Annotated in this window: 44 protein-coding genes (1 of these 44 only partly in view); 15 read left to right on the top strand and 29 right to left on the bottom strand. The window is 62.8% G+C overall.

All coding sequences use genetic code 11. The features are described from left to right. Positions 1-380 carry the start of an ATP-NAD kinase gene (locus GST84_02910; GenBank protein ID XGB11369.1) on the bottom strand. 676 nt of this gene lie to the left of the window's left edge, so only the first 380 of its 1056 coding nucleotides appear in the window; the start codon lies at positions 378-380; the stop codon falls past the left edge of the window. Positions 381-663: 283 nt separating this feature from the next. Between GST84_02910 and GST84_02915 the strand changes: the two genes are divergently transcribed. After that, entirely contained in the window at positions 664-2517 is a 1854-nt protein-coding gene (locus tag GST84_02915; protein XGB11370.1) for a GAF domain-containing protein, read from the top strand. Between the two features lie 55 nt (positions 2518-2572). On the opposite strand, the gene accC is transcribed toward GST84_02915, so the two are convergent. The 6 genes from accC to GST84_02945 all read right to left on the bottom strand — a co-directional run bounded on the left by accC (position 2573) and on the right by GST84_02945 (position 10719). Beyond that, a complete protein-coding gene (accC, locus tag GST84_02920) occupies positions 2573-3928 on the bottom strand; it encodes an acetyl-CoA carboxylase biotin carboxylase subunit (protein ID XGB11371.1) in 1356 nt (451 codons plus the stop codon). Between the two features lie 17 nt (positions 3929-3945). Beyond that, positions 3946-4410: an acetyl-CoA carboxylase biotin carboxyl carrier protein gene (locus GST84_02925; protein XGB11372.1), complete on the bottom strand. Its 465-nt coding sequence runs from the start codon at positions 4408-4410 to the stop codon at positions 3946-3948. A 99-nt stretch (positions 4411-4509) separates the two neighbouring features. Continuing rightward, complete coding sequence (aroQ, locus tag GST84_02930) at positions 4510-4965, bottom strand: type II 3-dehydroquinate dehydratase (GenBank protein XGB11373.1); 456 nt, start codon at positions 4963-4965, stop codon at positions 4510-4512. A gap of 179 nt (positions 4966-5144) precedes the next feature. Next, on the bottom strand, positions 5145-6917 hold the full coding sequence (gene dsbD, locus GST84_02935; protein XGB11374.1) for a protein-disulfide reductase DsbD: 1773 nt from the start codon (positions 6915-6917) through the stop codon (positions 5145-5147). A gap of 341 nt (positions 6918-7258) precedes the next feature. After that, a complete protein-coding gene (locus GST84_02940; GenBank protein XGB15697.1) occupies positions 7259-9220 on the bottom strand; it encodes a methyl-accepting chemotaxis protein in 1962 nt (653 codons plus the stop codon). A 143-nt stretch (positions 9221-9363) separates the two neighbouring features. Further along, positions 9364-10719 carry a diguanylate cyclase gene (locus GST84_02945; protein XGB11375.1) on the bottom strand — a complete coding sequence of 452 codons (1356 nt, stop codon included), beginning with the start codon at positions 10717-10719 and terminating at the stop codon, positions 9364-9366. A gap of 248 nt (positions 10720-10967) precedes the next feature. On the opposite strand from GST84_02945, the gene GST84_02950 reads away from it, so the two are divergent. The 4 genes from GST84_02950 to speA all read left to right on the top strand — a co-directional run bounded on the left by GST84_02950 (position 10968) and on the right by speA (position 15246). Continuing rightward, positions 10968-12035: a DUF2333 family protein gene (locus tag GST84_02950; GenBank protein ID XGB11376.1), complete on the top strand. Its 1068-nt coding sequence runs from the start codon at positions 10968-10970 to the stop codon at positions 12033-12035. 2 nt (positions 12036-12037) lie between these two features. Further along, positions 12038-12571 (top strand): NUDIX domain-containing protein, encoded by a 534-nt coding sequence (locus GST84_02955; GenBank protein ID XGB11377.1) that lies wholly within the window; start codon positions 12038-12040, stop codon positions 12569-12571. Between the two features lie 239 nt (positions 12572-12810). After that, positions 12811-13182, top strand: coding sequence for a translation initiation factor Sui1 (locus tag GST84_02960; protein ID XGB11378.1), 372 nt, complete (start codon positions 12811-12813; stop codon positions 13180-13182). 150 nt (positions 13183-13332) lie between these two features. Then, complete coding sequence (gene speA, locus GST84_02965) at positions 13333-15246, top strand: arginine decarboxylase (protein XGB11379.1); 1914 nt, start codon at positions 13333-13335, stop codon at positions 15244-15246. A 35-nt stretch (positions 15247-15281) separates the two neighbouring features. Here the strand turns inward: speA and GST84_02970 are convergent, their stop codons facing one another. The 4 genes from GST84_02970 to GST84_02985 form a co-directional block, all read right to left on the bottom strand. After that, a complete protein-coding gene (locus GST84_02970; GenBank protein ID XGB11380.1) occupies positions 15282-15713 on the bottom strand; it encodes a hypothetical protein in 432 nt (143 codons plus the stop codon). After that, positions 15691-16002, bottom strand: a complete 312-nt coding sequence (locus tag GST84_02975) for a bacteriocin (GenBank protein XGB15698.1) — start codon at positions 16000-16002, stop codon at positions 15691-15693. The genes GST84_02970 and GST84_02975 overlap by 23 nt, the downstream gene beginning before the upstream one ends. A gap of 122 nt (positions 16003-16124) precedes the next feature. Continuing rightward, a complete protein-coding gene (locus tag GST84_02980) occupies positions 16125-17105 on the bottom strand; it encodes an IS5-like element ISPpu18 family transposase (GenBank protein ID XGB11381.1) in 981 nt (326 codons plus the stop codon). A 264-nt stretch (positions 17106-17369) separates the two neighbouring features. Then, complete coding sequence (locus GST84_02985) at positions 17370-18725, bottom strand: MATE family efflux transporter (GenBank protein ID XGB11382.1); 1356 nt, start codon at positions 18723-18725, stop codon at positions 17370-17372. 281 nt (positions 18726-19006) lie between these two features. Between GST84_02985 and GST84_02990 the strand changes: the two genes are divergently transcribed. Further along, on the top strand, positions 19007-23908 hold the full coding sequence (locus tag GST84_02990; protein ID XGB11383.1) for an alpha-2-macroglobulin family protein: 4902 nt from the start codon (positions 19007-19009) through the stop codon (positions 23906-23908). Positions 23909-23971: 63 nt separating this feature from the next. Here GST84_02990 and GST84_02995 read toward each other — a convergent pair whose 3' ends face one another. Continuing rightward, complete coding sequence (locus tag GST84_02995; protein ID XGB11384.1) at positions 23972-24265, bottom strand: hypothetical protein; 294 nt, start codon at positions 24263-24265, stop codon at positions 23972-23974. Positions 24266-24342: 77 nt separating this feature from the next. Between GST84_02995 and pbpC the strand changes: the two genes are divergently transcribed. Both pbpC and GST84_03005 read left to right on the top strand, forming a co-directional pair. Next, on the top strand, positions 24343-26697 hold the full coding sequence (gene pbpC / locus GST84_03000; GenBank protein XGB11385.1) for a peptidoglycan glycosyltransferase PbpC: 2355 nt from the start codon (positions 24343-24345) through the stop codon (positions 26695-26697). Between the two features lie 92 nt (positions 26698-26789). Further along, entirely contained in the window at positions 26790-28454 is a 1665-nt protein-coding gene (locus GST84_03005) for a ShlB/FhaC/HecB family hemolysin secretion/activation protein (GenBank protein ID XGB11386.1), read from the top strand. A gap of 74 nt (positions 28455-28528) precedes the next feature. On the opposite strand, the gene GST84_03010 is transcribed toward GST84_03005, so the two are convergent. The 8 genes from GST84_03010 to GST84_03045 all read right to left on the bottom strand — a co-directional run bounded on the left by GST84_03010 (position 28529) and on the right by GST84_03045 (position 34725). Next, positions 28529-29305: a response regulator gene (locus GST84_03010; protein XGB11387.1), complete on the bottom strand. Its 777-nt coding sequence runs from the start codon at positions 29303-29305 to the stop codon at positions 28529-28531. 119 nt (positions 29306-29424) lie between these two features. Next, the gene (locus tag GST84_03015; GenBank protein ID XGB11388.1) at positions 29425-29895 is read right to left on the bottom strand and encodes a prepilin peptidase; all 471 of its coding nucleotides are present in this window, start codon (positions 29893-29895) and stop codon (positions 29425-29427) included. A 247-nt stretch (positions 29896-30142) separates the two neighbouring features. Further along, positions 30143-30712: a DUF4136 domain-containing protein gene (locus GST84_03020; GenBank protein ID XGB11389.1), complete on the bottom strand. Its 570-nt coding sequence runs from the start codon at positions 30710-30712 to the stop codon at positions 30143-30145. A 19-nt stretch (positions 30713-30731) separates the two neighbouring features. Beyond that, positions 30732-31367, bottom strand: a complete 636-nt coding sequence (locus GST84_03025) for a DUF4136 domain-containing protein (protein XGB11390.1) — start codon at positions 31365-31367, stop codon at positions 30732-30734. Between the two features lie 22 nt (positions 31368-31389). After that, positions 31390-32139, bottom strand: a complete 750-nt coding sequence (locus GST84_03030; GenBank protein XGB11391.1) for a methyltransferase domain-containing protein — start codon at positions 32137-32139, stop codon at positions 31390-31392. Continuing rightward, positions 32136-32441, bottom strand: coding sequence for a nucleotide pyrophosphohydrolase (locus tag GST84_03035; protein ID XGB11392.1), 306 nt, complete (start codon positions 32439-32441; stop codon positions 32136-32138). Before GST84_03035 ends, GST84_03030 begins: the two co-directional genes overlap by 4 nt. A 77-nt stretch (positions 32442-32518) precedes the next feature. After that, positions 32519-33370 carry an acyl dehydratase gene (locus GST84_03040; GenBank protein XGB11393.1) on the bottom strand — a complete coding sequence of 284 codons (852 nt, stop codon included), beginning with the start codon at positions 33368-33370 and terminating at the stop codon, positions 32519-32521. 2 nt (positions 33371-33372) lie between these two features. Next, positions 33373-34725, bottom strand: a complete 1353-nt coding sequence (locus tag GST84_03045; GenBank protein ID XGB11394.1) for a 3-oxoacyl-ACP reductase — start codon at positions 34723-34725, stop codon at positions 33373-33375. Between the two features lie 117 nt (positions 34726-34842). On the opposite strand from GST84_03045, the gene GST84_03050 reads away from it, so the two are divergent. Both GST84_03050 and GST84_03055 read left to right on the top strand, forming a co-directional pair. Further along, on the top strand, positions 34843-36120 hold the full coding sequence (locus tag GST84_03050; GenBank protein XGB11395.1) for an acetyl-CoA C-acetyltransferase: 1278 nt from the start codon (positions 34843-34845) through the stop codon (positions 36118-36120). An 89-nt stretch (positions 36121-36209) separates the two neighbouring features. Further along, positions 36210-36989 (top strand): helix-turn-helix domain-containing protein, encoded by a 780-nt coding sequence (locus tag GST84_03055; protein ID XGB11396.1) that lies wholly within the window; start codon positions 36210-36212, stop codon positions 36987-36989. Positions 36990-37055: 66 nt separating this feature from the next. On the opposite strand, the gene GST84_03060 is transcribed toward GST84_03055, so the two are convergent. The 4 genes from GST84_03060 to GST84_03075 form a co-directional block, all read right to left on the bottom strand. Then, positions 37056-38999: a HAMP domain-containing protein gene (locus GST84_03060; protein ID XGB11397.1), complete on the bottom strand. Its 1944-nt coding sequence runs from the start codon at positions 38997-38999 to the stop codon at positions 37056-37058. Positions 39000-39166: 167 nt separating this feature from the next. Further along, the gene (cueR, locus tag GST84_03065) at positions 39167-39577 is read right to left on the bottom strand and encodes a Cu(I)-responsive transcriptional regulator (GenBank protein XGB11398.1); all 411 of its coding nucleotides are present in this window, start codon (positions 39575-39577) and stop codon (positions 39167-39169) included. Then, positions 39574-41973, bottom strand: a complete 2400-nt coding sequence (locus tag GST84_03070) for a heavy metal translocating P-type ATPase (GenBank protein ID XGB11399.1) — start codon at positions 41971-41973, stop codon at positions 39574-39576. The genes cueR and GST84_03070 overlap by 4 nt, the downstream gene beginning before the upstream one ends. 52 nt (positions 41974-42025) lie before the next feature. Beyond that, on the bottom strand, positions 42026-42412 hold the full coding sequence (locus GST84_03075) for a hypothetical protein (protein ID XGB11400.1): 387 nt from the start codon (positions 42410-42412) through the stop codon (positions 42026-42028). Between the two features lie 145 nt (positions 42413-42557). Between GST84_03075 and GST84_03080 the strand changes: the two genes are divergently transcribed. From GST84_03080 to GST84_03090, 3 genes are all read left to right on the top strand, one after another. Further along, the gene (locus tag GST84_03080) at positions 42558-42755 is read left to right on the top strand and encodes a copper resistance protein CopZ (protein ID XGB11401.1); all 198 of its coding nucleotides are present in this window, start codon (positions 42558-42560) and stop codon (positions 42753-42755) included. Between the two features lie 107 nt (positions 42756-42862). Next, a complete protein-coding gene (locus GST84_03085; protein XGB11402.1) occupies positions 42863-44044 on the top strand; it encodes a Bcr/CflA family efflux MFS transporter in 1182 nt (393 codons plus the stop codon). A 638-nt stretch (positions 44045-44682) separates the two neighbouring features. Continuing rightward, complete coding sequence (locus tag GST84_03090; protein XGB11403.1) at positions 44683-45396, top strand: helix-turn-helix domain-containing protein; 714 nt, start codon at positions 44683-44685, stop codon at positions 45394-45396. Between the two features lie 20 nt (positions 45397-45416). Here GST84_03090 and GST84_03095 read toward each other — a convergent pair whose 3' ends face one another. From GST84_03095 to GST84_03115, 5 genes are all read right to left on the bottom strand, one after another. Then, positions 45417-46364, bottom strand: a complete 948-nt coding sequence (locus GST84_03095) for an adenosine deaminase (GenBank protein ID XGB11404.1) — start codon at positions 46362-46364, stop codon at positions 45417-45419. An 86-nt stretch (positions 46365-46450) separates the two neighbouring features. Then, positions 46451-47137, bottom strand: coding sequence for an SDR family oxidoreductase (locus GST84_03100; protein ID XGB11405.1), 687 nt, complete (start codon positions 47135-47137; stop codon positions 46451-46453). A 368-nt stretch (positions 47138-47505) separates the two neighbouring features. Then, positions 47506-48090: a DUF1949 domain-containing protein gene (locus GST84_03105; protein XGB11406.1), complete on the bottom strand. Its 585-nt coding sequence runs from the start codon at positions 48088-48090 to the stop codon at positions 47506-47508. 9 nt (positions 48091-48099) lie between these two features. Further along, on the bottom strand, positions 48100-48762 hold the full coding sequence (locus GST84_03110; GenBank protein XGB11407.1) for a TetR family transcriptional regulator: 663 nt from the start codon (positions 48760-48762) through the stop codon (positions 48100-48102). Between the two features lie 90 nt (positions 48763-48852). Then, on the bottom strand, positions 48853-49770 hold the full coding sequence (locus GST84_03115; protein ID XGB11408.1) for a LysR family transcriptional regulator: 918 nt from the start codon (positions 49768-49770) through the stop codon (positions 48853-48855). A gap of 118 nt (positions 49771-49888) precedes the next feature. Here GST84_03115 and GST84_03120 point away from each other — a divergent pair, with 118 nt between their 5' ends. Together GST84_03120 and mmsA are read left to right on the top strand one after the other, a co-directional pair. After that, positions 49889-51235 (top strand): aminotransferase class III-fold pyridoxal phosphate-dependent enzyme, encoded by a 1347-nt coding sequence (locus GST84_03120; protein XGB11409.1) that lies wholly within the window; start codon positions 49889-49891, stop codon positions 51233-51235. A 73-nt stretch (positions 51236-51308) separates the two neighbouring features. Continuing rightward, positions 51309-52802, top strand: coding sequence for a CoA-acylating methylmalonate-semialdehyde dehydrogenase (gene mmsA / locus GST84_03125; protein ID XGB11410.1), 1494 nt, complete (start codon positions 51309-51311; stop codon positions 52800-52802). The last annotated feature ends 472 nt before the right edge of the window (positions 52803-53274 follow it).

Raw genomic sequence — 53274 nt, forward strand, 5'->3', positions numbered from 1 at the left:
GCGGCGACCGCCTTGTGGGTGCCATCACCACCCAACACGGCGATCATCGCCACGCCGCGCTCGACCATGCGCCGGGTAGCCAGGCGGGTATCGGCCACGGTCTGGCTCAGTGGCAGGTCGAGGATCTCGATGGCCGGCCAGTGCTGGTCACGGGCCCCTGGGCCCTGGCTGGCCTTGAGCACTGCGGCAGCGATGCCGGTCATGTCGCTGGGCAACAACACCTGGCCAATGCCGGTGGCGCCGAAAGCGGCCAGCAGGCGCTGGATAGCCGAGGCCTTGTCGGTGCTTGAATAGAGCCCGGCATTGGCGGTCAGGCGGCGCAGGTCGCGGCCAGAGGCAGGGTTGGCAATGATCCCGACAATCGGGGCGGGTAGCGGCATGGCGCACCTCATATTTTTGTTTGCAAGGGGAGGAGCAAGCGGGGTGCCAGCTTTCTTCGCGATGGCTGAAGTTGCCGGACTAGAGGGTTCTGGTCGTGTTCGGGCAGGTCTTCACGGGTGTGGCGGCGAGACGCCGGGTGCCAGCGCCGGGCCAGCGTTGCCGAGACGCTGAGACGCTGCGTCTCAAGCCAGCCGGTAATCACACAGTGCTTGTCGGGGCATGCCCAGAGGCGCTTAATGGCCGGACAACGATAAAAACAGTAACGAGAACCGGAGGGCCTGAATGCTTGCCGCGAACTCCCGAGCCCATGTGGACTGCGTCAGCAGGGTGTTGAAGAATGCCGACCGCCTGCCGCAGGCGCCGGTACCACCACTGATTCTCGATTCATGGCGTCGCTCCATGGATGTGTACCGCCTCGACCCCGGTTCTCAGCAGGGGCCGCGTATCCTTTCCCAAAGCCTGCTCAACGAATGCCGCGAACGCGCCGAGCTGTTCCTGCGCATCGCCAGCGATGCCGTGGCGCGCTTGCACGAACGGGTGCGCGGCGCTGACTACTGCGTGCTGCTTACCGATGCCCAGGGGCGAACCATCGATTACCGGGTCGAGTCGGCCATCCGTAACGACTGTCGCAAGGCTGGGCTATATCTGGGGACCTGCTGGTCGGAGGGCGAGGAGGGCACATGCGGCGTGGCGGCGGTACTGACCAGCAAGGCCCCGGTCACGGTGCACAAGCGCGATCACTTTCGCGCCGCCTTCATTGGCCTGACCTGCACAGCGGCGCCGGTGTTCGACCCGTTGGGCGAGCTGCTGGGCGTGGTTGATGTGTCGGCCTTGCAGTCGCCGGACGATCGGCGCAGCCAGCACCTGATCCGCCAACTGGTCGAGCAGACGGCCCGCGAGATTGAAAACGCCTTCTTCATGCACAGCGCCCAGGGCCACTGGGTGATGCGCGCCCACGGCACGCCTGGCTATGTGGAGAGCCAACCCGACTACCTGCTGGCCTGGGATGCCGATGGCCGCTTGCAGGCAATAAACAGCCTGGCGCGGCAACGGCTGGTGGAACGCCTGGGACGCTTGCCCGAGCACATTGGTGAACTGTTCGACATCGACCAGCTGCGCCGGGTGAGCGCGTCGTCCGCCCAGCGTCTGCCTGGTCTGGGCGGTTTGTATGGCAGGGTCAGCGCACCGCAGCAACGCCAGCGTGCGCAGCCTGTGCGCCAGGCCCAGGACACCCGCATCGAGCAGCACCTGCGGTTGGCCACGCGGGTCAAGGACTGCAACCTGGCGGTGCTGGTACTGGGGGAGACCGGGGCCGGCAAGGAAGTATTCGCCCGCCAACTGCACCAGCAAAGCCAGCGCTGTGATGGCCCATTCGTTACCCTGAACTGCGCGGCCATCCCGGAAACCCTGATCGAAAGCGAGTTGTTCGGCTATGTGGCCGGGGCCTTCACCGGGGCTTCCAGCAAAGGCATGCAAGGGCTGTTGCAGCAGGCCGATGGCGGCACGTTGTTCCTCGACGAGATCGGGGACATGCCGCTGAACCTGCAAACCCGCCTGCTGCGGGTGCTGGCGGAGGGGGAGGTGGCGCCGCTGGGGGCGGCACGGCGGGAGCGGGTGGATATTCAGGTGATCTGTGCGACCCATCGCGATCTGGCGTCGATGGTGGAGGACGGGCGATTTCGTGAAGACTTGTACTTCCGCCTGGCCAATGCCCGCTTTGAGCTACCCCCCTTGCGTGAGCGTGATGACCGGCTGGGGCTGATTCACCAGTTGCTGGCCGAGGAGGCTGCGGCTTGCGGGGTGGAGGTGGTGTTGGCGGATGACGCGCTGCAGGCGTTACTGGTTTATCGCTGGCCGGGCAATTTGCGCCAGCTGCGGCAGGTGTTGCGGTATGCCTGTGCGGTGAGTGAGGGCGGGCAGGTGCGCCTACAGGATCTGCCGCAGGAGGTGCGTGGTGAAGCGGTTGGCTCGGCTGAAAGCGGGGTGTCGTGCCCGGCCCGGCAGCTGTTGCTGGACGCGCTGATCCGCCATCGCTGGAAGCCGGCGGATGCGGCGCGGGCTTTGGGTATTTCGCGTGCGACGCTTTATCGGCGAGTGCATGAGCATCGTATCGACATGCCGCGGATGAAGAGCTAGGGGCAATAAAAAACCCCGGCACAGGGCCGGGGTTCTGGTACATCACACTACACGATCACTCCTGGTTGGCCAGTTTGTGCTCGAGGTAGTGAATGTTGACGCCGCCTTTGCAGAAGCCTTCATCACGCACCAGGTCGCGGTGCAGCGGGATGTTGGTCTTGATGCCGTCGACGACGATCTCGTCCAGGGCATTGCGCATGCGCGCCATGGCTTCGTCGCGGTCCTTGCCGTAGGTGATCAGCTTGCCGATCAGCGAGTCGTAGTTCGGCGGAACCGAATAACCGCTGTACAGGTGCGAATCGACGCGTACGCCGTTGCCGCCTGGGGCGTGGAAGTGCTTCACCTTGCCTGGGCTCGGGATGAACTTCTTCGGGTCTTCGGCGTTGATCCGGCACTCCAGCGAGTGGCCACGGATCACCACGTCTTCCTGGCGGAACGACAGTTTGTTGCCAGCGGCGATGCTCAGCATCTCCTTGACGATGTCGATGCCAGTGACCATCTCCGATACCGGGTGCTCAACCTGCACGCGGGTGTTCATCTCGATGAAGTAGAAGCGGCCGTTTTCGTACAGGAACTCGAAAGTACCCGCACCACGGTAGCCGATCTCGATGCACGCATCGACGCAGCGCTTGAACACTTCCTGGCGGGCTTTCTCATCGATGCCCGGGGCTGGTGCTTCTTCCAGTACTTTCTGGTGACGGCGCTGCAGCGAGCAGTCGCGGTCGCCCAGGTGAATGGCGTTGCCCTGGCCGTCGGACAGTACCTGTACTTCCACGTGGCGTGGGTTGGTCAGGAACTTCTCCAGGTAAACCATCGGGTTACCGAAGGCTGCACCGGCTTCGGTACGGGTGAGCTTGGCCGAGGAAATCAGGTCCTCTTCCTTGTGCACCACGCGCATGCCGCGACCACCACCGCCACCGGCGGCCTTGATGATCACCGGGTAGCCGACGTCACGGGCAATCGCCAGGGCAACTTCTTCGTCTTCTGGCAGTGGGCCATCGGAGCCCGGTACGGTCGGTACGCCCGACTTGATCATCGCGTCCTTGGCCGAAACCTTGTCGCCCATCAGGCGAATGGTGTCGGCTTTCGGGCCGATGAAGGCGAAACCGGATTTTTCCACCTGTTCGGCGAAATCGGCGTTTTCTGCCAGGAAGCCGTAACCCGGGTGAATCGCAGTGGCGCCAGTCACTTCGGCGGCAGCGATGATCGCAGGGATATGCAGGTAGGAATCCTTGGACGATGCAGGGCCGATGCAGACCGACTCGTCTGCCAGGCCCAGGTGCATCAGTTCACGGTCGGCAGTGGAGTGCACGGCGACGGTCTTGATACCCAGCTCTTTGCAGGCACGCAGGATCCGCAGGGCAATTTCCCCGCGGTTGGCGATCAGGACTTTTTCGAGCTTCCCAGACATCGTTGGCTCTCCGCGATTCAAACGACGGTGAACAGCGGCTGGTCGAACTCAACCGGCTGGCCGTCTTCTACCAGGATGGCGTCGATGACACCGCCAATATCGGCTTCGATGTGGTTCATCATCTTCATGGCTTCGACGATGCACAGGGTGTCGCCTTTCTTCACGGACTGGCCAACTTCAGCGAAGTTAGGCGAGGTCGGCGAAGGCTTGCGGTAGAAGGTACCTACCATTGGCGAACGGATCACGGTGCCTTTCAGGGCCGGGGCGGCAACAGCAGCGGCTTCGGCGGCTGGGGCAGCAGCGGCGACCGGAGCTGCGGCAGGGGCGGCAGCCATAGGCGCCGGTGCATAGAACTGCTGGGCAGCTGGAGTCTTGCTGTGACGGCTGATACGGACCGACTCTTCGCCTTCCTTGATCTCCAGTTCGTCGATGCCAGACTCTTCCAGCAGCTCGATCAGTTTCTTGACTTTACGGATATCCATTAATCATCAACTCCCAAAGGTTCGGTCAGGGGGCGAAATACAAAAAACGTATCTGAAACGTTTCTCTCGAACCCCGGCCCATTTAGGCCAGGGTTTTCATCATTTGGGCTGTGCGTTGGCAGCCAGTTGTTCCAGTGCGGACTCCAGGGCCAGTCGATAACCGCTGGCGCCCAGACCGCAGATCACCCCTACGGCAACATCGGAAAAGTAGGAGTGGTGACGGAACGGTTCGCGTTTGTGCACGTTGGACAGGTGCACTTCGATGAATGGGATGCTCACCGCAAGCAATGCGTCACGTAATGCGACGCTTGTGTGGGTGAAAGCAGCCGGATTGATCAGGATGAAGTCCACACCCTCGTTGCGTGCGGCGTGAATGCGGTCGATCAGTTCGTATTCAGCATTGCTCTGCAGGTACTGCAGATGGTGGCCTGCGGCGCGGGCACGTTGCTCCAGGTCCTGGTTGATCTGAGCCAGGGTCACGGCGCCATAGTGGCCTGGCTCGCGAGTACCGAGCAGGTTGAGGTTGGGGCCGTGGAGCACCAGTAGCGTTGCCATCTGCGGATTCCTTGGATTTGTAGGGCAATTCGACACAGCGCGGCGAGTGTGCCGTAAAGCAACGGCAAGTGTCCAGTTCCCGGCAATAGCCAGCACGATGTCCGAGGTTCGCGCGAAGTATGTGACCGGATAATTAAATCCGGTCATTCATTTCAGGATTTTTCCCGGCTCGCGGGAAGTTATAGACCGACTTTGCCGCGTACGCGCGTCAGAATCTGCGCAAATTCACCGGCATTTATCTCGCCAATCACCCGATCAGCGGTAATTTCGCTGCCGTTCGCAGCAAAAAACAGCAGGGCGGGTGGGCCGAACAGTTGGTAGCGGTCGAGCAGCTTGCGTTGCTCGGCATTACTTTCGGTGATGTCGAAACGCAGCAGTTTGAAGCCGGACAGCTGAGTTTGCACCTGCGGTGCATTGAGCACCTCATGCTCGATCACCTTGCAACTGATGCACCAGTCGGCGTACCAGTCCAGCAGCACTGGCTGGCCGGCGGCCTTGGCTTGCGCCAGGGCTGCGTCCATGGCGCCAGGTGTGGTGATGGTCTGCCAGGCATCGGCTTTTGCTGCCGGCAGACCGCCGCTGGCGGCCAGTGACGCAACCGGCAGTGGGCGCAGTGGGTCGCCCTGGCCAGTGAGGGCGCCGTACCAACAAGCCAGCGCGTACACCAGCAAGGCCAGACCGAGCAGTTGCGCCAGGCGCTGGGGCGTCGTCTTGACGACGAATTCCAGGGCGCCGAGGAACAGTGCCACACCCGCAGCGAGGAAACCGACCAGCAGCAAGGTCACAGGGCCAGGCAGTACACGGCTGAGCAAGCCGATGGCCAGCCCCAGCAGCAGTACGCCGATGGCGTTTTTCACCGTGTTCATCCATGGGCCGCTTTTGGGCAGCCAGGCCGCGCCCCCGGTGGCCACCAGCAGCAACGGCGCACCCATGCCCAAACCCAGGGCGAACAGCTTGAGCGCACCACCCAGGGCATCGCCACTGGCACTGATATAGAGCAAGGCACCGGCCAAGGGCGCCGATACACACGGAGAAACCAGCAAGCTGGAGAGCACACCGAGCACTGCTGCGCCCAGCAGCGAGCCGCCCCGGGTGTGGTTGGCGACGTTGTTCAGGCGGTTACTCAGGGCCTGGGGCAGCTTCAGCTCGAAGAGGCCGAACATGGCCAGGGCGAACACCACGAAGAACAGCGCGAAGGGAACCAGCACCCAGGCCGACTGCAGGCGCGCCTGCAGGTTCAGGCTTGCACCGAACAGGCCCATCAGTGCGCCGAGTACCGCGAAGCTGGCCGCCATTGGCAGCACGTAGGCCAGCGACAGCGCCAGGCCGCGCACGCCGCCAACCTGGCCGCGCAGCACCACACCGGAGAGGATCGGTAGCATTGGCAGGACACAGGGGGTGAAGGTCAGGCCGACCCCAGCGAGGAAGAACAGCAGTAGCGACTTCCAGTTCCAGCCGTGTTCGCGGGTGGCCGGCGCGTTTGCAACGCCTTCGCCATCGATACTCAGGCGTGCGGTTTCCGGTGGGTAGCACAAGCCCTTGTCGGCGCAACCCTGGTAGCCCACCAGCAGGGTGAAGGCGCGTGGGTCTTTGCGTGGCAACTCGATATCGAGCACGCCGTGGTAAACCTCGACGTCGCCGAAAAATTCATCGTGCTTGGGCTCACCCTTGGGGATGTTCGGCGTGCCCAGGGTGATATCGGCCGGTTCCGTGTGGAACTGGAAGCGGTGCCGGTAGAGGTAGTAGCCATCGGTGGCGACGAAGCGCAGCTTGATGGTTTGCGCATCGGCCTGGACAAGGTTGAGCTTGAAGGCCTCGTGTACCGGCAGGAAGTCGGCGTTGTTGGCCAGCGAAGCGGCGCCGAGGGTGGCGCTGGGGCGGTTGTCGAGCAGGCCTGCGGCGAAGGCAGGGCTGGCCAGCAGCAGTAACAGCATGAAAAACAGGCGGCGCATGGCGGACTCGCGAGGTGGAACTTGCTGCGCATGATAGCGGAGTTGGTGTGGGTTGGGGCCAGTAGTGCTCGCCATGACATGTGCAGTGCCTGGGTGATCGAGCGCCGCCCGCGCGGCGCATCGCGAGCTGCGCTCGCTCCTACGTTTGTTTCGGGCCAGTAACGCCAGTGACAGGCGCGCGCGACCGCCTTGTTTTTACGACGCGATATCACGCCATGCGCCAAGGGGGTCGCGCGCAACTCCCCCAGGAAAAATTGGCCCGAAACAAACGTAGGAGCGAGCGCAGCTCGCGATGCGCCGCGCGGGCGGCGCTCGATCGCCCAGGCGCTGAAAAGCTCAACTCAAACCCTGAACGCTCGCACCGCCCGGTTCAGCTCACCGCCCAGGCTCAGCAACTGTTCGCCCTGTTCACGCCCCTCGCCAATGCGTTGCAGGTTGTCTTCACCCAATTCGTGAATCCGCTCGCTGTGATCACGAATCTCGCTCACCGCGCCACTCTGCTGCGCCGTGACATCAGCAATCCGCACCGCCGTATCGGAAATGGTTCGAATGGCACAGACAATCTCATCCAGTGCCCCATCCGCGGCTTGGGCTTGATTGGCCGTGGCCTCGGCGTGTTCCAGCTGCGCGCGCATCCCCGCCACCGAACTTCTGGCGGCCTGCTGCAAGCGGTCGATCAATGCCTGAATCTCGCCGGTAGCGCCCGTGGTGCGCTGGGCCAGTGAGCGCACCTCATCGGCAACCACGGCAAAGCCACGGCCCATCTCGCCGGCACGGGCCGCTTCTATCGCGGCGTTCAGTGCCAGCAGGTTGGTCTGCTCGGCAATCGAGCGGATCACCGTCAGCACCCCGCCAATGGTTGCCGACTCTTCCGCCAGTTGCTCGATCATGCGGGCGTTGCCTTGCACTTCATCGACCAGTTCACGCAAGCCCGACAGGCTCTGGCCAATTACCGCCTGGCCTTGTTCCACGGCACGCCCGGCATCGCGACTGGCCTCGGCGGCTGCGCTGGCGTCACCGGCCACTTGTTGAATGGTCGCTTCCAGTTCGCCCAAGGCATCGCGGATCTGCCCGGTATCGCCGGCCTGGCGTTCGGCGCCGCCGTGCAGCGCGGCGCTCATGCCGGCCAGGGCGTGGCTGCTGCCGGCCACCTGCTCGGCGTTATGGCGAATGGTGCCTACCAGCTCCACCAGGTACTGACGCAGGCGGTTGAGCGACTCCTGAATGTCATGCAGTTCGCGGTTGGTCTTGCCCAGGACGATGGCCTGGGCGAAGTCGCCCTCGGCCCAGCGTGACAGGGCCGGGGCCAGGCCGGTCAGGGTGCGTGCCAGGCGCCGTTGCAGCGTGTCGATCAGTAGGGCGATCAGCAGGATCAGGCCGATCATCAGGCCTTGGATGATGCGCACCTCGGCAGCGATTTTTGCATGCTGGCCGCGTACTTCGGGCTCCAGCGCGGCGATGGCCTGTTGTACTGCTTCCAGGCGCTGGCCGGTGCTGGCGGCCAGCTCGGCGCGGCGCTCGATCTGTTCGCGGGTGCGTTGCAGTTCGGCCGGGTAGCGATTGAGCAGGCTTTGCAATTCACGCTTAAGGCCCACGGCAATGTCTTCCTGTTGGGCGCTGGCCTGGGATTCCAGGCCCATCATTGCAGCGAAGTCGTCTGCACCGGATTCGGCCGTGCGGGTTACGCCGAGCAGTGGCAGGCCGTCGACTATCTGCGCCTGGGCGCGGATCAGTTGTAGCTCGCGCTCCACCTCATCGGCCAGTTCCGGGCGGCCGCTGCTGACCAGCTTGTCGCGAGCCAACGACAGCCGGCTCAGGTGCACGGTGGCGTCGAGCAAGGGCAGCAAGTAGCGATTGGCCTCGGCGTTGCCACTGTCGCGGGCGTAGCTGGCCATTTGCTCGAAGTTCGCCCCTAGCTCCCGTTCGGCTTGCAGCAACAGGGCTTGCGGGTCGCCGGCCAGCTTGCCGGCGGCCAGCAGTTCGTTGGCGGTGAAGGCCTGCAGGCTATCCAGGCTGGGGCGCAACTTCTCGGCCAGCTCAACGGGCCAGTCCGCCAGTGCGGTCTGCAACTGCTGGTTCGCCTCCATGGCGGCGGCCTGGCGCAGGGCATCGCCGTTGCCCAGGTAGGCCTGGATATTGCGCGCCGCCTGGTTCTGAAACTGCTGGGACAGGCCCAGATAGCGCTCCATCATCTGGTAGGGGCGCTCGAGGGCGCGCTGCGACCACCACAGGGTGGCGCCCAAGGCGATACACACGGTCACCAGCAACAGGGTGTTGAAATTGGTCAGCCACTTCAGGCGCATAGCCACGAACTTCCTGCGCAGGGGAGAGGTAGGCGCCTGAAGTTATTGCGATTTTGTGACGGGGTGATGACGCCAGGGGCTTGGAGTCAGAAAAAAGTGGCACAGTGCCTCTATTGGTATGGCCGGCACAGTGAGTGCGAATCTCAGGGCTCTACACGAACGACGCAATTACGCCCCGCATGCTTGGCCCGGTACAGCGCCTCGTCTGCTGCACTGGCCATGGTCAATGCATCCAGCCCCTCATCCAGTTGCACCACGCCGGCGCTGAAGGTGCACTGCAAGTCTCGTGGCTGCGCCGGGTAGAGAATTTCGGCAAAGCGCCGGCGAATTTCGTCCAGCACTTTGTGTGCGGCGTCCAGCGCGGTATTGGGCATGACGATGGCGAATTCCTCGCCACCGTAGCGGCCAATGAAATCGGTCTTGCGCAAGCGCTGCTTGAGGAATAGAGCAAGGCTCTTGATCACTCGGTCGCCCATGGGGTGGCCATGGCGGTCGTTGATCTTCTTGAAGTGATCGATGTCGAGCATGGCAAAGCTCAACGGCTGCTGCTCACGGCGGGCGCGGAAGCTGCAGTCTTCCAGCAGCTGCAGGATATGAGTGTGGTTGTACAGCCCGGTCAGGCTGTCGCGAACCATGCGCGCCTTCAAATGGCGGGCGCGGGCGGCGCGGTTGCGCACGGTAGTGATCAGGTGGCGTGAGCGAAACGGCTTGGTCAAAAAGTCATCACCGCCTTCGCTCATGGCATCCAGTTGCTTGTCCAGGTCGTCCTCGGCAGACAGGTAGATGATCGGCACACTCACATAACGGTCACTGTGGCGGATTACCTTGGCCAGCTCCGGGCCGGTGCAGGCCGGCATGTACAGGTCAAGGATGATCAGGTCGGGCTGGAAGTCGGCAAGCTCTGCCATCGTGCGGATCGGGTCGGTTAGGCTGCGGGTGAGCATGCCGGCGCCGGCCAGTACACGCTCGGTGTACAGGGCCTGGGTGCGCGAGTCGTCGATGATCAGCACGCGCAACGGGTCGTGCGGGGCGGTGTTGGTCAGCAGTTCGACCTTTTCCAGCAAGCTGGAAGCTTCCAGGCTGCCGGTGAGAAAGTCCTGGCCACCGGCGCGTACTGCGGCAAGGCGGGTTGGGGTGTCGGCTTCGTGATGGCTGAAGAACAACAACGGAATGGAGCGTGCCAGGCCCTGCTGCACCTGGGCGGCCAGCAGCAAGCCCAGGCCGGCGCCGGTGAAGTCGACATCCATGATGATGGCCGACGGCGGGTACTCGCTGATCGAGGCGAGAAACGCTGCGGCGCTGGGCAACGCTTGCACCACCAGACCAAAGAATTCCAGTTGCTGGGCCAGGCGCTGGGCACGCTCGTGGTCCTGCAGCAGGATGTACACCGGTTTGCGCACGGGCAGCAGCAGCTGGTCGAGCGGATCGTCCTTGCGCAGGCCGTTACGCGTCAGCGGCTGGACGGGGCACTGCGGGCTTGGCTCGACTGCTTGGCTCATGTCCTGGCTACTTATAGGTTGGGATGTGCAGGGGCAATGATGGCTCTATGCTAGCAGCTCTTTTCAAGTGCGTGAGTGCCCTGCGTCAACAAAGCGGGTAGAACGAATATTCAGTTGCTGACTGAATGGTCGCTTATGCGTACGGTGGTGTCTGCTTTATAGTGCTGGCATGCGGGCTTACCGTGGCACCCTAGCGCAGGCCTGTGGTCAAAGCCCCTGAACCGTCGTGACTGATTAAGGACAAAGCCATGCTGGACTGGAAAAACCGAGAGGCCAAAGCCGAGCCCCGTGAGCGTGTCGACGGGCGCGGCGCTGCCGCCCGTAGCTACCTTGGCGGCCTTTGGAGCCGTGCCTTGGGGACCCTGATCGGGTTGTACCTGCTGGTGTGTATCGGCCTGGGCTGGTACTGGAGCCAGGAGCCGGCTCTGTTCCCGGTGCAGCAAAACGCCCAGGCTGCAGCCGAACGTGCTGGCCAGCAGATGGTGGTGGGCTATACCACCGTCGAAACCCTCAAGACCGTGGCCAACACTTTGCTGAACAAGCCGGGCGGCTACATTTCCAACGACCGCTTCCCGCCGGGGCTGTGGATGGACAACATGCCAAGCTGGGAATATGGCGTGCTGGTCCAGGTCCGCGACCTGTCCCGTGCTCTGCGTAAAGACTTCGCCCGTTCGCAGTCGCAGTCTACCGAAGACGCCGACCTGGCCAAGGCCGAGCCCCGCTTCAACTTCGACAACAAGAGCTGGATTCTGCCTTCGAGCGAGTCGGAGTTCGAAGAAGGCATCAAGTCGCTGACCCGCTACCAGACCCGCCTGGCTGCCGGCGACAAGGGCGCGATCTTCTATACCCGCGCCGACAACCTGAACAACTGGCTGGGTGACGTGGCAACCCGTCTGGGCTCGCTGTCGCAGCGCCTCTCGGCCAGCGTTGGCCGGGTCAAGCTCAACTCCACGCTGAAGACCGAGTCGGTCGTTGCCGGCCAGGCGCCGCAGGTGGATGAGGAGCTGGTGGAAACGCCATGGCTGCAGATCGACAACGTGTTCTACGAAGCCCGCGGCCAAGCCTGGGCGCTGTCGCACCTGCTGCGTGCCATCGAGGTGGACTTCGCCGACGTGCTGGCGAAGAAGAATGCCACGGTCAGCGTGCGTCAGATCATCCGTGAGCTGGAAGCCTCGCAAGAGCCGCTGTGGAGTCCGATGGTGCTCAACGGCAGTGGCTTCGGCATGTGGGCCAACCACTCGTTGGTCATGGCCAACTACATTTCCCGGGCCAACGCCGCGGTTATCGACCTGCGTCAGCTGCTGTCGCAGGGTTGATGATGGCTATCAGCCCAGCCGAGGCCGCCCATCGGGCGGCTTCCGACCGCGAGCTGGTGACCTGGGTGGACGAAACCGACCAGGTACTGGGCGCCTTGCCTCGTGCCGAGCTGCGCGAGCGTGGCCTGATCGGGCGCTGCACATTCATTCTGCTGTTCAACAGTGCCGGTGAACTGTGTGTACACCGCCGTACGCTGAGCAAGGCGCTGTACCCGGGGTATTGGGATGTGGCGGCGGGCGGCATGGTCGCGGCTGGCGAAGCGTATGCCGAGTCGGCCGCGCGCGAGCTGGCCGAAGAGCTGGGCATCGAGGGCGCCGAGCTGCGCTTTCACGAGCGGTTCTACTTCGACCAGCCTGATAACCGCTTGTGGTGTGCGGTGTATTCGGCGGTGTCGGATGCACCGTTGCGGTTGCAGCCGGAAGAGGTGATCGAGGCGCGCTTCATCGGTCTGGAACAGGCTGAGCAGGAAAGCCTGAGCAAGCCTTATTGCCCGGACTCGTTGGCGGCGTTGCAGCGCTATAAGGCCACTTTGTAGGCTCGGGTTTGCCCGCGAAATACCGGCCCAGACACCCGTTTCGCAGGGCAAGGGCTTTGCCCTTATTCGCGGGTAAACCCGCTCCTACACAATCGCCGTATTTATCGTTACACTGCGCGCCCTTTTCGGGCTGCCGCAATTCTTGCAGCAGTAGCGCCGCCCCTGCCAGAGTGGGGCTTCGCGGTCGGCCTCAACCCCAAGGCACGACCAGTTTTTGTCCTCAGCACCGAGGAACAAAAGTGGCCAAGAAAGCTTCTTCCTTTTCCGCCCTTGGCGGTCTCGTGTACTCCACCGACGCCGGTCGGCACTGCCCCGACTGTGGCCAGCCGGTGGACGCCTGCACCTGCAAGCAGCAAATCATCCCCGAAGGCGACGGCATTGCCCGCGTGCGCCGCGAAAGCAAAGGCCGTGGCGGCAAGACCGTGACCACCGTCACCGGCGTGCCGCTGCCGCCCGACCAGCTCAAAGAACTGGCGACCACGCTCAAGCGCCGCTGCGGCACCGGCGGCGCCCTGAAGGACGGGGTTATCGAGATCCAGGGCGACCATGTCGAGCTGTTGATCGGCGAGCTGACCAAACAGGGTTTCAAGGCGAAAAAGTCCGGCGGCTGAGGCCATCGCGCGATTTTTTGCCCAGCGCTTTCTAAACTCGTTCCCGTGGTCAGAGTCTATGCCTGAGCACGGATGAATCGTCATTTTCAGCTTTTACACTCGCCCCGCTGCCTGCGGGCAGTGTCTTCGACTTATCTATAGGGGACTTGAATGTCCGTACGACGCACACGCAAAGACGATGGTAGCCAATGGACCGTGGCCGACAGCCGCAGTGTTTATGGTATCCGCCATTGGGGCGCTGGCTATTTCGCCATCAATGAAGCCGGGCGCGTCGAAGTACGCCCCAACGGCCCTCAAAGCGCTCCGATCGACCTGTTCGAACAGGTCGACGAACTGCGCCAGAGCGGCTTGTCGCTGCCCTTGCTGGTGCGCTTCCCTGACATTTTGCAGGACCGTGTGCGCCAGCTGACCGGTGCCTTCGACGCCAACATCGCGCGCCTGGAATACCAGAGCCAGTACACCGCGCTGTACCCGATCAAGGTCAACCAGCAGGAAGCGGTGGTGGAAAACATCATCGCCACGCAAAACGTTTCCATCGGCCTGGAAGCCGGCTCCAAACCCGAGTTGCTGGCAGTGCTGGCGCTGGCGCCGAAGGGCGGTACCATCGTCTGCAACGGCTACAAGGACCGTGAGTTCATTCGCCTGGCGCTGATGGGTCAGAAGCTTGGCCACAATGTGTTCATCGTCATCGAGAAAGAGTCGGAAGTGGCCCTGGTGATCGAAGAGGCCGCCGAGCTCAAGGTGAAACCACAGGTTGGCCTGCGCGTTCGCCTGTCGTCGTTGGCCTCGAGCAAGTGGGCCGACACCGGTGGCGAGAAGTCCAAGTTCGGTTTGTCCGCCGCCCAGTTGCTTTCGGTGGTGCAGCGCTTCCGCGATGCGGGCCTGGATCAGGGCATCCGCCTGCTGCACTTCCACATGGGTTCGCAGATCGCCAACCTGGCTGACTACCAGCACGGTTTCAAGGAAGCCATCCGTTATTACGGCGAACTGCGTGCGCTGGGCCTGCCGGTCGACCACATCGACGTGGGTGGCGGCCTGGGTGTGGACTACGACGGCACCCACTCGCGCAATGCCAGCTCGATCAACTACGACATGGACGACTACGCCGGCGTGGTGGTGGGCATGCTCAAGGAGTTCTGCGACGCGCAGGGCTTGCCGCACCCGCACATCTTCTCCGAGAGTGGCCGTTCGCTGACCGCGCACCACGCCATGCTGGTGATCCAGGTGACCGACGTCGAGAAACACAACGACGACGTACCGACCATCGAGAACAAGGAAGCCCTGCCCGAGACCGTGCAGTGGCTGGTCGACCTGCTTGGCCCGACCGACATCGAGATGGTCACCGAGACCTACTGGCGCGCCACCCACTACATGGGTGATGTGGCCGCGCAGTACGCCGATGGCAAGCTGAGCCTGGGCGAGAAGGCCCTGGCCGAGCAGTGCTATTTCGCCGTGTGCCGCCGCCTGCACAACTCGCTGAAAGCCCGCCAGCGCTCGCACCGCCAGGTGCTGGACGAGCTGAACGACAAGCTGGCCGACAAGTACATCTGCAACTTCTCGGTGTTCCAGAGCCTGCCAGACACCTGGGCCATCGGCCAGGTCCTGCCGATCATCCCGCTGCACCGCCTGGACGAAGAGCCGATGCGGCGTGCGGTATTGCAGGACCTGACTTGCGATTCCGACGGCAAGATCAACCAGTACGTTGACGAGCAGAGCATCGAAACCAGCATGCCGGTGCATGCGGTGAAGGAGGGTGAGGATTACCTGCTGGGCGTGTTCCTGGTGGGTGCCTACCAGGAAATCCTGGGTGACATGCACAACCTGTTCGGTGACACCGATTCGGTGAACATCTACCAGAATGCCGACGGCAGCGTGTACCACGCCGGTATCGAAACCCACGACACCATCGAAGACATGCTGCGCTACGTGCACCTGTCGCCGGAAGAGTTGATGACGCATTACCGCGACAAGGTTGCCAGCGCCAAGATCACTGCGCGTGAGCGGACCCAGTATCTGGATGCCTTGCGCCTGGGCTTGACCCGGTCTTCGTACCTGTCCTCCTGAAATGCAAAGGGGCCGTTGCGCGGCCCCTTTGACTATCACTCTCGGTGAGACGTCGCGGTGAGTTCGATTGTAATAGGCAATACTGCGCCACCCTCTTCGAGAAGAGTGGTACTCGAATAGCTGTAGACCTGCTCCTCAGTCCGCGCCGTTATTTTCAGGCCCTCCACGTGCAGCACGGCGCCCGATTGTCGAGTGACCAGGAAAGGCGTCAGCCTTTCAAGGCCCTTCAAGACCTGATCATCGTGCTGTTGTTTTTCAGCCACAAAGTACAAGTAGATCAGCGGCACTGTCGCCCCACCAGCATCGCTGAGCACCTCATAAATGGCACTCTGCTTGCCAATTGGAGTTTCAGAAACAATCTTGGTCAACACAGGCCTTGCATCTCTGGAGAAGATCCATAGGGTTTGACCGAGGATAAGCAGAAGCAGGCAAGCAATCAGCCATCTAATACCCGTATGACTTGGCATATTCGATCCCTTTCTTGATCCATTCCTGATCCTCGGGGTCGTCGCCATAAGGGGAGCTGCCCCACCATGATCCAAATGCTGAATTACTGGTCCCCGCGCGGCTCTGTGCCCATCCCGCCCCCCTCAACAGGAATTCCTCCGAAAGGCCAGCAGCAGTTCCAGTTGCGCCATAATTGAAATTACCTAAAGCCTCATATTGCCTTCCCTGTTGCTTGTAATCCCACTCGCCTCGATTACGAACCTTCGAATAGAACCACGACACTAGGGAAGGTCTGAAGTAGCCCTGTATTTCCGGTCGACTTCAGCCCTCGCTGCTTTTGAAAGCGGGCCGTCGATCAAATTCGACCAGGTAACCCGCTCAGTTCTCCGTTTTTGGCCGCCGCGAGCACCTCGCAGCAGCCATTTTCCGCATTACAGGTGCACCTTTCCTGCGGTAGTCAGCAAATGTCGGCGCGCCATCCATAGGTTCGACAGCGCGAACAGCGTCACCAGCTGAGCGGTGTTCTTGGCCAGGCCACGGAAGCGCACCTTCACGTAACCGAACTGGCGCTTGATCACTCGAAACGGGTGCTCGACCTTCGCTCGCACTTGTGCCTTGGCCTTCTCGATCTTGCGCTTGGCTTTGTACAGGGCGCTGCGTTTATCGAGCTTCTTGTAGGTGCTGCGGCGTGCTGCGACCTGCCAGATCACTTCGCGGCCAGCATGTTCGGGGCGCTTTTCGACGCCGGTGTAGCCGGCATCGGCGCAGACGACGTTCTCGTCACCGTGCAGCAGTTTGTCGACCTGGGTGATATCCGCCACGTTGGCTGCCGTGCCTACCACGCTGTGTACCAGCCCCGACTCATCATCCACGCCGATGTGCGCCTTCATGCCAAAGTAATACTGGTTCCCTTTCTTGCTCTGGTGCATTTCCGGGTCGCGCTTGCCGTCCTGGTTCTTGGTCGAGCTGGGCGCGTGGATCAGTGTGGCATCGACGATAGTGCCCTGGCGCAGCGACAGGCCGCGATCCCCCAGGTAGCCATTGATTACGCCGAGGATGCCGGCTGCCAGCTCATGTTTCTCCAGCAAGCGACGGAACTTGAGGATGGTGGTTTCGTCGGGAATACGCTCGAGGCTCAGCCCGGCGAACTGACGCAGGATGGTCGTCTCGTAGAGCGCTTCTTCCATGGCCGGGTCGCTGTAGCCGAACCAGTTCTGCATCAGATGGATACGTAACATGGCCATCAGCGGATAGGCTGGACGACCACCTTCACCCTTTGGGTAGTGTGGCTCGATCAGGGCAATCAATCCCTTCCACGGCACCACCTGATCCATCTCGATCAGGAACAATTCCTTACGGGTCTGCTTGCGCTTGCCGGCGTACTCGGCGTCGGCGAAGGTCATCTGCTTCATGGAAAAACTCGGCTGGCGGGATCGGCGTATTTCACCAGATTCAGGAAGTCTTTTTCAGACCTTCCCTAGAAAAGCACTGCCGCCATTTTTAAAGTAGTTACGCTCTTTGCTTGCAGCGTGCATGTTGCTAAGTACTGAGACACCTGATGGCGCGGGTGGAGGGTACATGATGGCTCCTTGCTCATAGGCCGTTGGTGTGAGCCCCCTCCATGGGTTCTGCTTTTATCGGCCAGAGGCTTGGAAGCAGTCAATCGAGCATATTTTTCATATTGTGTTTCCGGGCCCTGTGACCCACTTGTCCTCCAGTTTCAGTTTCCATCCAACCCACCCCAACGTCACCGCCCGCAACCCCATGAACCCAAGAAACGCCATCCACAACCCATGGTTGCCCAACCCGCTCATGGCCACTGCCACCGGCAGCGCAATCAACACCGAAACCAGCATTGCATTTCGCATTTCCCGCGCCCGGGTCGCGCCGATGAACAAGCCATCCAGCAAGTAACTCCACACCGCGATCAACGGCAGCAACGCCAGGTAGGGCAAATACGGATAAGCCGCCGCCCGCACACTTTCGATGTCGGTCTGCAAGTCGATGAACAGGTGCCCACCCAGCAGGAACAGCCCGGCAAAGCCCAGGCTGGTGATCAGCGACCAGCCGCAGGCCACCACCAGCGAGCGACGTAGGGTGTCGCGGTCACGGGCACCAATGGCATGGCCGCACAAGGCCTCCACCGCATGGGCCAGCCCATCCAGCGCATAGGCCGTCAGTAGCAGGCCATTGAGCAACAGGGCGTTGGCTGCCACGGTCGCTTCGCCCAGGCGCGCGCCTTGCACGGTAATCAGCAGGAAGACCAGTTGCAGCGCCAGGCTGCGCAGGAAGATATCGCGGTTCACCGCCAGCAGTGGCCTCCAGGCCTGCCAGCGCTTGAGCGCTGCCCACACGATCTGCCCCGGGTAGGCCCGCAGGGCCGGCCGGGTCAAGGCCAGGCCGAGCAGGGCGGCACTCCATTCGGCAATCACCGACGCCCGCGCCGAGCCCAGTACGCCCCAGTCCAGGCCCAGCACGAACCACAGGTTCAAGGCGATGTTCAGCAGGTTGGTGGTCAGCAGGATTGCCAGTGGTGCCCTGGCGTTCTGGGTGCCGAGGAACCAGCCGACCAGCGCGTAACTGGCCAGCGCCGCAGGCAGGCCAAGCAGGCGGGTATGGAAGAAGTCTTCGGTGGATTGCTGCAGGGCTGCGCTGGGTTGCATCGCATGAAGTGCCAGCTGGCTGAAGGGCAGGGCCAGCAGGCCGATCAACAGGGCGAAGCCGACCGCCAGCAGCAGCCCTTGCACCAGTACCTGGCGTAACGCGGCACCGTCGCCACGGCCGGCAGCCTGAGCAGCGAAACCGGTGGAGCCCATGCGCAGGAAGCCCATCAGGCCGACCATGAAGGTGAACAAGGTGGCGCCCACGGCCACGGCGCCCAGCTGGTGGGCGTGCGGAAGATGGCCGATGACCGTGCTGTCGACCAGCGCCACCAGCGGTACCGAGATGTTTGACAGGATCATCGGCGCGGCTAGCGCCCAGACCTTGCGGTGGGTGGGGCGGTGGCGCCAGTCGGCAGCGAGTTGGGGCATGTGCATTCCATGAGATCTTGGGGCCGCTGTGTGCCCCTTCGCGAGCTTGCGCGCCCCCACAGGAAAGTGTTGCTCTTGCGGCCGACGCCAAACCTGTGGGAGCGGGCAAGCCCGCGAAGGGGCGCAACGCGGCCCCCTTTTAACGAATGGCCACAGTGTACCGACCAGGCAACCATTTAGCGCGACCATGGTCTGACCTGGCGCGCAACAACAGGTGCTGCACCCGACGTTGCGCTATAGTTGCTGCCCTCACGTACACGCTGCCCAAGAGTTCCTATCTCATGTTCAACAAAGGATTGTTGCTGGCCTGCGCGCTGGCGTTGCTCAGTGCCTGTGACTCTTCCACGCCGGGCAAGCCGGCGCCGGTCGAGAAGTCTGTGGCCTCCGCGCCCGCCGAAGCCTCCGCCCCCAAGCGTGAGGACCCGGCTTTGCTCGCCAAGCGCTATGAGGGCCGCGAACTCACGGTGCTGGACGTATCGGAAGTGCAGCTCGATGGCGCGGCAACGCTGTCGATCAGCTTTTCCGTACCGCTGGATGCCAAGCAGGACTTCACCAACAAAGTGCACCTGGTCGACACCGTCAAAGGCAAGCTCGACGGTGCCTGGGAACTTTCCGACAACCAGATGGAGCTGCGCTTGCGCCACCTGGAGCCGCAGCGCAAGCTGGTGCTGACCGTCGACAAGGGGCTGCTGGCAGTCAATGGCAAGCAGCTGGACAGCGAGTCGATCACCCGCCTGGAAACCCGCGACATGCAGCCGACCATCGGCTTTGCCAGCCGCGGCTCGCTGCTGCCTACGCGTCTGGCCGAAGGCCTGCCGGTGATTGCCCTGAACGTCGACAAGGTGGATGTCGAGTTCTTTCGCGTCAAGCCAGACATGCTCTCGACTTTCCTGGCCAACTGGGGGCGCAACAGCAGCCTGTACTACTACCAGTCCAAGGAAACCCTGGACATGGCCGAGCTGGTCTACAGCGGCCGCTTCGATCTCAACCCGGCACGCAACACGCGTGAGACCGTGTTGTTGCCAATTGCCGGCATCAAGCCGTTGCAGGCGCCAGGTGTGTACCTGGCCGTGATGCGCGCCTCGGGTACCTACGATTATTCTCAGCCGGCAACCCTGTTCACCCTTAGCGACATCGGCGTGTCGGCCCACCGCTACCGCGACCGCATCGACGTGTTTGCTCAAGCCCTGGAAGGCGGCAAAGCGTTGAGCGACGTCAACCTGGAAATCCATGATGAAAAGGGCAAGCTGCTGGCCCAGGCCACTACCGATGGCAAGGGGCATGCCCAGCTGCCAATCACGCCCAAGGCCGATACCCTGATCGCCACCCAGGGCGTGCATACCACGTTGTTGCGCCTGAACACCGCAGCCCTGGACCTGGCCGAATTCGACATCACCGGGCCTCAGGCCAACCCGCTGCAGTTCTTCATCTTCGGCCCGCGCGACCTGTACCGCCCGGGTGAGACGGTGCTGCTCAACGGTTTGCTGCGCGACCAGGACGGCAAGCCGGTCAAAGCCCAACCGGTGAGCGTGGAAGTGCGTCGCCCGGATGAACAGGTGAGCCGCAAGTTCGTCTGGGAAGCCGACAGCAATGGCTTGTACCAGTACCAGTTGCAATTGGCCACCGAGGCCCCGACGGGCCGTTGGCAACTGCTGCTCGACCTGGGGGGCGGGCGCAAGCAGGTCTATGAATTTCTCGTCGAAGACTTCCTGCCCGAGCGCCTCGCGCTGGAACTCAAGGGCAGCAGCAAACCGCTTTCGCCGGATGAAGATGCGCGCATCCAGGTCAATGGCCGTTACCTCTATGGCGCCCCGGCCGCCGGCAATCGCCTGAGCGGTCAGGCCTATGTACGCCCGCTGCGTGAGGCGGTACCGGCGTTGCCTGGCTACCAGTTCGGTTCGGTCACCGAAACCGATCTGAAGCAGGACCTGGAACTGGACGAGGTCACCCTTGACCAGGCCGGCAAGGCGGTGGTCGATATCGAAAGCCGTTGGGCCGAAGCCCGCTCTCCGCTGCAACTGACCGTGCAGGCCAGCCTGCAGGAGTCGGGTGGCCGGCCGATCACCCGGCGCCTGGAGCAGCCTATCTGGCCGGCTGAGCGCCTGCCGGGCCTGCGAGGCCTGTTCGAAGGTGATGAAACTGATAGCAACGGGCCGGTGGAATTTGAATTCCTGCTGGCCGACCGCGACGGTCACAAACTGGCGGCCGATGCGCTCAAGGTGCGCCTTGTTCGCGAACGCCGCGATTACTACTGGAATTACTCGCAAAGTGACGGCTGGAGTTACGCCTACAATGAGAAATTCCTGACCCAGAACGAAGAGACGATCAGCGTCAAGGCAGGTTCCACTGCCAAGCTCAGCTTCCAGGTTGAATGGGGCCCTTACCGCGTCGAGGTCGAAGACCCGCAGACCGGTCTGGTATCCAGCGAGCGCTTCTGGGCCGGCTATCGCGCCCAGGACAACGCTGAGGGCGGCGCGGTGCGACCGGACCAGGTCAAGCTGGCGCTGGACAAACCCTCCTACGCCGATGGCGCTACCGCCAAGGTCACCGTCACCCCGCCCGCTGCGGGCAGTGGCTACCTGATGATCGAGTCCAGCGATGGCCCGCTGTGGTGGCAGGAAATCGATGTGCCCGCCGAAGGCAAGACCTTTGACGTGCAACTGGACAAGGCCTGGGCCCGCCACGATCTGTACATCAGCGCGTTGGTTATCCGCCCTGGTGAGCGCAAGGCCAATGCCACGCCCAAGCGCGCCGTGGGCGTGCTGCACCTGCCGCTGGACCGCGCCGAGCGCAAGCTTGCGCTGAGCCTGCAGGCACCGGAGAAAATGCGACCGAAACAGCCGTTGACGGTGAAGATCAAGGCCGCTAACGCCGATGGCAGTGTGCCCAAACAGGTGCATGTGCTGTTGTCGGCGGTGGACGTGGGCATCCTCAACATCACCGATTTCAAAACCCCCGACCCGTTCGCCAGCCTGTTCGGGCGCAAGGCCTATGGTGCCGATCAACTGGACATCTACGGCCAATTGATCGAGGCCGGGCAGGGCCGCCTGGCCAGCCTGGCGTTCGGTGGTGACGCAGCGATGGCCAAGGGGGGCAAGCGACCCAACACTACGGTAACCATCGTCGCCCAACAGAGCCTGCCGGTGACGCTGGACGACAAGGGTGAGGGCCAGGCCACGGTCGATATCCCCGACTTCAACGGCGAACTGCGGTTGATGGCCCAGGCCTGGACCGAAGAGCACTTCGGCATGGCCGAAGGCAAGACCGTGGTCGCCGCACCGTTGATTGCCGAGCTTTCGGCCCCGCGCTTCCTGGCCGGTGGCGACCGTACCAGCCTGGCACTGGACCTGGCCAACCTGTCCGGCCGCGCTCAGCAACTGAGCGTCGAAATCACCACGGATGGGCAACTGAGCCTGGCGGCCAATGCCGTGCAGAGCGTTAACCTGGCCGAAGGGCAGCGCTCGACGCTGATGATTCCGGTGCAGGCCCAGGGTGGTCTGGGGCAGGGCAAGGTGCATGTCCGGGTGACTGGCCTGCAACTGCCGAACGAGCCGATCACAGCGTTCGAGCGTGAGTGGACGCTGGGCGTGCGACCGGCCTACCCGGCAATGCTCAAGCACTACCGTGTGGCCCTGAAGGACCAGCCGTGGACCCTGCCCGAAGCAGACCTGGCCGCCTTCGAACCCGCTGGCCTGGAAGCCAGCCTGGCCTTGTCGAGCCGGCCGCCGCTGAACCTTGCCGAGCAGATTCGCGCGCTGCAAGCCTACCCCTACGGCTGCCTCGAACAGACCACCAGTGGCCTGTACCCCTCGCTGTACGCCGATGCCGACAGCCTCAAGCGCCTGGGCATCAAGGGCGAGCCGGCGGATGTGCGCAAGCGCAAGATCGAAATGGGCATCGAGCACTTGCTGGGGATGCAGCGCTACAACGGCAGCTTTGGCCTGTGGAGTTCGGACAGCGAAGAAGAGTACTGGCTCACCGCCTATGTTACCGACTTCCTGCTGCGTGCCCGTGACCAAGGTTACGGCGTGCCTGCCGAGGCACTGAAGAAGGCCAGTGAGCGCCTGCTGCGTTACCTGCAGGAACGCAACCTGATCGAAGTCGACTACAGCGAAAATGCCGACCACACGCGCTTTGCCGTGCAGGCCTATGCGGCGCTGGTGCTGTCGCGCAGCCAGCAGGCGCCGTTGGGGGCCCTGCGCGGCCTGTTCGAACGTCGCGCCGATGCCCGCTCCGGTCTGCCGCTGGTACAACTGGCGGTGGCGCTGGACAAAATGGGCGACAAACCGCGTGCCGAGCAAGCCTTGCAGGCGGGCCTGGGCATCAGCCGTGGCAAAGGCTGGCTGGCCGATTACGGCAGCGCCCTGCGTGACCAGGCGCTGATCCTGGCACTGCTGCAGGAAAGCAACCTGGCCAGCAGCCAGGTCGATCAGCGCCTGTTCGCGTTGTCGGATGAACTGGCGGCCAACCGTTGGCTGTCGACCCAAGAGCGCAATGCACTGTTCCTCGCGGGCCGTGGCCTGCTGGGCAAGCCGGAAGGCCAGTGGCAGGCACGCCTGGACAGCGCCGGTGAAGTGCGCGAGTTGAACAATGCCGAGGCCGGTATGAAGCTGGAAGGCCCGTTACTGGCCTCGCCACTGAGCGTGCAGAACGAGGGCAGCGAGACGTTGTACCAGCAGCTGACTCTGTCGGGCTACCCACGACAGGCGCCTGCTGCTGGCGGCAACGGCCTGCAGATTCGCAGAGAGTACCTGGGCATGAATGGCCAGCCGCTGGACCTGCACAACCTGCGCAGTGGCGACCTTGTGCTCGTGCACCTGGCGCTGAAAGCTGAGGACCGCGTGCCGGACGCGCTGGTGGTGGACCTGCTGCCGGCAGGCCTGGAGCTGGAAAACCAGAACCTGGCTCAAAGCGCCGCCAGCCTGGACAATGCCAGCAGTGCAGTGAAGGCGTGGCGCGAGTCGATGCAGAACGCCAGCGTGGTGCATCAGGAGTATCGTGATGATCGTTATGTCGCGGCGCTCAAGCTCGACGGCTATGGCACCACCCACCTGCTGTACCTGGCGCGAGCGGTGACCCCTGGCACCTACCGCGTGCCGCCGCCGCAGGTCGAGTCGATGTATCGGCCGAACTTGCAGGCCGTGGGGGATGGGCAAGGGGAGATGACCGTGAAAGCCCGCTGACGCAGCACGCTTATCTGCAGGAGCAGCCGCGTGCTGCTCCTGCAAGGGTATGCCATTGTGCGTTCAGTGAATCACCCAGCTCATCACCCATAGCCCCAGCACCAGCCAGATGATCCCGAGGATGATCGAGGCGCGCATGAATGCGCGGATTGCCGAGTACAGCAGCATCAGGCCGATGATCAGGGCCAGGATGCTCAGCAGCGAGGTGTCCATGCCCAAGGTGCGCGACAGACCATCGATGAAGTTGCCACCGGCATTGGCCAGCAGGTTGAACAGCCCGCTCAATGCGTCGACGATGAAGCGGATCAACGACCCCAGTGCCTGGCCCAGCCACTCGAAAAAACCTTCTACATGCATAGTTGCTTCCTGATGAAAAAATCGGCGAGGTTGTCGTCCCAAAGCCTTTGGCCATTACCTGGCCAGGTCGGTTCCCGATGCCAAGCTTAGCGCGACCACGCAGCCGTGCGGGCAGGTTGTTGCGTGCTGCATTGATCAGTTTGCTGGTGCTGGGCGGCCTGTTGTGGCTGGCTGATCGTATCTGGCCGCTGCCGCTGCCGGGTGATGACCTGGCCCGGGTAGTGCTGGCCGAAGACGGCACGCCGTTGTGGCGCTTTGCTGATGCTGATGGCGTGTGGCGCTACCCCGTAAGCCCCGAAGAGGTTTCGCCGCTTTACCTGCAGGCCTTGCTGACTTACGAGGACCGTTGGTTCTACAACCACCCAGGGGTCAACCCGCTGGCCTTGGCCCGCGCGGCCTGGCTGAACCTGCGCGGCTGGCGTGTCGTGTCGGGCGGCAGCACATTGTCGATGCAGGTGGCACGCCTGCTCGACCCGCACGACCGTACCCTGGTTGGCAAACTGCGCCAGCTATGGCGCACGTTGCAGCTGGAATGGCACTTGTCCAAGCGCGACATCCTGCAGATCTACCTGAACCGCGCACCTTTCGGCGGCACGCTTCAGGGCGTGGCGGCAGCCAGCTGGGCGTACCTGGGCAAGTCGCCCCTGCACCTGACACCTGCCGAAGCGGCACTGCTGGCCGTGCTGCCCCAGGCACCCAGCCGGCTGCGCCCGGACCGCCACCCCGAGCGTGCCCAGCGTGCCCGGGACAAGGTGCTGCAGCGCCTGGCTGAATACCAGGTGTGGCCGGCCCAGCAAATTCGCGAGGCGGCCGAGGAGCCGCTGGTGTTGGCGCCACGCCAGGAGCCGGCCCTGGCGCCATTACTGGCCCGGCGCCTGAACAGCGCTGACAGCCCGCCGCTGATCCGTACCACGCTTGACGCCGCGCTTCAGCGGCGCCTCGAAGACTTGCTGCTGGGCTGGCGCGCGCGGCTGCCGGAGCGTACTTCGGCCGCCATTCTGGTGGTTGAAGCGCAGAGCATGGCGGTGCGCGCGTACCTGGGCTCGGTAGATTTGTCTGATGAGCGCCGCTTTGGCCATGTCGACATGGTGCGCTCGCTACGTTCGCCCGGCTCCACCCTCAAGCCTTTTCTCTACGGCATGGCGCTGGACGATGGCCTGATCCATTCCGAATCGCTGTTGCAGGATGTTCCGCGACGCTACGGCGACTACCGCCCCGGCAACTTCTCCATGGGTTTCAGCGGGCCTGTGTCGGCCAGCTCGGCGCTGGCCCTGTCGCTCAACCTGCCCGCCGTGCAATTGCTGGAAGCCTACGGCCCGAAACGCTTTGCCGCGCAACTGCGCATGGCGGGCATGCCGCTGATACTGCCGCCCCTTGCCGAGCCCAACCTGTCGTTGATCCTGGGCGGTGCCGGCAGCCGGCTGGAAGACCTGGTCGGCGGCTACGCGGCGCTGGCGCGGGGGGGCAACAGTGCGCAGGTGCGCCTGCAGCCACAGGCCCCCTTGGTGGAGCACCGGTTGCTGTCGCCAGGGGCGGCGTGGATCATCCGGCGTATCCTCAGTGGCCAGGCGCGCCCGGACCGCGACCCGCACGCCGAACTGGTGCAGCGCCCGCAACTGGCCTGGAAAACCGGCACCAGCTACGGCTTTCGCGATGCCTGGTCGATTGGCGTGGGGCCGCGCTACCTGATCGGCGTATGGATTGGCCGCCCCGACGGTACACCGGTACCCGGGCAGTTCGGCCTGGCGTCGGCGGCGCCGCTGATGTTGCAGGTGCACGATCTGTTGAGCAATCGCGACAGCCAACGCGGCATCAGCGTCCCTGTAGAGCGGGTACCTGCGAATATCGGTGTTGCGGCGATCTGTTGGCCGCTGGGCCAGCCGATGAGCAAGCAGGACACCAACTGTCGGCGTCAGCGCTTTGCATGGACCCTGGACGGCACCACGCCGCCAACCTTGCAGGCAGCCGACCAGCCGCTGGGCCTGGGCTTGCGTGAAAAGGTGTGGGTCAACGAGCAGGGCTTGCGGGTCGATGGTAGCTGCCCGGGCGCCAGGGCTCGTGACATCGCCCTGTGGCCGGCGCCGCTGGAACCGTGGCTACCCCGTGTCGAGCGGCGCCTGGCGCGATTGCCGGCCATCGACCCGGCCTGCCCGCCGCAGGCGCCGGCCAGTGCACCACCGCTGTCGATCGTCGGCGTGCGCCCAGGCGACAATCTGCGTCGCCCGGCCACCAGCACTGAGCCGCTGCAATTGCAGCTCTCTGCCTTGGGTGGTGGTGGACGGCGCTGGTGGTTCCTCAACGGCCAGCCGCTGGGTGAAACCCAAGGGCAGGACAGCCTGTTGCTGCGTTTGCCACAGGTCGGGCAGGCTGAACTCAGCGCGCTGGACGAAAGCGGTCAGACGGCGCGGGTGGCGTTCCAGGTCAGCGAGTAGATGTTCGACGGCAGCCGGGCCAGCACCTACGCTTGCAAGTGACGGGTGTGGCCGGCTGGTGCCCCGCAACCCATGGGAACATGGAGTGCCCTATGCGTCCTCTGGTCGTGCCCCTGATGTTGCTGCTTTGGGCACTTGCTGCCCATGCCGACCCGTTGCCGGGGTTTCTCGACAGCCATGAGTACGAGCGGCGTCTGCCCAGCGCCAACCTGCCGATGACGGACTACTCCCCTGTGAACCCCCGCATACGGCTGGCCGGGGCGGCTATCGACAATCCCAGCTGGGCCCCGGCCAACACCCGGCTGGTGCTGCATAAAGTGCGCTTCGAGGGCGGCACGGTGTTCCCCTTGGGCGACCTGCGCGAACACTATCAGCCGCTGATCGGGCACGAAACCACGTTGGGTGAATTGCAGCAATACACCCAGCGCCTGACCCAACGCTACCGGCAGGAGGGCTACTTGTTGTCGTATGCCTACCTGCCGCCTCAGGATGTGGCCGATGGCAGGGTCAATGTGGTGCTGGTCGAAGGTTACGTACGTGATTACCACGTGGACGGCGATATCGGATCGGCCAATGAGTATTTGCAGCAGTTGCTGGCGCGCATTGAGGCCGAGCGCCCACTGACCCGCGAAACGCTGGAGCGCTATCTGGGCCTGGCTACGCGCATGCCAGGGGTCGTGGTAGAGGCCGAATTGGCAATGGCGCGGGCTGCCGATGGTGTCGCCCAGCTGACCGTGCATGCACGGCGCAAGCCACTCAGCGCCGCTGTGACCGTGGCCGACTCCAGCCGTGATGCTGCACAGGCCCTGATCACCGTAGCCAGCAATGCCCAGACCCGCCATGGCGAACGCGTAACGGCCAGCTGGCTGCTGCCCCCTGGCAATGACCGGGTCTACTACCAGCGTCTCGATTACAGCCAGTACCTGGACGCCGCCGGAAGCCAACTGCTGCTGTCGGCGTCGCGCTACCGCAGCGAGCCCGGCACGCGCATACGTTTGGACGATGGCCGCGATATCACCCGCAAGCACGACAGTGAGCGCTATGCGATCGGCCTGCGTCAGCCGGTGGTTGTAAGGCCCAATGAGTGGCTGGCGGTGCAGGGCCACGTGTATTCAGTCAGTGAGCATGGTGAAGACCGGATGGCCGAACAGCCACCGTCTCGCAAGTACGACACCTATGTGCGGGCGCTGGCATTCGAAGGTGACTGGCGCAAGGTGGAGCAGGGGCGTTTGCGTATCGTCAGTGCCGGGGTCTATCAGGGCCTGGACTACCTGGGAGCACGCAGCGATGCTGACTACGATCTCGATTTACTGCGCTTGCGGCTTTCCGGTTTGCAGAGCGACAGGCTGTTGGATAACTGGCAGGGGGTGGTGTCCGGGGCGTTGTACTGGAGTGATGATCGATTGCCTGACAGCGAGCGTGCGGGGTTTGGCGGGCAGAATTTCGGGCGCGGTTACCCGCGCGATCAGGCGGACGGTGACAAGGGCTGGGGAGTGGCTTACGAGCTCAACTACAGCGTGCGCAGTAGCTGGCTTGCGCGGGTTCAGCCCTATGCGGTGGTGGATACCGCACAGGCCTGGCATAACCGGGGACCGGTGGAGGACGCCCATCTGGCTTCGGTGGCGCTGGGTGTGCGGTTAGGGGTTGGGCATATGTTCAATGTGGCGCTGGAGGTGGCCAAGCCGTTGGCGGATGTGGCGCTGGATAGCCTGGAACGTGGGCCTCGGCTGACATTGAACCTGGCAATCCAGTTGTAGCAGGCAAATATGGGCTTGCCGGAGCAGCGTTTCGCAGCGCAAGGCTGCTCCAAAATGGTGGGCCGCGCCTTCACTCAATGGGTCGTGAACCGCTGGTGCACGGGCGACGAGCTGGGGGTCAGCGCAAGAGCCAGTTGGGTGCGGTTGTGCATATGCGTCAAACGCAATACCTGAGACACATAGAGCTTCACGGTGTTTTCGGTAATGCCCAGTTCGCAGGCGATCTGGTAATTGGTCTTGCCCTTGCCTACCAGGCGCGCCACTTCCAGCTGGCGTGGTGACAGTTTCTCGAACGCTGCCGGTAGCTCGCTTTCGCTTTCTTCTGCATCACTGGCACGCCGGTGGGCACCTTGGCCACGGGCTTTTTCCAGGTCCTGATACAGTTCGTCCACCGACTCGGCCAGTTCCTGCAAGCGCTGGTTCAAGCCACCCAGATCGCGAATGTTGCGCTGGCGCTCCAGCAAGGCCTCTTCCTGCCGGCGGACGCCTTCCAGCAGTTCATCGAGGTCCATTGGCTTCTGGTAGTAATCGGCGAAACCTTCGCGTAGCGCCCGGATCAAGTCCTGCTTCTCGGCACGCCCAGTCAACATGATGGCTTCGAACATACGCTGGCTACCGTTGATCTCCTTCAATGCGCGTACCAGCTCGATGCCATCCCGATCGGGCATGTGCAGGTCACAGATGAGCAAGCCAATAGTCGGGTCTGCCACATAGTGCTCGATGGCTTCGTCGGTTGAGAGGGCTGTAACGCAGGCATAGCCCTTGGTTTCGAGGAATTCACTCAGTTGCTCGACAATGACCGGTTGGTCATCAACCACCAACACCTTCACTTCACTCACTGATCTGGACACGATCAACTCCCTGTTCTTATACGGCCCTGCTCCCATGCCAGACGCTCTGGCAGCTTAAAAGTAGTCGCACCAGGCGACAATGTACAAGGTGTGTACAAGTCATCGGACCACTGGAAGGCTTATTGGATCCATACGGCCGTCAGAAGAAAACCTGATAACACATAGGGGACAAATGCCTGCTTATCACCCATTTCCTCGGTCAGTTCCTGCAAACGTTTTTTCACTTTGGGGTTGAGCAGCGTCCACAGACGCCGGCGTGTCAGTAGCCAGACCAGCACACTGACGCCCGCGCCAATGAAGGTGCCGAGCACATACTGCGGGCTGGTGGCCAGGGCCAGGGCGCCCATCAGCTTGACGTCGTCGGCACCGAAGCGGCCGAGCATGTAGCCTGGCAAGGTCAGCAGCATGACGATGGCCAGCGCCCAGCCGGCATCGCTGGCATCGGCGCCTATCCAGCTGTGACCAGTGCTGAACAACCAGGCCAGGGCGCAGCTCGCCACCCCCAGGGTCAGCACGTTGGAGATCTGGCGTTGACGCACATCCTGTTCGGAGCACAAGGCAAGCCACAGCAGGAGAACAATGCTTTGCATTGGCAGGTCGCCCTTCCCAAATGTTGAACACATCTACCCGGTCAGTCAGGTTTCCTTAAATGAAGATAGACGGGAACATGCGGGGGAGTGCAGTTGGCAATAGAAAAAGGCGCTGTCGAAACGGATTTTGTCGCAGTTGACACAGGCCTGGCAGGGGTTGCAGTCGTACTTGGAATCGCGATCTCTGTGGGCGCGGGTGCACCCGCTCCCACAGTGCCACGGCGTATGCAAAAGCCGCGTTCTAGCGCTATTTTTTGCTCCCCGGTGGGTAGTTGCCCAGCACCTTGGCCACGGTATTCTGGATAGCGCTGTTACGTTCTTCTGGGCTTGGCGGGTAGTTGTTCATGATCTGCTCGGCACTGCCGCGCCATACCAGCTTGCCGTCACGCCCATCGAACAGGTCGACCTGAATGGTGGCGACCTTGTAGTCGACACTGCGGGTTTCGTTGTACATCGGGCCACCCCAGTAGCCGCCCCAGTAGCCACCCCAGCCACCGCCGTAGTTGGTGGTGATCTGTTGTTGGCGCTGTTCCACGATCAGGTACGTGCGTACGGTCAGGTCCGGCCGCGCTCCGCCTTGTACAGGACGCAGGCCGCGCTGGTCGAGTTGGTCTGCCACCGCCTGGCGAATGCGCTGCTCGGTAAGGTCGCTCTTGATCCGTGGGTCATCCGGGCGGTACTGCAGGCCCGGCTCCTGCCATGCCCAGCTACGGTAGGCGGCAAAATCGCGGCTGGCATCGAAATCCTGCTGGACGTTGTTGCTTGAGCAGGCAGCGAGCAACAACGCGAATGACAGTAGAACGAGACGGCGCAACATGATGGTTCTCCGTTAGCTATTAACTGGGAGGATAGCCGCTGAGCGCCTTGTGCACAGAATCGCGCAAGGCACTTTCGCGCTCGCGGGGCGAGTCCTTGTTGCTGCTGCTTTCGGCGCTGGCGCTCCAGACCGGCTGGCCGCTGCGGGCGTCGTACAGGTCGATGCGCACCACCAGGACTTCGACCTCGTAGGTACGCACGATGGGCACGCTGGCATAGCCCCCATAACCATGGTGATAGCCGCCATAGCCCACACCACCATAAGGGTACGGCCCGTAGTAGGGGTCGTAGCTGTCGTAGTCACGCACCTGGCGCAAGCGTTTTTCCAGGCGTATACCGGCGCTTACCAGCAAATCGCCAGGGCCTGCGCGAGAGGGGCGCAGGCCATGCTGATCGAGCGCGCCGCTCACCGCATCGGCCAGTTGCGCCGGGTCGGCACCTACAGCGCCGCTGGGCAACTGCCCGTTGCGCCAGCTCCAGCTGCGGTAGTGCCCGTAATCGCGAACGGGCGCTGGGTAGGCACTGGCGTCGAAGGTGGTGGCCGCCTGGGCAGGGGCCGGTGGTAACGGGCGGCTGCTGGCCACATACGGGTTGCTGCCCTGGCAGCCAGCCAGGGCAATGGGCAGCAAGGCCAGGCACAACAAACGGTACGGCATGTGTTCCTCCCGGCGCGGCGGATTAGCGGGGGCGGCAAACCCAGTGCAGGTAGCGGCCAAGCCCGGCGAAGCTGGGGTGGCGACGGTGGGCCAGTTCCATTTCCAGCAGGTCGAGCAGCTCGGCCTTGCCCTGGAATTCCTTGGGCATATAGTCGTGAAACACCCGCACGCCGCTTTCGCTTTCAACCTGCCACATAGGCTCAAGTTGCGCCTTGAGTTCGCGTGGATCAAGCGGTTTCTGTGGGGTCAGGCTCTGCTTTTCACCTTCCAGCCGGTTGCTGCGCAACTTGCGGAAATGGCCCTTGAGCAGGTTGCGATAGACCAGGGCGTCGCGGTTGTAGAAGGCCAGCGATAACCAACCGCCGGGGGCCGTGAGCTGGTGCAGCACCGGCAGGATGCTCTCGGGTTCGGCCAGCCATTCGAGTACGGCGTGGCAGAGCACCAGGTCGTAGCGCTCGGTCAGTTGGCCGAGCAGGTCTTGCCAGGGCGCCTGGATGAAAGTGGCGGTCTGGCCGGCTTCGGCAAAGCGCGCTCTGGCGCCGTCGAGCATGGGCGCCGCGGGTTCGGCCAGGGTCAGCTGGTGGCCGCGCTCGGCCAGCCACAAGGCCATGTGGCCCAACCCGGCGCCGATGTCGAGGATGCGTAGCGGGCGGTCGGGTAGCGCTTCGGCCAGGTCGGCCTGCAACACCGCCAGGCGGATCGCGCCCTTGGCGCCGCCATAGATCTTTTCGGCAAAGCGGGTGGCCAGCTCATCGAAATGACGATCGTTCATCGGGCGAAGCGCCTCTCGCTGTCGGCCAGCTTGGCACGCACCACTTGGTCCATGTCCAGACCCAGTTCGCTGCACAGCAGCAACAGGTAGAGCACCACGTCACCGATTTCCTGGCCGGCGTGGGCCAGTTTGTCGGCAGGCAGTTGGCGCGATTCGTCCTCGCTCAGCCACTGGAAGATTTCTACCAGCTCGGCCATTTCGACGCTGGCGGCCATGGCCAGGTTCTTCGGGCTGTGGAAGCCGCGCCAGTCGTTGGTATCGCGGATCTGATGCAGGCGTTGGGTGATTTCTTGCAGGTTCATCGGGGGTCTCCTATTGCTGCATAGCTTCTGCCCAGGCCCGATGCAAAGCAAGCGTATGCCGCCAGGACAGGCCCGGCCTACAGGCACTCCCAACGGCCGACCATATGCAGCACGCCCCCGTGCCCATCCAGGCGCAGTTGGCCCGAAGGGCCCGCTTCACTGGCACTGAGCACCACCTCCGAAGGCAACCTTACCGGCTTGCGGAAGTCCACCTCAAAGGCATAGCCACTGTGCGGCAGGTGCCCGCGCAGCGCGGCCAAGGCCATGGCCTTGGTCCACATGCCATGGGCAATGGCCCTTGGGAAGCCGAACAACCGCGCACTGACCGCGCTGAGGTGGATAGGGTTGTAATCCCCGCACACCTTGGCATAACGCCGGCCGATATCACTGTCGGCATACCAGCGGGTGGCCTCGGGCAATGGAACAGGCTCAGTGTCGGCGGTCTCACTTGCCTCGCCTTCCAGCGTCAAGCCACGCACCAACATGCGGCTGGTCTCGCGCCAGAGCAGGCCGATGCCATCTTCAGCCTCGGTGACCAGGTCGAAGGTGCCACCTTTGGCATGGCGCTGCAGGTTGTGCGCGTGCACCGCAAAACGTAGCCCTTCGACAGCACCAAGGGGGCGCAGCACTTCGATGCGGTTGTGCAGGTGTACCAGGCCAAGCAGTGGAAAGGGGAAATCATCGGCAGTCATCAACTGCAATTGCAGGGCAAACGCCATCACATGTGGATAAGTCCCCGGCAGGCGACCATCATCGGGAAAGTGGCAAAGCCTTCGATACGCCCCCAGGTTGCCCGGCTGAACCCGAATGAAACAGCGCAGGCCATCGTCCGGCAGCCGGTCGCCGCTGATGGTGCGTTTGCTGGCTGCGCGCAGGTACAGGCTGGCGCGGGCGGCCGGGTTGTGCAGATCGTGCCATTGTCGGCTCATGCTCAAGCTCCCATCAGTGCCTGACCGCACACCCGCAACACCTGGCCGTTGACCGACCCGGAGCCTGGCTGGCTGAGCCACGCAATGGCTTCGGCGACGTCCTGCGGGCGCCCACCCTGGCCCAACGAACTCAAGCGCCGCCCTGCCTCGCGCAGGCCCATGGGCATGGCTGCAGTCATGTGGGTTTCGATGAAACCGGGAGCGATGGCGTTGATGCTGCCACCGCGCTCGGCGAGCCGTGGCGCCCAGGCCTGGGCCAGGCCAATCAGCCCGGCCTTGCTCGCGGCATAGTTGGCCTGCCCGCGGTTGCCGGCAATGCCGCTGACCGAGGCCAGCAGGGTGATGCGCGCGTTTTCCCCCAGCGCGCCATTGTCATACAGCGCCTGGGTGAGCACCTGCGGTGCCTTGAGGTTCACGGCCAGCACGGCGTCCCAGTATTCCGGAGTCATGTTGGCCAGCGTCTTGTCGCGAGTGATACCGGCGTTGTGCACCACAATATCGATGCCGTCGGGCAGGGCCGCGAGCAGTTGCGTTGCCGCATCGCCAGCGCATATATCCAGTGGCAGTGCCTTGCCGCCGAGGCGTGCAGCGAGGGCGTCTAGGTCCTGGCTGGCCTGCGGTACATCCAGCAGCAGTACATCGGCGCCGTCCCGTGCCAAGGTTTCCGCAATGGCGGCGCCGATACCGCGCGCAGCCCCCGTGACCAGCGCACGGCGACCGCCCAGTGGGCGGGTCCAGTCTTCCACCTGGCTGGTGCAGGCTTGCAGGCGCAGAACCTGGCCAGAGATGAAGGCACTCTTTGGCGAGAGGAAGAAGCGCAGGGCGCCTTCCAGCTGATCTTCGGCACCGGGGGCGACATACAACAGCTGGGCAGTGGCGCCGTTGCGCAGTTCCTTGGCCAGTGAGCGGCTGAAGCCCTCAAGGGCACGCTGTGCAACGCTGGCCAGTGGGTTGTCGAGGCCTTCCGGTGCACGGCCCAGCACCAGTACATGGGCGCATGGGGCCAGACTGCGTAGCAGCGGCTGGAAAAATTCACGCAACTGCTTCAGTGCATCGCTGTCGGACAAGTGACTGGCATCGAATACCACGGCCTTGATTTTCGGCCCCAGGCCGGCCACCCAGGCTTCAGCCTGCAGGTTGTCGGCATTGAAGCTGTATACCTCGTCAGTGAGGCGCGGGGCGATGGCTTCGACCTGCTTCGCCAGTGGCCCGCCACCCAGTATCAGGGCACCTTCTACCGGGCGCAGGCGGCCAGCCTGCCAGCGCTCCAGTGGCGCCGGGCGTGGCAGGCCAATGGCATCCACGAGGCGGCGGCCGAGATTGGAGTTGGCAAAACCGAGGTAGCGATCGCTCATGAGGGGTCTCCCGAAAGGCAAGCTTGAAAGTGTGGACCAACTTTGCGGCAGGGTCGTTCGAATGCGGTAAAAACACCTAGGCTGTACCGATCAAATTGTTTCAGGAGGAACCAGCGCATGCGTTCAACTCGCCGGGTCGCGATCCTGGGCGGCAACCGGATCCCCTTCGCCCGCTCCAATGGCGCCTACGCCACGGCCAGCAACCAGGCGATGCTCACGGCCGCGCTTGAAGGCTTGATCGAACGCTATTGCCTGCACGGGCTGCGGTTGGGCGAGGTGGTGGCCGGTGCCGTGCTCAAGCACTCGCGCGACATGAACCTGACCCGCGAGTGCGTGTTGGGTTCGCGCCTGTCACCGCAGACCCCGGCCTATGACATTCAGCAGGCCTGCGGTACCGGGCTGGAGGCTGCGCTGCTGGTGGCCAACAAGATTGCCCTGGGGCAGATCGACTGCGGTATTGCTGGCGGTGTCGATAGCACCTCCGATGCGCCCATCGCCGTCAACGAAGGCTTGCGCCATATAATGCTGCAGGCCAACCGTGGCAAAAGCCTTGGCGATCGGTTAAAGCCCTTTCTCAAGCTGCGGCCTCATCACCTGAAACCCGAGCTGCCACGCAATAGCGAGCCGCGTACGGGGTTGTCGATGGGCGAGCATTGCGAACGCATGGCCCACACCTGGCGCGTTGGCCGCGCCGAGCAGGACGAACTGGCGCTGCTCAGTCACCAGAAGCTGGCTGCGGCCTATGCCGAGGGTTGGCAGGACGACCTGTTGACGCCGTTTCTTTCGCTGACACAGGACAACAACCTGCGCCCCGACCTGAGCCTTGAGCAGTTGGCCAGGCTCAAACCAGCCTTTGACCGCAGCGGACAAGGCACATTGACGGCGGGTAATTCCACGCCGTTGACCGATGGTGCTTCGCTGGTGCTGTTGGGCAGCGAGGCGTGGGCGCAGCAGCAGGGGTTGCAGGTGCTTGCCTATCTGGTCGATGGCGAAACCGCTGCGGTGGATTTTGTCACGGGGCGCGAAGGGTTATTGATGGCGCCGGTGTATGCCGTGCCACGCTTGCTGGCACGCAATGGCCTGACGCTGCAGGACTTTGACTATTACGAAATCCACGAAGCCTTTGCTGCCCAGGTGCTGTGCACGCTCAAGGCCTGGGAGGATGCCGATTACTGCCGTGAACGGTTGGGCCTGGAGGCGCCGCTTGGCGCGATCGACCGCAGCAAACTCAATGTCAAGGGCAGTTCGCTGGCGGCCGGGCACCCGTTTGCGGCAACCGGTGGGCGGATATTGGCCAGCCTGGCCAAGCTGCTGGCGACGGCGGGTAAGGGGCGCGGGCTGATTTCGATCTGTGCGGCAGGCGGGCAGGGGGTGACCGTTATCGTCGAGCGCTGAAGCCCCTCCAGGGTAACTGCAGAGGCGGCGAGTGCCTTGATCATGATCCAGCTGTTAGGCTTGTCTGGTCAGAACTAAAAGAAGAAACCATGCCGATCATCGGACACCCCCGCGCCATCCCCGCGCTGGAACACCTGCCCAGACCGCTCTACGCCCGTGCCGAAAGCCTTGGCGCCGGCTCCTGGACCACTCGCCACCAGCACGACTGGGTACAGTTCTCCTATGCCATCAGCGGCGTACTCGGCGTGTACACACGCGACGGCAGTTACTTTGCCCCTCCGCAGTGGGGGGTATGGATCCCTGCTGATGCCGAGCATGAAGTGGTCACCTCGATGCAAGCCGAGATGCGCAGCCTGTATGTGCGCCGCGATGCCTGCCCATGGGCGCCGGAACAATGCCGGGTGTTGGAAGTGACGCCGCTGGCGCGCGAGCTGATCAAGCAGTTCTGCCTGTTCCCGGCGGATTACCCAGAAGACGACAGCGCCGAGGCGCGTCTGGTGGCGGTGCTGCTCGACCAGTTGCGCACCTTGCCGGAAGTCGGTTTTTCGCTGCCGTTGCCCCGCCACCCTGGTTTGCTGGCGCTGTGCAATGGCTTGATCGCTGCACCAGATCAGTCGCAGACCTTGCAGCAATGGGCGCGGGAGCTGGGGTGTTCGGAGAAGACGCTGATGCGGCTGTTTCAACGGGAAACCGGGTTGAGCTTTCGTAATTGGCGCCAGCGCATGCGGCTGTTGTCTTCGCTGGCGTTGCTGGAGGCGGGGGAGAATGTGACCGAGGCGGCGCTGGGGTGTGGGTATGACTCCACGTCGGCCTACATTGCGGCGTTCAAGCAGCTGTTTGGCGCGACACCGGGGGAATTGAAGCTCTGATTTTCGGTGGCCTGTGCCGGCCCTTTCGCGGGGTTAGCCGCGAAAGGGCCGGCACAGGCACATACATCAGGTGCGGAACCTGCGCACCAGCGTATCCAGCTCATTGGACAGCCCGGCCAGGCTCTCGGAGTCCTGGCGCGCTGCCTGGGCCAGCTCGGCCACCAACTGCGCATCCCCGTGAATCTGGCTGATGTGCCGGTTGATGTCCTCGGCCACCTGATGCTGTTCTTCGGCCGCCGTAGCAATTTGGGTATTCATGTCGCGGATGACGTCCACCGACTCACGGATCTGCCCAAAGCTGTCGCGGGCCAGGCCAATACGGCTCACCGACTGCTGCGAAACTTCCAGGCTGGCGTGCATCTGCTCGGCCACTTCGGCGGTACGGCTGGCCAGGTTGCCCAGCAAACCGTCGATTTCGGCGGTGGAGTCGGCAGTACGCTTGGCCAGCGCCCGCACTTCGTCGGCCACCACGGCAAAGCCACGGCCCTGCTCACCGGCACGGGCCGCCTCGATGGCGGCGTTGAGGGCCAGCAGGTTGGTTTGTTCGGCAATCGAACGGATGGTGCCGAGGATCGACTGAATGGCGTTGCTGTCACGCTCCAGCTGCTGGATCGACTGCGCCGATTGCTCGATTTCCTGGCTCAGGCGATCAACGCTGTGTACCGCCGCATCGATCTGCTGCTGGCCTTCGCGGGCCTGCTGCTGGCCGCTGTCGGCCGACTGCGCCGCCTGGCTGCAGGAGCGTGCCACTTCATTGGCGGTGGCGACCATTTCGTGGAAAGCAGTGGATACCATGTCCACGGCTTCGCGCTGGCGGCCGGCCGCCTCGGCCATGTCGCTGGAGACGCGGGTCGAGCTGCTGGACGTGCTGAGGATCTTGCTGGCAGCAGCGCCGATATGCTGGATCAGGCTGCGAATGGCACCGAGGAACTGGTTGAACCAGCTGGCCAGTTGGGCGGTTTCGTCGCGGCCGCGGATTTCCAGGTTGCGGGTCAGGTCACCCTCACCTTGGGCAATGTCTTCCAGGCCATTGGTGACACTGTTGATCGGGCGCACGATCAGCTTGGCAAAGGCCGCACCGACCACCGCGAACAGTGCGGCCAACACGACAGCGATGACGCCGATCAGCCAAGTGAGCCGGGTGGTGGTCTGCATCACTTCGCTTTGTTCGATCAGGCCGATGAAGGTCCAGCCCAGTTGCTGGTCGGGGTAGACGTTGGCCATGTAGTGCACGCCATTGAGTTCGACCTCGACCAGGCCTTTGCCGGCTTTGGCCAGCTTGGCGTAACCGTCGCCAAAGCTTCCCAGCTGCTTGAAGTTGTGGGCGGCGTCGCGTGGGTCGACCATCACGTTGCCGTTGCTTTCCACCAGCATCAGGTAGCCGCTTTCGCCCAGTTTGATCTGCTTGACGATCTCGGTCAGGCCTTTGAGCGACACGTCGATGTTGACCACGCCGCCGGGGTTGCCCAGCTGGTTGGCCACGGTGCGCACGGTGCTGACCAGCACCGCATCGTCGGCGGCCCAGTAGTAGGCGCCGGTGCGCAACGTCTTGCCAGGGTTGGCCATGGCAAGTTGGTACCAGGGGCGCGTGCGTGGGTCATAATTGACAAACTTCTGGCCGGCCGGCCACCCAGTGTAGCCGCCGTCACTCACCCCGTAGGACAGGTAGGCGTAGGCGGGATGTGAGTTGGCCAGGCGGGTCATGAAGTCGAGTATTTTGCTGGCCTGCTCGCCCAGTTCGTAGGACGGGGTTGCGCTCATGTATTTGTTCAGCTCGCTACCCGTGGCGGCGACCATTGGCTGGGAAGCCATGTACTCGACGTTCTGGTTGATCCCCTGGAAGAAGATGTTCATCGCGTTGCTGACCTGGCGGATTTCCCGGCTGCTGCTGTCGAGGAATCCATCGCGGGCTTCGCCGCGCAGGTTGATGACCACCAAGGTGGCCACGAGAACGATGGGCAAGCCGGCGATGACCGCGAATGCCCAGGTCAGTTTCTGTTTGATGTTCATCGACGCTCCCGGAACTTTTATTTTTGACACACGAGGCAGGTAGCAACTACATCGGCAGCATCCGGGTTTAATGAAGCCAAAACGCCTGTATTTATTGGATAAAGTCGTGGTTGGTGACTATTCGGTCGTGTTTGGACATTTATGGCATACCAAAAGCTCGTGGCAGTTCAGTGACAGCAGTTGCCAGGAGCGCCATTGGCCAGGTCTTTGAGGATCGGGCAGTCCGGGCGATCGTCGCCCTGGCAATGCGAAACCAGTTCGCCGAGGGTGTCGCGCAGGCTCACCAGTTCCTCGATGCGCCGGTTCAGTTCATCGATGTGCTGCATGGCCAGCGCCTTCACATCGGCGCTCGCACGTTGGCGGTCCTGCCACAAGGTCAGTAACTTGCCGACCTCCTCAAGGGAAAAGCCCAGATCGCGGGAGCGTTTGATGAAGGCCAGGTTGTGCAAGTCCTCCGCCTGGTACAGCCGGTAGCCGCTGTCGCTGCGTGTGGCCGGTTTGAGCAGGCCGATGGATTCGTAGTATCGGATCATCTTGGTGCTGAGCCCGCTGCGGCGGGCGGCCTGACCGATATTCATGGCGCCTCCTGTGTACTGCTGGTGGGTTTCCACGTTTTGAGCCACAGTGCGTTGCTGACGACGCTGACGCTGGACATGGCCATGGCGGCACCCGCCAGTACCGGGTTGAGGTAACCCAGCGCGGCCAGCGGGATGCCGATCAGGTTGTAGATGAATGCCCAGAACAGGTTCTGGCGGATCTTCGCGTAGGTCTTGCGGCTGATTTCCAGCGCGGCGGGCACCAGGCGCGGGTCGCCACGCATCAGGGTGATGCCGGCGGCCTGCATGGCCACGTCGGTACCGCCACCCATGGCAATGCCGATGTCGGCCGCGGCCAACGCCGGTGCATCGTTGATGCCATCGCCAACCATGGCGACCACACCATCCTGCCTGAGCGCGGTCACGGTTGCGGCCTTGTCGGCCGGTAGCACTTCGGCATGCACATCGTCGATGCCCAGGGCCTCGGCAACCACTCTGGCGCTGCCACGGTTGTCACCGGTCAGCAGGTGGCTGCTGATGTGTTGGGCGTGCAGGGTGGCGATGGCCTGCGCGGCGCCGGGCTTGAGGCTGTCACCAAAGGCGAACAGGCCCACCACTCTTGCTTGCGTACCGCGTTCGATCAACCACGACAGTGTGCGTCCTTCGGCTTCCCAGGCCTGGGCCTGGGCGGCCAATTCGCCGGGCTGCAGGCCGCTTTCGTCAAGCAGTCGGCGGTTGCCCAGCGCCAGTTCACGGCCTTCAACGCGACCGGCAATGCCGCGCCCGGTCAGCGACTGGCTGTCGGCAACGGTTGGCACGTCCAGCCCTTGCTCTGCACAGGCCACCAGCACCGCCTTGGCCAGCAGGTGTTCACTCCCGCGTTGCAGGGCGCCGGCCAGGCGGTGCAGGTCGGCACTGTTGCCGTCCAGCGCCTGACTGTGAACCACCCGCGGGCTGCCGGAGGTGAGGGTGCCGGTTTTGTCGAACACGACGCGGTTGACCGCATGGGCACGCTCCAGGGCTTCGGCATCCTTGATCAGGATGCCGTGGCGGGCGGCGACCCCGGTGCCGGCCATGATCGCGGCGGGCGTGGCCAGGCCGAGGGCGCAGGGACAGGCAATGACCAGCACGGCGACGGCGTTGATCAGCGCGGTTTCCAGCGGTGTCCCCGCCAGCCACCAGCCAATCAGGGTGATCAGGGCCAGTACCAGCACAGCGGGGACGAACACCTGGCTGACACGGTCGACCAGCTTCTGGATCGGCGCTTTGGCGGCCTGTGCGTCTTCCACCAGGCGGATGATGCGCGCCAGCACGGTCTCGGTGCCCAGCGCCTGGGTACGCACCAGCAGCCGGCCTTCGCCATTGATGGCGCCACCGGTGACGCTGTCGCCGGGTTGCTTGGGCACTGGCAGGCTCTCGCCGCTGATCAGGGCCTCATCGGCGTGGCTGCTGCCGTCTTCGACCACGCCGTCGACCGGGAAGCGCTCGCCGGGCTTGACCAGTACCAGGTCGCCCAAGCGCAACTGGGCGATCGCCACGTCCTCCTCCAGGCCGTCGACCACACGCACGGCGCGTTCCGGGCGCAGGGCTTCGAGGGCGCGGATGGCACTGGCGGTCTGGCGCTTGGCGCGGCTTTCCAGGTACTTGCCCAGCAATACCAGGGCAATCACCACGGCCGAGGCTTCGAAGTACAGGTGCGGGGCCATGCCGGCGGGAGCCTGTGCCCATTGGTACAGGCTCAGGCCATAGCCAGCGCTGGTGCCCAGGGCTACCAGCAGGTCCATGTTGCCGGCACCGGCGCGCACGGCCTTCCAGGCTGCAATGTAGAAGCGGGCACCGAGAATGAACTGCACGGGGGTGGCCAGCAGGAACTGCGCCCAGGCGGGTAGCATCCAGTGCAAGCCGAACGGTTGTACCAGCATGGGTAATACCAGCGGCAGGGCCAACAGCAAGGCTGCACCAACTGCCAGGCGCTCGTTGCGCAGGCGTCGCTGGACAGCGCTTTGGTCGTCCTTGGTCGATTGTGGCAGGCTGGCGCTGTAGCCTGCTTTTTGCACAGCGTCGATCAGCAGGTTGTCATCCAGGGCCGCAAGCACTTCGAGGTGTGCGCGTTCGCTGGCCAAGTTGACGCTGACCTGCCCGACCCCCGGCACTTTGCCCAGGGCGCGCTCTACGCGGCCGACACAACTGGCGCAGGTCATACCGCCTATCTGCAGTTCGAGGGTGCGGGTTGGTACCCCGTAGCCGGCCTCGCGCACGGCTTCGACCAACGCTGGCAGGCTGGCAGGCGGGGCTACAACCCGGGCTTTTTCAGTGGTGAGGTTTACGCTGACCTGTTCAGCGCCGGCGACCTTGCGCAGGGCGCGCTCGACCCGGCCAGCACAGCTGGCGCAGGTCATGCCGGAGATCGGCAGGTCGTATGTGGTGGATGCGGGCATGGCTCTCCTCCTTGGACAGGCCTCCAGCATCAACCTTGCCACGCAGGCAAGGTCAATAGCCCAGGTCGGCTCGTTTCAACTCCAGCCCATATTGCCCCATGGCGATGCGGTATTTGTTGATCTGGCCCGCCTGCAGATTCAACCGCGTGCTGCGCTGGTCCTCTATACCTGCTGCGCAACCCGGCATTTGCCCAGGTAGCAGGCGCAGGCGCACATCCACCGGGCCAGGCGGCAGGTTGAACGAGGTGGACTGCTCCTGGAAAACGCGCCCGGAAAGCTGGTCGTTGAGGTACACGCCGATTTCGCAATTGGTGGCCACTTCCAGGCGCTCCCGGGAAATGATCAGTACGCTGTAGGCTGAGTTGCCCTCGGCGAAGGCCGGTGGCACCACAGCCAGCGCGCCCAATAGCCCGACGACGCCCAATGCTGCCCTGAACATGAAAAATCTCCTGCTTGCCTGATCGTCAAAGGCGCAGCTTGGCCGACGCGGACGCGGATTTCCACCCCGGGTGTTGCAGGGAGGGCTTGACCTTGCCCTGATGGCAAGCTTGAGACTTGTGGAAAACCTGAAGGAGGCAACCCCTATGCAAGTGTTCAATGTACAAGGCATGACCTGCGGCCATTGTGTGAAAGCCGTGACCCGCGCGGTGCAGGAGCAGGATGCTGCAGCCAGGGTGGAAGTTGATCTGGCGGGCAAACAGGTGCGTGTGCAGAGCGAGTTGGCGCAGGAGCAGATTCTCACTGCGATTCGGGATGAGGGGTATCAGGCCGAACTCGCCTGAAGACCTGATTGCTCCCGCCGGGGGTAACAGTGTTGCAAATGTTTTCACATCGATAGGGTCCACAGCAGGTAGAATCAGCCACTTGCTTAGCCTGCTATGGATTCCTGATGAACCTGCGAATGGTGCTCATCCTGGGCGCACTCAGTGCGTTTGGGCCCTTGGCGATCGACTTCTACCTGCCAGCCTTCCCGGCCATGGCGCAAGCGTTCGCCACCGATGAAAAACACGTCCAGGCCACGTTGGCCGCCTACTTCCTGGGCCTGTCTATCGGGCAGCTGGCCTATGGGCCGGTTGCCGACCGTTTTGGCCGCCGCAAACCGCTGATGTTCGGCGTTACGCTGTTCACCTTGGCATCACTGGCCTGTGCCTACGCCCCCAACCTCGATACCTTGGTGGTGGCGCGTTTCATCCAGGCACTGGGTGGTTGTGCCGGTATGGTGCTTTCGCGGGCCATCGTCAGCGACAAGTGCGATCCGGTAGCGTCAGCCAAAGTGTTTTCGCAACTGATGCTGGTCATGGGCCTCGCGCCGATCCTGGCACCGATGCTGGGTGGGGTGCTGGTGAATCTGGCCGGCTGGCAGTCGATCTTTCTCGCTCTGAGCTTGTTCAGTGCCGGCTGCCTGTTGGCGGTAAGCCTGGGCCTGCCGGAAAGCCTGCCTGAGCATATACCGCGTCAGCCGCTGTCTGGCGCCTTGCGCCAGTACCTGCGGCTGCTGGCTGATCGGGTTTTCCTCGGACATGCCCTGACCGGCGGTATCGCCATTGCCGGCATGTTCGCCTATATCGCCGGTTCACCTTTCGTGTTCATCAAACTGTATGGCGTGCCCGCTGAGCACTACGGCTGGCTGTTCGGCACCAACGCCGCAGGTTTTATTCTGGTGGCGCAGGTGAACGCCCGCCTGCTGGCCAAACGCGGGCCGGCCTTCCTGCTGGGCCGTGCGGTGTGGCTGTATCTGGTTGCGGGCCTGGTGCTGCTGGGCGTGGCGGCGTTGCGCCCTGCGCAACTGTGGCCGCTACTGGTGCCGCTGTTCATCTGTATCGCCAGCCTTGGTTGCATCATTCCCAATGCTTCGGCCTGCGCCATGAGTGGACAGGGCGCGCGTGCCGGCAGCGCCTCGGCACTGATGGGCTGTGTGCAGTTCAGCGTAGCTGCGGGTGCTGCGGCGCTGGTCGGGCTGCTGCATGATGGCAGTGCGGTGCCCATGGCAATCGTGATCAGCCTGTGCGGGGCGCTGGTGGTCAGTGTTGCGCTGTTGACCCGGCGTTTGCAGGCCAAGGCTCCCGCATGAGCGGGTGAGGTGCCTGCAGCCGGGTTTCCAGCGTGGCGACGAAGGCGCGCGCCTCAGCCTCGCTGCGGAAACTGACCACATGCTGATCGAGCTGGACTTGCCAGGGGCAGGCGGGGTTTCGGCTCGACGCACTTACGATAATTTTCATCGCGGCATACCTCCAGGAAGGGGAGCCGATCAAGTGTAGCGCTGGCCCGCCAGCCTGCCATGACACGGCTTCAGCGTCCTGACTGACGGTAAGTGTGTGCATTTCCCTGGCGGTGTTTCCTGCTTTGGGCCCAATGCCTGTAAAGCCCCAGAACCTTCGCTTTGTTTTGCGCTATTTGTGGAAGGTTGCTGTGGGCCACATCTGAAATGGCTGCAAGTTTGTTTTCATCAAGATGTTTCAGCGTGGCGGTGTGGGCGTACCGGTGCCTTGGCTGACTTGGTGCCGAGGAGTTTTTCGAAGCCGCTTTGCTGCTTGCCATGGGTAGATATACCCAGTGGTTTTTCATCTTGGGTAGGGTGGCACGTGGTCGTCTGACCGGCGTTTTTCTGCGGCTTATACTGGCGAACCAGGCCAGTGCCAGCGAGAGGCGCTTCCCTGGCAGGGTTGGCCATCGCATCCCCACCGTGAAATTGCAGGGAGTTACAAGGACATGAACGCAGCCAGCAGTATCAGCCAGATCGCCAGCCTGATGGCCGATCCCAAGCGCAGTGCCATGTTGTGGGCATTGATCGATGGCACACCTAGATTGGCCAATGAACTCGCGATAATGACTGGCCTGACTTCATCGTCCGCCTGCGCACACCTTTCGTTGCTGTCGTCGGCCGGCTTGCTCAAGCATGAAGCCAGGGGCCGCAAACGCTACTTTTGCCTGGCAACCCCGCAGGTCGGAGCGGCGGTAGAAGCCTTGGCCAGCGTGCAGCTGGAAAGCGCCAGGGGAGAGCGTGCCGAAGCGCCAGTATCGTCACTGCCCATGTCGATGCGCCGGGCGCGCCGTTGTGGCGATCATCTGGGTGGGGAGTTGGCCAGTGAGCTATATCATCGCATGGTGGTGGCCGGCTGGCTGGAAGGCAGCGGTCGGCAGTTGATGGTCAGTGACGAGGGGCGGGCGCAGTTGGCCTTGGTCGGGGTATACATCGATGCCTTGGCGCCACACCAGCAACGAGGTTGCGTGATCTGCCGCTGCACCGAGTGGAATGACCAGGGCCCTCACCTGGGGGGCGTACTTGGCCAGGCCTTGTTCAGGTTGTTCCTGCAATCTGGCTGGATGCGCGAGTTAGAGGACACGCGGGCATTGCATATTTCGGCGCTGGGTATCCAGCAGATCAATCGCATCGCCCGCGTGGCGACGTTGCAGGTCGGTTGAGCGCAACGTCTTCATGCTACTCAGACCAGCCGTGCATCCAGGCTGTTCTGCGCCAGGCGACGTGCCTGGTCCTCGGTCATGCCCAAGTGGGTGTGCAGGGCGTGGAAGTTCTCCGTGACATAGCCACCGAAGTAGGCCGGGTCGTCCGAGTTGACCGTGACTTTCACACCACGCTCGAGCATGTCGAGGATGTTGTGCTGGCTCATGTGCTCGAACACGCAGAGCTTGGTGTTGGACAGCGGGCACACCGTGAGCGGGATCTGCTCGTCGATGATGCGCTGCATCAGGCGCTCGTCCTCAATGGCACGTACGCCATGGTCGATACGTTTGATCTTCAGCAGGTCGAGGGCTTCCCAGATGTACTCGGGTGGGCCTTCTTCGCCAGCGTGGGCAACGGCGACGAAGCCTTCGCTGCGGGCGCGGTCGAACACACGCTTGAACTTGCTTGGCGGGTGGCCCATCTCCGAGCTGTCCAGGCCAACGGCAATGAAGGCATCGCGGAACGGCAAGGCCTGATCGAGGGTCTTTTGCGCTTCATCCTCGCTGAGGTGGCGCAGGAAGCTGAGGATCAGGCCGCTGCTGATGCCCAGTTGTTCGCGACCATCCTTGAGCGCCTGGCTGATGCCGTTGAGCACCACTTCGAAAGCAATGCCACGGTCGGTATGGGTCTGTGGGTCGAAGAAGGGTTCAGTGTGGATCACGTTCTGGGCTTTGCAGCGTTGCAGGTAGGCCCAGGTCAGGTCATAGAAGTCCTGCTCGGTGCGCAGCACGTCGGCGCCCTGGTAGTACAGGTCGAGGAACTCCTGCAGGTTGTTGAAGGCATAGGCACCGCGCAAGGTTTCCACATCGGCCCAGGGCAAGGCGATCTTGTTGCGCTCGGCCAGGGCGAACAGCAACTCGGGCTCCAGTGAGCCTTCCAGGTGCAGGTGCAGTTCGGCCTTGGGCAGGGCGTTCAACCAGTCATACATAGTGGTTCATCTCAATCAGGTACGGTTGCGGCCATTCTACAGGGGCCGGCCGGGCAATGCGCCCAGCCGGGCTGCGACCTGGTGAATCACCAGACCAAGGGTTCGCCCTTGTAGTTGATGAAACGCAGGCCGCCGTTGCCGCTTTGGGCCTTGATCTGTTCGATCATGCCTCGGGTGCTGGTGAGCACATCGATATCGGCGTTTTCGCCACCCATGTCGGTTTTCACCCAGCCTGGGTGCATGGCCAGCACGCACAGGTCCGGGCGCTGCTGCTCAACGAAGAAGCTGTTGATCATCGAGTTCAGTGCCGCCTTGCTGGCCTTGTACAGGCAGATTTCGCCACCGTCGGGGATGGTAACGCTTCCCAGGATCGAGCTCATGAAGGCCAGCACACCACTGCCTTCACGTATTTGACCCACCAGGCGGCGAGCCACGCGTATCGGCGCTACGGCATTGGTCATGAACAGATCGCCAATGTCGCTGTTGCTTACGGCCTCCAGGTCTTGCGGCAAGGGGCCCATGACCCCGGCGTTGACGAATATCAGGTCGAACACCTGGCCTTGCAGGCGTTGCTTCAGGCTGTCGAGCTGAACGGTGTCGTTCATTTCCAGCTGCTCGATACGCACGCCGGGCACGTTCGCCAGGGCGCCGGGCTGCTGCGGGTTACGGACGGTGGCAGTGATGTGCCAACCGTCTTCGTGCAGGCGTTGTACCAAGCCCAGGCCAAGCCCGCGCGAGGCGCCGATGATGAGGGCAGTTCTTGAATTGGCCATAGGAACATTCCTTTATCGGTGTAGGAGAAAGGAATTGAGCATACGTCACGGCGGATACGCGTGCCTGGTTTGCTTGTGGTCAAAAAATGATCAGTTATGTCCGGGCCTTGCGGGGCCGGGCGCTTCGCCTGTTGGCGCACGGGTTATCCACAAGCTGGTCCACAGTTATTGTGTGCAAGGTGAGCAAGCGGGGTGCGGCTTGGATGGGAGGCTCGCTGGGGATAAGTCGCGCGCATTCAGCAGTTTACGGCGGTCATCAAATCGTGATCAAAATATGATCAAAGCCCTGAAGGCCTTGAAATCACTAGCCTGCAAGAGAATGCCCCAAGCTTATCCACAGGCAGGCCCACAGTTGTTGTGGGCAATGTTCAGCGTGCTTCGAGCAAAATACGTCCGCGGCTCAAATCCGCCAGTTGCTGTTGCAATGGCGCCAGGTGGGCGTCACCGAGGGCAATCAGCAGGTTAACGCCATTGGCGGTGAACTGTTCATCCAGGACCAGGCCGTCAACCTCGGCCAGGCGCAGCTTCACCAGCGCCAGCTCGCTGAAACTGCAGCTGCAGCTGAAATTGCTGCGCTGTACCAGCAGGCGCTTGGGCGCCTGTTGCAGGCACTTGTTGGCGCCGCCGCCATAGGCCCTGGCCAGGCCGCCGGTACCCAGCTGGATGCCGCCGTACCAGCGGATCACCAGCACCACCACCTGGTCGCAGTCCTGCGCTTCGATGGCCGCCAGGATCGGCCGCCCAGCGGTGCCGCCGGGTTCGCCATCGTCGCTGCTGCGGTACTGCGCGCCGAGTTTCCAGGCCCAGCAGTTGTGGGTTGCGGCCAGGTCGCTATGACGTTCGATGAAACTCATCGCTTCGGCGGCACTGCTGATTGGCCCGGCGAGGGTGATGAAGCGGCTTTTGCGGATTTCCTCGCGGTATTCGCAGAGGTCGAGCAGGGTAGAAGGCATAAAGGACGGTCAGGCAGCCGGCTTGATGCCGCAGCCCTTCAAAATGATGTGGATAAGGTTGTTGCTCGCGTCTTCCATGTCCTGCTTGGTCAGGCGGCTGCGGCCAGTCACCTGGCAAATCTGGGTGGCGAAGTCTGCATAGTGCTGGGTGCTGCCCCAGAGCAGGAAGATCAGGTGCACCGGGTCGACCGGGTCCATTTTGCCTGCTTCGATCCAGGCCTGGAAGACCGCAGCACGGCCGCGGAACCATTCGCGGTAATCGGCGCTGAAGTATTCGGTCAGGCAGGTGCCACCGCTGATCACTTCCATGGCGAAAATGCGCGAAGCTTGCGGGTTGCGCCGGGAGAACTCCATCTTGGTACGGATGTACTGGCTCAGGGCTTCACCGGGGTCGTCATCGACGCTCAAGGCGTTGAAGGTGCTGTCCCACAACTCGATGATATTGCTGAGCACGGCGATGTACAGGCCCAGCTTGTTGGTGAAGTAGTAATGCAGGTTGGCCTTGGGCAACCCCGCCTTGAGCGCGATGGTGTTCATGCTGGTGCCCTTGAAACCATGGCGGGCGAATTCATCTTCGGCGGCCTGGATAATGGCCTGTTCGTTCTTCTGGCGGATACGGCCCGCGGGCTTGCCCGAGGCGGAGAGGCGATGCGCAGGGACTTCTAGGGTCATGGGCGATTCCGTACGAGGCAGTGGCTGCGGCTGTGGGACAAGATTACCTGCCTGTGCCGAAGTGACAAGCGTTTGCGGCACAGACTGGCATCAACGTGTCGCAGCCAGGCTTTCGAGGAAGCTTTCCAGCACCAGGTTGGGGCGCCGGCCTTTGCGGGTAACCCAGCTCAGGCTCAGGTCATAAAAACGCTCCTTGGGCTTGAGCGCACGCAAACGGCCTTGTTGTACCCAGAACATGGCGTAGTGGTCGGGCAGATAGCCGATGTAACGCCCGGTGAGGATCAGAAACGCCATGCCCTCGCGGTCAGAAGCACTGGCGGTGCAATTCAGCGCCTGGTAATGCGCCTGGATTTCGGCGGGTAGACGGAAGGTGGGGGTGATGGCTTCCTGGCTATTGAGGCGGTCGTCGTCTATCTGCTGGTCATCGGCATAGAACAGCGGGTGGCCGACGGCGCAGTACAGCAGCGAGCGTTCGCTGTACAACGGTTGGTACTCAAGCCCCGAAAGCGGGCTGGTCTGGGGTACGACGCCAACGTGAAGGCTGCCATCGAGCACGCCGTGCTCGACCTGGCTGGGGGCGATCATACGGATCTGGATGCGCACATCAGGGCCGCGGTCCTTGAGTTCCGCCAGGGCATGGGTGATACGCATGTGCGGCAAGGTCACCAGGTTGTCGGTCAGACCAATGTTCAGCTCGCCGCGCAAATGCTGGTGCAGGCCGTTGACCTCGGTGCGGAAGCTTTCCAGCGCGCTGAGCAGTTGCAGGGCTGAATGGTAGACCTCGCGGCCTTCCTCAGTCAGCGAGAAACCGGCGCGTCCGCGCTGACACAGGCGCAGGCCGAGGCGTTGCTCAAGGTCGTTCATCTGCTGGCTGATGGCCGAGCGCCCAATGCCCAGTACGTTCTCGGCAGCCGAGAAGCCACCGCACTCGACGACGCTGCGGTAGATCTTCAGAAGGCGGATGTCGAAGTCGCTGACTTGGGCGAGTGGATCGGGTCGTCGGCTCATTAGTTTAGTCTCGGCCTGTCTGAAGATTAGAAATGTAGGCTTTTTCTGACTCTATCGCCGTGCCAATTTAGCTGCAACAAGATACATCGTTGCCTAATCGTCTTCCGAGGAACCGCCGATGAACATGCCCGAAACCGCCCCTGCCGGTATCGCCAGCCAGCTCAAGCTGGACGCCCACTGGATGCCCTACACCGCCAACCGCAACTTCCAGCGCGACCCTCGCCTGATCGTGGCGGCCGAAGGCAACTACCTGGTCGATGACCACGGGCGCAAGATCTTCGACGCCCTGTCCGGCCTGTGGACCTGCGGCGCAGGGCACACTCGCAAGGAAATCGCTGACGCGGTGACCCGCCAACTGAGTACGCTGGACTATTCCCCAGCATTCCAGTTCGGCCACCCGCTGTCGTTCCAGCTGGCGGAAAAGATCGCCGAGCTGGTTCCGGGCAATCTGAATCACGTCTTTTATACCAACTCCGGTTCCGAATGCGCCGACACCGCATTGAAGATGGTGCGTGCCTACTGGCGCCTGAAAGGCCAGGCCACCAAGACCAAGATCATCGGCCGTGCCCGTGGTTACCATGGCGTGAACATCGCGGGTACCAGCCTGGGTGGCGTCAACGGTAACCGCAAGATGTTTGGTCAGCTGCTGGACGTCGACCACCTGCCTCACACTGTATTGCCGGTGAACGCCTTCTCCAAAGGCTTGCCGGAAGAGGGCGGTATCGCTCTGGCTGACGAAATGCTCAAGCTGATCGAGCTGCACGATGCCTCCAACATCGCAGCAGTCATCGTCGAGCCGCTGGCCGGTTCGGCCGGTGTGCTGCCGCCGCCGAAGGGTTACCTGAAGCGTCTGCGTGAAATCTGCACCCAGCACAACATTCTGCTGATCTTCGATGAAGTGATCACTGGCTTCGGCCGCATGGGCGCGATGACCGGCTCGGAAGCCTTCGGCGTTACCCCGGACCTGATGTGCATCGCCAAGCAGGTGACCAACGGCGCCATCCCGATGGGCGCAGTGATTGCCAGCAGCGAGATCTACCAGACGTTCATGAATCAGCCGACCCCGGAATACGCCGTGGAATTCCCACACGGCTACACCTACTCGGCGCACCCGGTAGCCTGTGCCGCCGGTATCGCCGCGCTGGACCTGCTGCAGAAGGAAAACCTGGTGCAGTCTGCTGCTGAACTGGCGCCGCATTTCGAGAAGCTGCTGCACGGCGTGAAGGGCACCAAGAATATCGTCGATATCCGCAACTACGGCCTGGCCGGCGCCATCCAGATCGCCGCCCGTGACGGTGACGCCATCGTTCGCCCATACGAAGCGGCCATGAAACTGTGGAAAGCTGGCTTCTATGTACGCTTTGGTGGCGACACCCTGCAGTTCGGCCCAACCTTCAATACCAAGCCGCAGGAATTGGACCGTCTGTTCGATGCTGTAGGCGAAACCCTGAACCTGATCGACTGATCTTTCCGATTTTGATGCCAGGCGCATGCCCGCTGCGGGCGCCTGGTTCTCCTATGTTTATCTGGAGTTTTGCATGAGCATTGTTCAGCACCTGATTCACGGCGAACTGGTTACCAAAGGTGAGCGCACCGCCGATGTCTTCAACCCGTCCACTGGCCAGGCCGTTCGCAAGGTCGAACTGGCCAGCCGCGCAACCGTTCAGGAAGCGATCGATTCCGCCAAGGCTGCCTTCCCGGCCTGGCGCAACACCCCACCGGCCAAGCGTGCCCAGGTGATGTTCCGCTTCAAGCAACTGCTGGAGCAGAACGAAGCCAAGATTTCGCAGATGATCAGCGAAGAGCATGGCAAGACCCTGGAAGACGCCGCCGGCGAACTGAAGCGTGGTATCGAGAACGTCGAGTTCGCGTGTGCAGCCCCAGAAGTGCTGAAGGGTGAGTACAGCCGCAACGTCGGTCCGAACATCGACGCCTGGTCCGACTTCCAGCCGCTGGGCGTGGTTGCCGGTATCACCCCATTCAACTTCCCAGCCATGGTGCCGCTGTGGATGTACCCACTGGCCATCGCCTGCGGCAACGCATTCATCCTCAAGCCTTCCGAGCGTGACCCGAGCTCGACTCTGTACATTGCCCAGTTGCTGCTGGAAGCCGGTTTGCCGAAGGGCATCCTCAACGTGGTGCACGGTGACAAGGAAGCGGTGGATGCGCTGATCGAAGCGCCGGAAGTGAAAGCACTGAGCTTCGTGGGTTCTACCCCGATCGCCGAGTACATCTATGCCGAAGGCACCAAGCGTGGCAAGCGTGTACAAGCCTTGGGGGGCGCGAAGAACCACGCGGTGCTGATGCCGGATGCCGACCTGGACAACGCAGTCAGTGCCCTGATGGGCGCGGCTTACGGTTCATGTGGCGAGCGTTGCATGGCCATTTCGGTAGCCGTGTGCGTAGGCGACCAAGTGGCCGATGCCCTGATTGCCAAGCTGGAGCCACAGATCAAGGCGCTGAAGATTGGTGCCGGCACCTCGTGTGGCCTGGACATGGGCCCGCTGGTGACTGCGGCAGCGCGTGACAAGGTCGTGGGTTACATCGATGACGGTGTTGCTGCTGGCGCCAAGCTGGTGGTGGATGGCCGTGGCTTCCGTGTGGCAGGTAATGAAGATGGCTACTTCGTGGGTGGCACCCTGTTCGACAAGGTGACCCCGGAGATGCGCATCTATAAAGAGGAGATCTTTGGCCCGGTGCTGTGCGTGGTCCGGGTTAATAGCCTGGAGCAGGCCATGCAGCTGATCAACGATCACGAGTATGGCAACGGCACTTGCATCTTTACCCGTGACGGTGAAGCGGCCCGTCTGTTCTGCGACGAGATCGAGGTGGGTATGGTGGGTGTCAACGTACCGCTGCCGGTGCCGGTGGCCTACCACAGCTTTGGTGGCTGGAAGCGTTCTCTGTTTGGTGACCTGCATGCCTATGGTCCGGATGGTGTGCGCTTCTATACCCGTCGTAAGGCAATTACCCAGCGTTGGCCACAGCGGGCCAGCCATGAAGCGTCGCAGTTTGCATTCCCTAGCCTTTAAGGTGGGGTAAGCAAAGCGGGGAGGCCGTCAGGCCTCCCCGTTTTGTTTTTGGGGTTTGGTTGTTGCTGTTGTAGGGGGAGAGGGCTGTTTTGAGAGGGCGTTGGCTATGAGATGTGTCCGCCATCACCTTTGCAGTGCCTGTGAGATCGAGCGCCGCCCGCGCGGCGCATCGCGAGCTGCGCTCGCTCCTACGTTTGTTTCGGGCCAGTCACGCCTGTGATAGGCGCGCGCGACCGCCTTGTTTGTACGACGCGATATCGCGCCATGCGCCAAGGCGTTCGCGCGCAAATCCCCCAGAAATAATTGGCCCGAAACAAACGTAGGAGCGAGCGCAGCTCGCGATGCGCTTGTTTGTACGACGCGATATCGCGCCATGCGCCAAGGCGTTCGCGCGCAAATCCCACAGGCATAATTGGCCCGAAACAAACGTAGGAGCGAGCGCAGCTCGCGATGCGCCGCGCGGGCGGCGCTC

It is taken from the genome of Pseudomonas putida, from assembly GCA_041879295.1.
GTDB classification, from domain to species: domain Bacteria; phylum Pseudomonadota; class Gammaproteobacteria; order Pseudomonadales; family Pseudomonadaceae; genus Aquipseudomonas; species Aquipseudomonas putida_Y.

What these genes read in the sequence shown, in the direction of transcription:
- GST84_02915 (XGB11370.1), top strand. Translation starts at nt 664, where the DNA reads ATGCTTGCCGCGAACTCCCGAGCCCATGTGGACTGCGTCAGCAGGGTG.
- accC (XGB11371.1), bottom strand. Translation starts at nt 3,928, where the DNA reads ATGTCTGGGAAGCTCGAAAAAGTCCTGATCGCCAACCGCGGGGAAATT.
- GST84_02925 (XGB11372.1), bottom strand. Translation starts at nt 4,410, where the DNA reads ATGGATATCCGTAAAGTCAAGAAACTGATCGAGCTGCTGGAAGAGTCT.
- aroQ (XGB11373.1), bottom strand. Translation starts at nt 4,965, where the DNA reads ATGGCAACGCTACTGGTGCTCCACGGCCCCAACCTCAACCTGCTCGGT.
- dsbD (XGB11374.1), bottom strand. Translation starts at nt 6,917, where the DNA reads ATGCGCCGCCTGTTTTTCATGCTGTTACTGCTGCTGGCCAGCCCTGCC.
- GST84_02940 (XGB15697.1), bottom strand. Translation starts at nt 9,220, where the DNA reads ATGCGCCTGAAGTGGCTGACCAATTTCAACACCCTGTTGCTGGTGACC.
- GST84_02945 (XGB11375.1), bottom strand. Translation starts at nt 10,719, where the DNA reads ATGAGCCAAGCAGTCGAGCCAAGCCCGCAGTGCCCCGTCCAGCCGCTG.
- GST84_02950 (XGB11376.1), top strand. Translation starts at nt 10,968, where the DNA reads ATGCTGGACTGGAAAAACCGAGAGGCCAAAGCCGAGCCCCGTGAGCGT.
- GST84_02955 (XGB11377.1), top strand. Translation starts at nt 12,038, where the DNA reads ATGGCTATCAGCCCAGCCGAGGCCGCCCATCGGGCGGCTTCCGACCGC.
- speA (XGB11379.1), top strand. Translation starts at nt 13,333, where the DNA reads ATGTCCGTACGACGCACACGCAAAGACGATGGTAGCCAATGGACCGTG.
- GST84_02970 (XGB11380.1), bottom strand. Translation starts at nt 15,713, where the DNA reads ATGCCAAGTCATACGGGTATTAGATGGCTGATTGCTTGCCTGCTTCTG.
- GST84_02980 (XGB11381.1), bottom strand. Translation starts at nt 17,105, where the DNA reads ATGAAGCAGATGACCTTCGCCGACGCCGAGTACGCCGGCAAGCGCAAG.
- GST84_02985 (XGB11382.1), bottom strand. Translation starts at nt 18,725, where the DNA reads ATGCCCCAACTCGCTGCCGACTGGCGCCACCGCCCCACCCACCGCAAG.
- GST84_02990 (XGB11383.1), top strand. Translation starts at nt 19,007, where the DNA reads ATGTTCAACAAAGGATTGTTGCTGGCCTGCGCGCTGGCGTTGCTCAGT.
- GST84_02995 (XGB11384.1), bottom strand. Translation starts at nt 24,265, where the DNA reads ATGCATGTAGAAGGTTTTTTCGAGTGGCTGGGCCAGGCACTGGGGTCG.
- pbpC (XGB11385.1), top strand. Translation starts at nt 24,343, where the DNA reads ATGCCAAGCTTAGCGCGACCACGCAGCCGTGCGGGCAGGTTGTTGCGT.
- GST84_03005 (XGB11386.1), top strand. Translation starts at nt 26,790, where the DNA reads ATGCGTCCTCTGGTCGTGCCCCTGATGTTGCTGCTTTGGGCACTTGCT.
- GST84_03015 (XGB11388.1), bottom strand. Translation starts at nt 29,895, where the DNA reads ATGCAAAGCATTGTTCTCCTGCTGTGGCTTGCCTTGTGCTCCGAACAG.
- GST84_03020 (XGB11389.1), bottom strand. Translation starts at nt 30,712, where the DNA reads ATGTTGCGCCGTCTCGTTCTACTGTCATTCGCGTTGTTGCTCGCTGCC.
- GST84_03025 (XGB11390.1), bottom strand. Translation starts at nt 31,367, where the DNA reads ATGCCGTACCGTTTGTTGTGCCTGGCCTTGCTGCCCATTGCCCTGGCT.
- GST84_03030 (XGB11391.1), bottom strand. Translation starts at nt 32,139, where the DNA reads ATGAACGATCGTCATTTCGATGAGCTGGCCACCCGCTTTGCCGAAAAG.
- GST84_03035 (XGB11392.1), bottom strand. Translation starts at nt 32,441, where the DNA reads ATGAACCTGCAAGAAATCACCCAACGCCTGCATCAGATCCGCGATACC.
- GST84_03040 (XGB11393.1), bottom strand. Translation starts at nt 33,370, where the DNA reads ATGAGCCGACAATGGCACGATCTGCACAACCCGGCCGCCCGCGCCAGC.
- GST84_03045 (XGB11394.1), bottom strand. Translation starts at nt 34,725, where the DNA reads ATGAGCGATCGCTACCTCGGTTTTGCCAACTCCAATCTCGGCCGCCGC.
- GST84_03050 (XGB11395.1), top strand. Translation starts at nt 34,843, where the DNA reads ATGCGTTCAACTCGCCGGGTCGCGATCCTGGGCGGCAACCGGATCCCC.
- GST84_03055 (XGB11396.1), top strand. Translation starts at nt 36,210, where the DNA reads ATGCCGATCATCGGACACCCCCGCGCCATCCCCGCGCTGGAACACCTG.
- GST84_03060 (XGB11397.1), bottom strand. Translation starts at nt 38,999, where the DNA reads ATGAACATCAAACAGAAACTGACCTGGGCATTCGCGGTCATCGCCGGC.
- cueR (XGB11398.1), bottom strand. Translation starts at nt 39,577, where the DNA reads ATGAATATCGGTCAGGCCGCCCGCCGCAGCGGGCTCAGCACCAAGATG.
- GST84_03070 (XGB11399.1), bottom strand. Translation starts at nt 41,973, where the DNA reads ATGCCCGCATCCACCACATACGACCTGCCGATCTCCGGCATGACCTGC.
- GST84_03075 (XGB11400.1), bottom strand. Translation starts at nt 42,412, where the DNA reads ATGTTCAGGGCAGCATTGGGCGTCGTCGGGCTATTGGGCGCGCTGGCT.
- GST84_03080 (XGB11401.1), top strand. Translation starts at nt 42,558, where the DNA reads ATGCAAGTGTTCAATGTACAAGGCATGACCTGCGGCCATTGTGTGAAA.
- GST84_03085 (XGB11402.1), top strand. Translation starts at nt 42,863, where the DNA reads ATGAACCTGCGAATGGTGCTCATCCTGGGCGCACTCAGTGCGTTTGGG.
- GST84_03090 (XGB11403.1), top strand. Translation starts at nt 44,683, where the DNA reads ATGAACGCAGCCAGCAGTATCAGCCAGATCGCCAGCCTGATGGCCGAT.
- GST84_03095 (XGB11404.1), bottom strand. Translation starts at nt 46,364, where the DNA reads ATGTATGACTGGTTGAACGCCCTGCCCAAGGCCGAACTGCACCTGCAC.
- GST84_03100 (XGB11405.1), bottom strand. Translation starts at nt 47,137, where the DNA reads ATGGCCAATTCAAGAACTGCCCTCATCATCGGCGCCTCGCGCGGGCTT.
- GST84_03105 (XGB11406.1), bottom strand. Translation starts at nt 48,090, where the DNA reads ATGCCTTCTACCCTGCTCGACCTCTGCGAATACCGCGAGGAAATCCGC.
- GST84_03110 (XGB11407.1), bottom strand. Translation starts at nt 48,762, where the DNA reads ATGACCCTAGAAGTCCCTGCGCATCGCCTCTCCGCCTCGGGCAAGCCC.
- GST84_03115 (XGB11408.1), bottom strand. Translation starts at nt 49,770, where the DNA reads ATGAGCCGACGACCCGATCCACTCGCCCAAGTCAGCGACTTCGACATC.
- GST84_03120 (XGB11409.1), top strand. Translation starts at nt 49,889, where the DNA reads ATGAACATGCCCGAAACCGCCCCTGCCGGTATCGCCAGCCAGCTCAAG.
- mmsA (XGB11410.1), top strand. Translation starts at nt 51,309, where the DNA reads ATGAGCATTGTTCAGCACCTGATTCACGGCGAACTGGTTACCAAAGGT.